Source organism: Bacillus sp. SIMBA_008 (assembly GCF_046535495.1).
Taxonomy (GTDB): Bacteria; Bacillota; Bacilli; order Bacillales; family Bacillaceae; genus Bacillus; species Bacillus subtilis.
Map to the genome: position 1 here is coordinate 518,776 of NZ_JAWRWL010000003.1, position 57,671 is coordinate 576,446.

At 43.3% G+C, this 57,671-nt stretch carries 60 protein-coding genes (2 of these 60 only partly in view); 25 read left to right on the top strand and 35 right to left on the bottom strand.

Annotation, left to right across the window (positions count from 1 at the left end; genetic code table 11):
* Together lytD and manA are read right to left on the bottom strand one after the other, a co-directional pair.
* A protein-coding gene (gene lytD / locus SB658_RS13185) for a beta-N-acetylglucosaminidase LytD (RefSeq protein WP_048654776.1) crosses the window boundary here: on the bottom strand, positions 1-520 show its 5' end (the start). The gene continues 2,123 nt to the left of window position 1, outside the view; 520 of the gene's 2,643 nt are visible here — the first part of the coding sequence; the start codon lies at positions 518-520; its stop codon lies off the left edge, out of view.
* A 128-nt stretch (positions 521-648) separates the two neighbouring features.
* Positions 649-1,599 carry a mannose-6-phosphate isomerase, class I gene (manA, locus tag SB658_RS13190; RefSeq protein ID WP_003227910.1) on the bottom strand — a complete coding sequence of 317 codons (951 nt, stop codon included), beginning with the start codon at positions 1,597-1,599 and terminating at the stop codon, positions 649-651.
* 268 nt (positions 1,600-1,867) lie between these two features.
* On the opposite strand from manA, the gene gerBA reads away from it, so the two are divergent.
* The 3 genes from gerBA to gerBC are packed head-to-tail and all read left to right on the top strand — an operon-like array spanning position 1,868 to position 5,552.
* Positions 1,868-3,319 carry a spore germination protein GerBA gene (gene gerBA, locus SB658_RS13195; protein WP_015714817.1) on the top strand — a complete coding sequence of 484 codons (1,452 nt, stop codon included), beginning with the start codon at positions 1,868-1,870 and terminating at the stop codon, positions 3,317-3,319.
* A gap of 5 nt (positions 3,320-3,324) precedes the next feature.
* Positions 3,325-4,431, top strand: coding sequence for a spore germination protein GerBB (gene gerBB / locus SB658_RS13200; RefSeq protein ID WP_003227906.1), 1,107 nt, complete (start codon positions 3,325-3,327; stop codon positions 4,429-4,431).
* Positions 4,428-5,552 carry a spore germination protein GerBC gene (gerBC, locus tag SB658_RS13205; protein WP_015714818.1) on the top strand — a complete coding sequence of 375 codons (1,125 nt, stop codon included), beginning with the start codon at positions 4,428-4,430 and terminating at the stop codon, positions 5,550-5,552. The genes gerBB and gerBC overlap by 4 nt, the downstream gene beginning before the upstream one ends.
* 39 nt (positions 5,553-5,591) lie before the next feature.
* On the opposite strand, the gene SB658_RS13210 is transcribed toward gerBC, so the two are convergent.
* Positions 5,592-6,965 carry a sugar porter family MFS transporter gene (locus SB658_RS13210; protein ID WP_144500500.1) on the bottom strand — a complete coding sequence of 458 codons (1,374 nt, stop codon included), beginning with the start codon at positions 6,963-6,965 and terminating at the stop codon, positions 5,592-5,594.
* Positions 6,966-7,297: 332 nt separating this feature from the next.
* Between SB658_RS13210 and tagT the strand changes: the two genes are divergently transcribed.
* Both tagT and ywtE read left to right on the top strand, forming a co-directional pair.
* Positions 7,298-8,266 carry a polyisoprenyl-teichoic acid--peptidoglycan teichoic acid transferase TagT gene (tagT, locus tag SB658_RS13215; RefSeq protein ID WP_015714819.1) on the top strand — a complete coding sequence of 323 codons (969 nt, stop codon included), beginning with the start codon at positions 7,298-7,300 and terminating at the stop codon, positions 8,264-8,266.
* 155 nt (positions 8,267-8,421) lie between these two features.
* Positions 8,422-9,282, top strand: coding sequence for a 5-amino-6-(5-phospho-D-ribitylamino)uracil phosphatase YwtE (ywtE, locus tag SB658_RS13220; RefSeq protein WP_003227900.1), 861 nt, complete (start codon positions 8,422-8,424; stop codon positions 9,280-9,282).
* Between the two features lie 33 nt (positions 9,283-9,315).
* Here ywtE and pgdS read toward each other — a convergent pair whose 3' ends face one another.
* The 5 genes from pgdS to pgsB all read right to left on the bottom strand — a co-directional run bounded on the left by pgdS (position 9,316) and on the right by pgsB (position 13,686).
* On the bottom strand, positions 9,316-10,557 hold the full coding sequence (pgdS, locus tag SB658_RS13225) for a gamma-DL-glutamyl hydrolase (protein ID WP_003242751.1): 1,242 nt from the start codon (positions 10,555-10,557) through the stop codon (positions 9,316-9,318).
* A 140-nt stretch (positions 10,558-10,697) separates the two neighbouring features.
* Positions 10,698-10,865, bottom strand: coding sequence for an extrachromosomal elements maintenance protein EdmS (edmS, locus tag SB658_RS13230; protein ID WP_003227896.1), 168 nt, complete (start codon positions 10,863-10,865; stop codon positions 10,698-10,700).
* A gap of 14 nt (positions 10,866-10,879) precedes the next feature.
* The gene (gene pgsA / locus SB658_RS13235; protein ID WP_003227891.1) at positions 10,880-12,022 is read right to left on the bottom strand and encodes a capsular polyglutamate synthetase PgsA; all 1,143 of its coding nucleotides are present in this window, start codon (positions 12,020-12,022) and stop codon (positions 10,880-10,882) included.
* An 18-nt stretch (positions 12,023-12,040) separates the two neighbouring features.
* A complete protein-coding gene (gene pgsC / locus SB658_RS13240) occupies positions 12,041-12,490 on the bottom strand; it encodes a poly-gamma-glutamate biosynthesis protein PgsC (RefSeq protein ID WP_003227889.1) in 450 nt (149 codons plus the stop codon).
* A gap of 14 nt (positions 12,491-12,504) precedes the next feature.
* A complete protein-coding gene (gene pgsB / locus SB658_RS13245; RefSeq protein WP_003227883.1) occupies positions 12,505-13,686 on the bottom strand; it encodes a poly-gamma-glutamate synthase PgsB in 1,182 nt (393 codons plus the stop codon).
* 782 nt (positions 13,687-14,468) lie between these two features.
* On the opposite strand from pgsB, the gene SB658_RS13250 reads away from it, so the two are divergent.
* From SB658_RS13250 to SB658_RS13285, 8 genes are all read left to right on the top strand, one after another.
* Positions 14,469-15,449, top strand: coding sequence for a LacI family DNA-binding transcriptional regulator (locus SB658_RS13250; RefSeq protein ID WP_015714821.1), 981 nt, complete (start codon positions 14,469-14,471; stop codon positions 15,447-15,449).
* Position 15,450: 1 nt separating this feature from the next.
* Positions 15,451-16,332: a ribokinase gene (gene rbsK, locus SB658_RS13255; RefSeq protein ID WP_041351181.1), complete on the top strand. Its 882-nt coding sequence runs from the start codon at positions 15,451-15,453 to the stop codon at positions 16,330-16,332.
* A complete protein-coding gene (rbsD, locus tag SB658_RS13260; RefSeq protein ID WP_003227877.1) occupies positions 16,329-16,724 on the top strand; it encodes a D-ribose pyranase in 396 nt (131 codons plus the stop codon). The genes rbsK and rbsD overlap by 4 nt, the downstream gene beginning before the upstream one ends.
* Positions 16,725-16,739: 15 nt before the next feature.
* Positions 16,740-18,221 (top strand): ribose ABC transporter ATP-binding protein RbsA, encoded by a 1,482-nt coding sequence (gene rbsA, locus SB658_RS13265; protein WP_015714823.1) that lies wholly within the window; start codon positions 16,740-16,742, stop codon positions 18,219-18,221.
* 1 nt (position 18,222) lies between these two features.
* Positions 18,223-19,191 (top strand): ribose ABC transporter permease RbsC, encoded by a 969-nt coding sequence (gene rbsC / locus SB658_RS13270; protein ID WP_003227873.1) that lies wholly within the window; start codon positions 18,223-18,225, stop codon positions 19,189-19,191.
* A gap of 12 nt (positions 19,192-19,203) precedes the next feature.
* Complete coding sequence (gene rbsB / locus SB658_RS13275) at positions 19,204-20,121, top strand: ribose ABC transporter substrate-binding protein RbsB (RefSeq protein ID WP_003227871.1); 918 nt, start codon at positions 19,204-19,206, stop codon at positions 20,119-20,121.
* A gap of 81 nt (positions 20,122-20,202) precedes the next feature.
* Positions 20,203-20,739, top strand: a complete 537-nt coding sequence (locus tag SB658_RS13280) for an SH3 domain-containing protein (RefSeq protein ID WP_046663992.1) — start codon at positions 20,203-20,205, stop codon at positions 20,737-20,739.
* A gap of 155 nt (positions 20,740-20,894) precedes the next feature.
* On the top strand, positions 20,895-21,191 hold the full coding sequence (locus SB658_RS13285; protein WP_003227867.1) for a DUF3892 domain-containing protein: 297 nt from the start codon (positions 20,895-20,897) through the stop codon (positions 21,189-21,191).
* Between the two features lie 39 nt (positions 21,192-21,230).
* On the opposite strand, the gene SB658_RS13290 is transcribed toward SB658_RS13285, so the two are convergent.
* The 3 genes from SB658_RS13290 to alsS form a co-directional block, all read right to left on the bottom strand.
* Entirely contained in the window at positions 21,231-21,758 is a 528-nt protein-coding gene (locus SB658_RS13290; protein ID WP_003242788.1) for an NAD(P)H-dependent oxidoreductase, read from the bottom strand.
* 99 nt (positions 21,759-21,857) lie between these two features.
* Positions 21,858-22,625: an acetolactate decarboxylase gene (gene budA, locus SB658_RS13295; protein WP_003244457.1), complete on the bottom strand. Its 768-nt coding sequence runs from the start codon at positions 22,623-22,625 to the stop codon at positions 21,858-21,860.
* 61 nt (positions 22,626-22,686) lie between these two features.
* Positions 22,687-24,399, bottom strand: coding sequence for an acetolactate synthase AlsS (alsS, locus tag SB658_RS13300; protein ID WP_041337869.1), 1,713 nt, complete (start codon positions 24,397-24,399; stop codon positions 22,687-22,689).
* Positions 24,400-24,556: 157 nt separating this feature from the next.
* Between alsS and alsR the strand changes: the two genes are divergently transcribed.
* Both alsR and SB658_RS13310 read left to right on the top strand, forming a co-directional pair.
* Positions 24,557-25,465, top strand: a complete 909-nt coding sequence (gene alsR, locus SB658_RS13305) for an acetoin biosynthesis transcriptional regulator AlsR (protein ID WP_024572689.1) — start codon at positions 24,557-24,559, stop codon at positions 25,463-25,465.
* A 210-nt stretch (positions 25,466-25,675) separates the two neighbouring features.
* Complete coding sequence (locus SB658_RS13310; RefSeq protein WP_080317086.1) at positions 25,676-27,004, top strand: arsenic transporter; 1,329 nt, start codon at positions 25,676-25,678, stop codon at positions 27,002-27,004.
* A 56-nt stretch (positions 27,005-27,060) separates the two neighbouring features.
* Here the strand turns inward: SB658_RS13310 and SB658_RS13315 are convergent, their stop codons facing one another.
* The 3 genes from SB658_RS13315 to cotH all read right to left on the bottom strand — a co-directional run bounded on the left by SB658_RS13315 (position 27,061) and on the right by cotH (position 30,192).
* Positions 27,061-27,738 carry a DUF2642 domain-containing protein gene (locus tag SB658_RS13315; protein ID WP_017696595.1) on the bottom strand — a complete coding sequence of 226 codons (678 nt, stop codon included), beginning with the start codon at positions 27,736-27,738 and terminating at the stop codon, positions 27,061-27,063.
* 59 nt (positions 27,739-27,797) lie between these two features.
* On the bottom strand, positions 27,798-28,976 hold the full coding sequence (locus SB658_RS13320; protein ID WP_032727004.1) for a hypothetical protein: 1,179 nt from the start codon (positions 28,974-28,976) through the stop codon (positions 27,798-27,800).
* Between the two features lie 127 nt (positions 28,977-29,103).
* Positions 29,104-30,192, bottom strand: coding sequence for a spore coat protein CotH (gene cotH / locus SB658_RS13325; RefSeq protein WP_015714831.1), 1,089 nt, complete (start codon positions 30,190-30,192; stop codon positions 29,104-29,106).
* 141 nt (positions 30,193-30,333) lie between these two features.
* On the opposite strand from cotH, the gene SB658_RS13330 reads away from it, so the two are divergent.
* The 3 genes from SB658_RS13330 to SB658_RS13340 all read left to right on the top strand — a co-directional run bounded on the left by SB658_RS13330 (position 30,334) and on the right by SB658_RS13340 (position 32,225).
* Complete coding sequence (locus tag SB658_RS13330; RefSeq protein WP_080009846.1) at positions 30,334-30,921, top strand: CotG/ExsB N-terminal domain-containing protein; 588 nt, start codon at positions 30,334-30,336, stop codon at positions 30,919-30,921.
* A gap of 173 nt (positions 30,922-31,094) precedes the next feature.
* A complete protein-coding gene (locus SB658_RS13335; protein WP_003227852.1) occupies positions 31,095-31,712 on the top strand; it encodes a flavin reductase family protein in 618 nt (205 codons plus the stop codon).
* 177 nt (positions 31,713-31,889) lie between these two features.
* Complete coding sequence (locus tag SB658_RS13340; protein WP_014481121.1) at positions 31,890-32,225, top strand: DUF4181 domain-containing protein; 336 nt, start codon at positions 31,890-31,892, stop codon at positions 32,223-32,225.
* Between the two features lie 4 nt (positions 32,226-32,229).
* On the opposite strand, the gene ggt is transcribed toward SB658_RS13340, so the two are convergent.
* Positions 32,230-33,807, bottom strand: coding sequence for a gamma-glutamyltransferase (ggt, locus tag SB658_RS13345; protein WP_024572832.1), 1,578 nt, complete (start codon positions 33,805-33,807; stop codon positions 32,230-32,232).
* Positions 33,808-34,020: 213 nt separating this feature from the next.
* Between ggt and chrS the strand changes: the two genes are divergently transcribed.
* From chrS to chrA, 3 genes are read left to right on the top strand one after another with little or no spacing between them, the layout of a single operon-like run.
* The gene (gene chrS, locus SB658_RS13350; protein WP_014478181.1) at positions 34,021-34,497 is read left to right on the top strand and encodes a chromate efflux transcriptional regulator ChrS; all 477 of its coding nucleotides are present in this window, start codon (positions 34,021-34,023) and stop codon (positions 34,495-34,497) included.
* 13 nt (positions 34,498-34,510) lie between these two features.
* Complete coding sequence (chrB, locus tag SB658_RS13355; protein WP_144500498.1) at positions 34,511-35,104, top strand: chromate efflux transporter subunit ChrB; 594 nt, start codon at positions 34,511-34,513, stop codon at positions 35,102-35,104.
* A complete protein-coding gene (chrA, locus tag SB658_RS13360; RefSeq protein ID WP_021480764.1) occupies positions 35,101-35,637 on the top strand; it encodes a chromate resistance efflux protein ChrA in 537 nt (178 codons plus the stop codon). The genes chrB and chrA overlap by 4 nt, the downstream gene beginning before the upstream one ends.
* A 27-nt stretch (positions 35,638-35,664) precedes the next feature.
* Here chrA and SB658_RS13365 read toward each other — a convergent pair whose 3' ends face one another.
* Entirely contained in the window at positions 35,665-35,886 is a 222-nt protein-coding gene (locus SB658_RS13365; protein WP_134154619.1) for a hypothetical protein, read from the bottom strand.
* A complete protein-coding gene (locus SB658_RS13370) occupies positions 35,883-36,428 on the bottom strand; it encodes a flavodoxin family protein (RefSeq protein ID WP_144500497.1) in 546 nt (181 codons plus the stop codon). Before SB658_RS13370 ends, SB658_RS13365 begins: the two co-directional genes overlap by 4 nt.
* A 122-nt stretch (positions 36,429-36,550) precedes the next feature.
* On the opposite strand from SB658_RS13370, the gene SB658_RS13375 reads away from it, so the two are divergent.
* A complete protein-coding gene (locus tag SB658_RS13375; RefSeq protein ID WP_124059280.1) occupies positions 36,551-37,432 on the top strand; it encodes a LysR family transcriptional regulator in 882 nt (293 codons plus the stop codon).
* An 86-nt stretch (positions 37,433-37,518) separates the two neighbouring features.
* Here SB658_RS13375 and SB658_RS13380 read toward each other — a convergent pair whose 3' ends face one another.
* The 12 genes from SB658_RS13380 to SB658_RS13435 form a co-directional block, all read right to left on the bottom strand.
* Positions 37,519-38,235 carry an endonuclease V gene (locus SB658_RS13380; protein ID WP_144500496.1) on the bottom strand — a complete coding sequence of 239 codons (717 nt, stop codon included), beginning with the start codon at positions 38,233-38,235 and terminating at the stop codon, positions 37,519-37,521.
* Positions 38,236-38,244: 9 nt separating this feature from the next.
* Positions 38,245-38,709, bottom strand: coding sequence for a toxin-antitoxin system YwqK family antitoxin (locus tag SB658_RS13385; RefSeq protein ID WP_003243602.1), 465 nt, complete (start codon positions 38,707-38,709; stop codon positions 38,245-38,247).
* Positions 38,699-40,507 carry an LXG family T7SS effector putative deaminase YwqJ gene (gene ywqJ / locus SB658_RS13390; protein ID WP_410601753.1) on the bottom strand — a complete coding sequence of 603 codons (1,809 nt, stop codon included), beginning with the start codon at positions 40,505-40,507 and terminating at the stop codon, positions 38,699-38,701. The genes SB658_RS13385 and ywqJ overlap by 11 nt, the downstream gene beginning before the upstream one ends.
* A gap of 18 nt (positions 40,508-40,525) precedes the next feature.
* Positions 40,526-40,786, bottom strand: a complete 261-nt coding sequence (locus SB658_RS13395) for a YwqI/YxiC family protein (protein WP_024572843.1) — start codon at positions 40,784-40,786, stop codon at positions 40,526-40,528.
* Between the two features lie 8 nt (positions 40,787-40,794).
* On the bottom strand, positions 40,795-41,217 hold the full coding sequence (locus SB658_RS13400) for a YwqH-like family protein (protein WP_017696586.1): 423 nt from the start codon (positions 41,215-41,217) through the stop codon (positions 40,795-40,797).
* A gap of 216 nt (positions 41,218-41,433) precedes the next feature.
* Positions 41,434-41,532 carry a hypothetical protein gene (locus SB658_RS13405; RefSeq protein WP_120363587.1) on the bottom strand — a complete coding sequence of 33 codons (99 nt, stop codon included), beginning with the start codon at positions 41,530-41,532 and terminating at the stop codon, positions 41,434-41,436.
* 75 nt (positions 41,533-41,607) lie between these two features.
* Complete coding sequence (locus SB658_RS13410) at positions 41,608-42,393, bottom strand: YwqG family protein (protein ID WP_038427963.1); 786 nt, start codon at positions 42,391-42,393, stop codon at positions 41,608-41,610.
* Between the two features lie 199 nt (positions 42,394-42,592).
* Positions 42,593-43,915 (bottom strand): UDP-glucose 6-dehydrogenase UglF, encoded by a 1,323-nt coding sequence (gene uglF, locus SB658_RS13415; protein ID WP_038427964.1) that lies wholly within the window; start codon positions 43,913-43,915, stop codon positions 42,593-42,595.
* A gap of 194 nt (positions 43,916-44,109) precedes the next feature.
* A complete protein-coding gene (locus SB658_RS13420) occupies positions 44,110-44,874 on the bottom strand; it encodes a tyrosine-protein phosphatase (protein ID WP_038427966.1) in 765 nt (254 codons plus the stop codon).
* 48 nt (positions 44,875-44,922) lie between these two features.
* Complete coding sequence (ptkA, locus tag SB658_RS13425) at positions 44,923-45,639, bottom strand: tyrosine-protein kinase PtkA (RefSeq protein WP_038427967.1); 717 nt, start codon at positions 45,637-45,639, stop codon at positions 44,923-44,925.
* The gene (gene tkmA, locus SB658_RS13430; RefSeq protein ID WP_003227811.1) at positions 45,629-46,375 is read right to left on the bottom strand and encodes a protein-tyrosine kinase activator TkmA; all 747 of its coding nucleotides are present in this window, start codon (positions 46,373-46,375) and stop codon (positions 45,629-45,631) included. The genes ptkA and tkmA overlap by 11 nt, the downstream gene beginning before the upstream one ends.
* Positions 46,376-46,608: 233 nt before the next feature.
* Positions 46,609-46,752, bottom strand: coding sequence for a YwzD family small protein (locus SB658_RS13435; RefSeq protein WP_003242876.1), 144 nt, complete (start codon positions 46,750-46,752; stop codon positions 46,609-46,611).
* A gap of 203 nt (positions 46,753-46,955) precedes the next feature.
* Here SB658_RS13435 and SB658_RS13440 point away from each other — a divergent pair, with 203 nt between their 5' ends.
* Together SB658_RS13440 and SB658_RS13445 are read left to right on the top strand one after the other, a co-directional pair.
* A complete protein-coding gene (locus SB658_RS13440; protein WP_038427968.1) occupies positions 46,956-48,566 on the top strand; it encodes an SWIM zinc finger family protein in 1,611 nt (536 codons plus the stop codon).
* Positions 48,553-51,321 carry a DEAD/DEAH box helicase gene (locus tag SB658_RS13445; RefSeq protein WP_038427969.1) on the top strand — a complete coding sequence of 923 codons (2,769 nt, stop codon included), beginning with the start codon at positions 48,553-48,555 and terminating at the stop codon, positions 51,319-51,321. Before SB658_RS13440 ends, SB658_RS13445 begins: the two co-directional genes overlap by 14 nt.
* Before the next feature lie 127 nt (positions 51,322-51,448).
* Here the strand turns inward: SB658_RS13445 and ywpJ are convergent, their stop codons facing one another.
* From ywpJ to ywpG, 4 genes are all read right to left on the bottom strand, one after another.
* Positions 51,449-52,306: a phosphatase YwpJ gene (ywpJ, locus tag SB658_RS13450; protein ID WP_038427970.1), complete on the bottom strand. Its 858-nt coding sequence runs from the start codon at positions 52,304-52,306 to the stop codon at positions 51,449-51,451.
* A 5-nt stretch (positions 52,307-52,311) separates the two neighbouring features.
* Positions 52,312-53,088 carry a transcriptional regulator GlcR gene (gene glcR / locus SB658_RS13455; protein WP_003244075.1) on the bottom strand — a complete coding sequence of 259 codons (777 nt, stop codon included), beginning with the start codon at positions 53,086-53,088 and terminating at the stop codon, positions 52,312-52,314.
* A 223-nt stretch (positions 53,089-53,311) separates the two neighbouring features.
* Positions 53,312-53,653 carry a single-stranded DNA-binding protein SsbB gene (ssbB, locus tag SB658_RS13460; protein ID WP_003227798.1) on the bottom strand — a complete coding sequence of 114 codons (342 nt, stop codon included), beginning with the start codon at positions 53,651-53,653 and terminating at the stop codon, positions 53,312-53,314.
* A 76-nt stretch (positions 53,654-53,729) separates the two neighbouring features.
* Positions 53,730-54,113, bottom strand: coding sequence for a DynA interaction protein YwpG (ywpG, locus tag SB658_RS13465; RefSeq protein WP_014478204.1), 384 nt, complete (start codon positions 54,111-54,113; stop codon positions 53,730-53,732).
* Between the two features lie 174 nt (positions 54,114-54,287).
* Between ywpG and SB658_RS13470 the strand changes: the two genes are divergently transcribed.
* The gene (locus SB658_RS13470) at positions 54,288-54,698 is read left to right on the top strand and encodes a YwpF-like family protein (RefSeq protein ID WP_124059305.1); all 411 of its coding nucleotides are present in this window, start codon (positions 54,288-54,290) and stop codon (positions 54,696-54,698) included.
* Between the two features lie 139 nt (positions 54,699-54,837).
* Here the strand turns inward: SB658_RS13470 and SB658_RS13475 are convergent, their stop codons facing one another.
* Together SB658_RS13475 and SB658_RS13480 are read right to left on the bottom strand one after the other, a co-directional pair.
* Entirely contained in the window at positions 54,838-55,476 is a 639-nt protein-coding gene (locus tag SB658_RS13475; RefSeq protein ID WP_069322955.1) for a class A sortase, read from the bottom strand.
* Positions 55,477-55,573: 97 nt separating this feature from the next.
* Positions 55,574-57,671: the end of a SpaA isopeptide-forming pilin-related protein gene (locus tag SB658_RS13480; RefSeq protein WP_144500495.1), read on the bottom strand. Its footprint extends 3,866 nt past the window's final position; the window shows 2,098 of its 5,964 coding nt (coding positions 3,867-5,964); its start codon lies beyond the right edge, outside the window — the gene reads right to left on this strand; the stop codon is at positions 55,574-55,576.

The window sequence follows — 57,671 nt, forward strand, 5'->3', positions numbered from 1 at the left end:
GGATAAGCGCCTTGACTTTTGTCTCATCAGCAATGTCTGATGTCATGACGTTCATATAGGGCTGAGCTGCTCCGTAAGCTTTTACAGCGCCAGCCACTCCCGTCTCCTGTTTCAGCTTTGCTAGGATAGTGTTGGCCTGTTTTTCTCCGGAGATGGCACCTGAAGAGATGGTGACATATGGCTGTTTGCTTCCAACAGGACTTGACGTTCCTGTAATCGATGTCTGTTTGGCGAGTCCGCTCAGTATTGCTTTCGCTTCTGATTCGCTATGAATGCCTGAGGCGGAAATTTGGTAGGTCGTTGTTGTGCCTGAAGCCTGATAGGATGCATCCCAGCCAGTATCTTTTTCCAGTTTGGCGACAGCTTGTGAGGCTTGGCTTTCTGTACTGAATGTATTCGACGGCTCTACTTTATATAGTGAGTAGTCGGTATACGCGGCTGCCTGGGCAGAACCAGACATGGCAAAAAAGGCAAGGGACGCGGCGGATAGAAGCATAGGTGCGATTAGTCTCTTTTTCATTCCTTCTCCTCTTTCTTATTCTATGAGTATATAAAACTAGTTTATTTATCGGCACGCGCATGCTTCATTTATAGGTGAATCACTTCCATTTTCTAATAAAAAAACTTAATCTCGAAGTGAGATTAAGTTTAAATATGAGACACGATAAGGGTACAAGTTCCTTTTATCGTAAAATCGGGCATTTGAGCCGGCATAATAAAGTGATCGCCTTTTTTGAGCGGACATGTTTCGCTCTCATACATCAGTAAACCGCTTCCTTCTATCACGCTACAAATCAGAAAGGATTCATCCTGAGCCATTTCAGCTTCGCCATTGATGTCCCATTTATACACCGAAAAATATTCCCCTTGGACAAACGTTTTAATGGTTATTCCTTTTCTTGATTCGGTCGATTCATCAATATACCCGTCCACATGGGGAACCGTGGCGGCATTGACCGCTTTGGCAAAATGAAGCTCTCTCGGACTTCCGTTGCTATCAAGACGGTCATAATCGTACACCCGGTATGTGGCATCTGAATTTTGCTGAGTCTCTAAAACAAGGGCCCCCTTGCACAATGCATGCAGCGTTCCGCTCGGCACATAATAGAAATCACCCGGTTTAATTTTGATTCTTCGCAGCAGGCCCTCCCAGTCACCGCTGTTGATCATTGTGACAAGTTCGGTTTTTGAGCGGGCCGTATGCCCGTAAATGATTTCTGCGTTTTCCTTACAGTCGATAATGTACCAGCATTCTGTCTTGCCGAGTTCTCCCTCTTCGTTTTCTCCGGCATAGTAATCATCAGGGTGAACTTTAATTGACGTATCTTCCCTCACATCCAGCAGCTTTGTCAGAAGCGGAAACCGATCCCCCTCTACGCCGCCGAATACTTCACGGTGCTCTTCCCAAAGCTCGATTAATGTCTTTCCTTTATACGGGCCATTTGCAACAGTGCTCGGTCCTTTTGGATGAGCGGAAATGGCCCAGCATTCCCCCGTTGATTCTGAAGGAATACTGTATCCAAATCTATCTCGTAAAGCGGTTCCGCCCCAGATTTTTTCTTTAAACACAGGCGTTAGAAAAATCGGTGATTGCGTCATGATCCGTACCCCTCCCCTGTAAATAACTGACCATCATTTTCCCGGTGCGCCCCTCTTACAAACGCCCGTATAAGCTGTCTTTTTTCCGATGACAACATATGTACAAAGCATCATCTTTTCACTACCCCTTCAAAGAAAACGCTTCCTATCTATTATATCACGTCGAAAAGAAGCTTTGTTTCAGCCTTTTCCTCGATAAGAATAATTCTCCTTTTTTGATACAAATTAATAAAAACCGTCAATATGTTTTATAAAGGGGAGAGAAACTATGCAAATCGACTCTGATCTCCAACGCAATATAGAGACATTGAAAAAAAAGTTGGGACAAAACGACGATATCATGTTTTATACGTTTTCATTTGGAGGCAGCAGACAGAAAGCGTGCCTACTGTATATTGACGGTTTGACAGAAAATAAACTTCTGGCGCAATACGTCATTTCTCCATTACAAAAAGAAGCGTTAGACAAAAAAGAGGGCTTGATTGAAGATTTATCCGTTTTCTTTTTCGGCTATCATCACAATGTAATCTCTACTATAAAGGAAATACAGCAGCTTATTTTTTCCGGACATGCCATCTTGCTGGCCGATGGATACAGCGGAGGGCTGGCTTTTGATACGAAAACATTCATGACGCGCGCCTTTGAAGAACCTTCCTCTGAAATCGTAGAACGCGGTCCGAAGATTGGCTTTATTGAAAATCTCCGGACAAACACGGCGCTTTTACGAGAGCGGACGAGTGACCCTAATCTCATCATAAAAGAAATGACGATAGGCAAAAGGACAAAAAAAAAGATAGCTGTCGCATATATTCAGGATATTGCCCCTGATTATGTCGTAAAAGAAGTGTTTAAACGCCTAAAATCCATCATAACAGATGATTTGCCGGAATCAGGCACACTTGAGCAGCTCATTGAAGATGAACCTTTTTCGATCTTTCCGACGATCTTAAGTACAGAGCGTCCAGATCGTGTAGAAAGCTCATTGTTGGAAGGCCGTGTTTCCATTTTGGTGGATGGCACGCCGTTTGCACTCGTTGTCCCCGCAACGCTTGATGAATTTATTCATTCACCGGATGATTACAGCCAGCGCTGGATTACAATGTCACTTATTCGTTTGCTTCGTTATTCCAGCATCCTGATTACCATTTATTTGCCGGGCTTATATATTTCTCTCGTTTCCTTCCATACGGGGCTTTTGCCGACGAGAATGGCTATTTCAATTGCAGGCAGCAGGCTGAATGTGCCCTTTCCGCCTTTTGTTGAAGCCTTTATTATGATATTTACGATAGAACTGATCCGGGAAGCCGGTTTACGGCTGCCAAAGCCGATCGGACAGACGATTGGGCTTATTGGAGGCGTTGTCATCGGACAGGCAGCTGTGCAGGCGCAAATTGTCAGCGCACTGATGGTCATTGTCGTTTCCGTTACGGCATTGGCGTCCTTTACCGTTCCTTCATACGCCTTTAACTTTCCGCTGCGGATTATTCGTATCGCAGCAATGATAAGTGCAGCTGTATTGGGCATGTATGGCGTCATCATGGTCTTTCTGTTAGTAATTGGCCATTTAATGCGTTTGAAAAGCTTTGGCCAGGATTACATTATTCCGATAATGGCACAGCCCGGACAAGATTTGAAAGACACGATTATTCGCGTTCCCACCCTATTTTTAAAAAGAAGACCTACCCGCAAAGGCACAAAAGATAAAATCAGACAAAGGTGATGGCTATGAGGCAATCAGAGGACAAGCTTACATTTATGCTGACGCTTATTATGGTAAGCAGTACAATGATCGGCGCTGGCGTCTTAACCCTTCCCCGCTCAGCCGCTGAAACCGACAGTCCGATTGGATGGATCATGATCCTGCTGCAGGGCGTTATTTTTATTATTTTTTCTCTGCTTTTTTTGCCTTTTCTTCAACGAAACAGCGGGAAAACGATTTTTGAGCTCAACAGCATTGCAGCGGGAAAAGTGGTTGGTTTCTTTTTGAATGTATTTATTTCCCTGTATTTTATCGGTATCGTATGTTTTCAGACACGGATTTTAGGCGAGGTTGTCGGATTCTTTCTTTTAAAAAACACACCGATGGCGGTTGTTGTGATCATTTTTCTGGCAGTTGCCATTTATCATGTGGCTGGGGGCGTATACCCCATTGCGAAGGTATATGCATATATCTTCCCTATTACAATTATTATTTTTCTCATGCTTTTGATGTTTAGCTTTCGTTTGTTTCAGTTAGATTTTATACGGCCCGTTTTTGAAGGCGGCTTTCAAAGTTTTTTTTCTTTATTTCCTAAAACCCTTTTATATTTTTCTGGATTTGAAATTATTTTTTATCTCGTTCCCTTTATGAAAGATCCAAAGCAGGTAAAAAAAGCTGTCGCCTTTGGTATTGTAACCTCAACTGTTTTCTACAGCATTACTTTGTTTATTGTCATTGGCTGTATGAGTGTGGCTGAGGCAAAAACAGTGACGTGGCCGACGATTTCACTCATTCATGCATTAGAAATCCCGGGCATTTTTATTGAACGGTTTGACCTGTTTTTACAGTTAACTTGGACAGCACAGCAATTTGCATGTATGCTCGGCTCCTTTAAAGGGGCGCATATCGGATTAACAGATATCTTCCACCTGAAAAATAAAAACAATCCTTGGCTGCTTACTGCATTGCTGGCTGTTACATTTTTTCTATCAATGTTTCCTGAAGATCTTAATGCCGTGTTTTATTACGGTACACTTCTCGGATATATATTTCTAGGCATCATTGTAATACCATTTTTCATCTGGTTTTTAAGCTGGATACAGAAAAAACTGGGGAGAGGGCAGCTGCAATGAAGACAATGCTGAAACTTTTTGTAATGGTTCTGATGCTGCAGATGCTCTGCGGATGCTGGGATGTAAAAAATATTGAAAAATTGTCTTTCGCGAGAGGACTTGCGCTCGATGAAACGGATGACCACCAGTATAAATTAACATACCAAAACCTTCTTCCCCAAAGTGAAGACAGCCAAGCATCCGGAAAACCCGAATTTGTCAATGTGACATCCCATGGGAAAACCATTCTAGAAGCAGTCAGTGATGTATCCATCAAGGACCCTCCTATTTATAGCGATCATTTAAAAGTCATTCTTCTTGGAGAAAAGCTAATGAGGAATCAAAACATAGATCAGGTCTTCAATCATTTTATCCGGGATGATGAGCTGCGGCGCAGCAGCTATTTGATGGCAGCAAGAGGGAAAGCCGGAGATATTTTCACAAAAGGAAGTCCGAAGCAGCAGCTGCCGATGCCTTCCGAAAAGCTAATTGATCTGACCAATAACAGCGGGTATAACGGGAAGATTATGATGCCGCTTCGTATCGGCAGAGCTTCTATCTATTGCCAAAATGGCTACAGTTTTCTTATTCAAGCCGTAAAAAACCAAAAGGGAAAAGCAAAGTATGACGGGGCAGGCATTATCAAAAGCGGCAGCAATAAACTCGTCGGATTTCTTTCTGCTGATGAAACCCAGACACTGACCTGGGTCATGGGGACGATCCAAGGCGGCGTTATGCCGACAACAGTTAAAGGTCATCCGATTACGTTTGAGGTTAAAAAGTCGAAATCTAAAATCAAGCCGTCCATTGAAAATGGGAAGCCTGTCTTTCAGGTCTCTGTCAAAACAAAGGGTTTCCTGACAGAAGACCAAAACCCGAAAGAAAATTCCTTTCATAAAAACTATTTGCACAGGCTGGAGAACGTTTTTGAGAAAAAGCTTGAACAAGATGTTAAGCAGGTTATGGATAAACTGCAGCATAAGTATAAAACCGATCCAGTCTTTTTATCCGACTACATTCGGATTCATTACCCTGAATACTGGAATAACGTAAAAGGACATTGGGATGACATATTTTCTGAGGCAGATTTTAAATATGATATTTCTTTCAAAATCATTAACTTTGGCACCGTCGGGAAATAAACCGCTGAAAAGGGTGCGCCTAATTACGCACCCTTTTTTTTATGTTCCGACAGTCTGCTGTTTTCCGGCCGCTCCTCCCTGTCCGTTTTTGTCCCGTAAATCCTGCTCAATTTCTTCAAGGCTTCTTCCCTTTGTCTCTGTCACTTTAAATCGGACAAATAAGAACGCCATGATACCGATCGCGGCATAAATCAGGAATAAATAACTGATTCCGATCGCTTCCATTAATATTGGATAGGTTAATGAAACAATCAGTGTCCCAACGTGCAACATTAAGGTCGAAACACCGGTCCCGATTCCTCTGACGTGAAGCGGGAACAATTCAGGAAGCATCACCCACACAACCGGTCCCCAGCTGACCGCAAAGACAACGATAAACACGCCTAAACAAATGACGGTCGTCCATGAGGCAGCCGGAGTGTTATCGAAAAAGAGATTTACTAAAGCGAGAACGATCAAGCTGATCACCATGCCCGCATTCCCGAATAGCAGTAACGGCTTTCTTCCAATCTTGTCGATGATTTTAATCGCTACTAATGTCATGACAACATTGACTGTGCCGATTCCGACCGTGCCTAAAATCGAAGCTGAGTTTCCGAATCCGACGTTTGTAAAGGTCTTTGGCGCATAGTAGATGATCGTATTCGTTCCGATAAATTGCTGCAAAAAAGCGAGTCCCAAACCTGCAATAAGTGCTGGGCGCACCCATAGATCGAACAGCTCCTTCAGGCCGCCTTCATCCTGCTTTTCCGCTTCTTTTATATCATGTATTTCCTGATCAATATCTTTTGTGCCACGCAATTTTTCAAGAATTTTCTTCGCTTTGCTTTCTTCGCCATTCGTGAACAGCCAGCGCGGGCTCTCCGGCATAAACAAAATGCCAATAAGCAAGAGCAATGACGGCACAGCAGCCAATCCAAGCATCCAGCGCCACGCTTCGGCATCGGCAAATATGTAATTGACAATGTAAGAAAGAAGGATGCCGACCGTGATCATCAGCTGATTCAGTGATGACAGCGCCCCGCGTTTATGTTTTGGCGCCAGTTCAGATAAATAAAGGGGCACGATTGTCGTCGATGTTCCGACTGCAAGTCCCAAAATGATGCGAAACAGCACCATGACTCCCGTATTTGGGGCCAGTGCCACACCAAGACCGCCTATACAAAACAGCAGCGCGGCTGCCATAATTGCTTTTTTTCTTCCGAAACGGTCAGTCAGCTTGCCGGCTGCTCCTGAGCCTAATATCGCCCCAACCAGCAAGGAGCTGACAACAAGACCTTCTGTAAACGCGTTTAAGCCTAACTCCTTTTTCATAAATAAAATAGCTCCGGAAATCACTCCGGTATCATAGCCATATAACGCGCCTCCAAGAGCTCCGAAAAAATAAAGCCATATATTTGACTGCTTTTTCATAAAAATGACTCCCTTTCTCCATCAGCTGCAATGACATTGTCTGTGGGATTTTTTTAGAAATCTTTTAGCCTCTTTTTCCGGCTATTAAACCTTTTTATTTTGCTGATCATAGGTTTTCCAATCATTTACTTGTATTTTTTTCAATGTCACTGAAACATTTTACCTGCTGCGGCGTCCAATATAAGGTGATTCAGCACATCATCATTATCAATTTTCAAAAACAAGAACTTATAAATATAGGAATATTTATCGAAAAATGTCTTTCGAGGAGTTGCCCCATGGCAAATAGAATGGTACGCTTCAAATATTAAAGAAACGTGAGGTATTGATATATGGAAGAACGAACACAACGCAGAAAGAAAAAGAGAAAACTGAGAAAATGGGTGAAAGTCGTTGCCGGTTTAATGGCTTTTCTAGTCATTGCGGCAGGCTCTGTCGGCGCCTACGCTTTTGTAAAGCTGAACAATGCTTCTAAGGAAGCTCACGTCAGCCTTGCACGCGGAGAACAATCCGTAAAACGGATCAAAGAATTTGATCCTGGAAAAGATTCATTTTCTGTATTGCTCTTAGGAATTGATGCCAGGGAGAAAAACGGCGAGACCGTCGATCAGGCAAGAAGTGACGCGAATGTGCTGGTTACATTTAATCGGAAAGAAAAAACAGCTAAAATGCTGAGCATTCCGCGTGATGCCTATGTAAATATCCCAGGCCACGGGTATGATAAATTCACACATGCTCACGCCTACGGCGGCGTTGACCTGACTGTGAAAACAGTTGAACAAATGCTGGATATTCCCGTCGATTATGTCGTAGAAAGCAATTTCACGGCTTTTGAAGACGTCGTAAACGAGTTAAATGGCGTCAAAGTAACGGTAAAAAGCGATAAAGTCATTCAGCAAATCAAAAAAGATACAAAAGGTAAAGTCGTTCTTCAAAAAGGAACACATACGCTTGATGGTGAAGAAGCGCTCGCTTACGTAAGAACACGTAAAGCGGACAGTGACCTTTTACGCGGGCAAAGACAAATGGAAGTGCTGAGCGCCATTATAGATAAATCAAAATCATTGAGCTCAATTCCGGCTTATGATGATATTGTGGATACGATGGGGCAAAATTTAAAAATGAACTTATCTCTTAAAGATGCCATCGGCCTGTTCCCGTTCATCACTTCATTGAAATCAGTTGAGTCTATTCAGCTGACGGGTTATGATTATGAACCTGCCGGAGTCTATTATTTCAAATTGAATCAGCAAAAGCTGCAGGAAGTTAAAGAAGAGCTGCAAAACGATTTAGGTGTATAATGAACGGGATGGCGATTACGCCATCCCGTTTTACATATTTCCTTATTGAAAATTATCAAAGTAACGATTAGCCTTAATTTATATGGATTATGTTTCACAGGCAAGCTGAACATACTACACGAAGCAGCTTCATTTTTAAGGAGGTTCCCCTACATATGAAATGTATTGCGATTGATCTAGACGGAACATTACTGAATAAAGAAAGCGTCATTTCTGCGGAAAACAGAGAGGCGATCAAGCGGGCCGTTGATGCCGGCATCCTCGTCACCATTTGCACGGGAAGAGCGACATTTGATGTAAAAGCGCTGCTGAATGACTTGGACATCCCTATCATTGCAGCTAATGGCGGCACGATCCATGACACGGGTTACCGTTTGATCAGCCGGACATTAATGGATCAGGAAGCCGGTAAAGCGATTGCTGATTACTTACTTTCAAAAAACATTTATTTTGAGGTATATACAGATGACCATCTGCTTTCTCCTTTTGACGGCGAAGCTAAGCTGCACGCGGAGCTTGACATTCTAAAGAGCGCAAACCCAAACGAGCAGACGGATGAATTGTGGCAAGGAGCCATGACTCAATTCAAACAGTTTGGCATTAAACCAATCCCTCATATCGAATCGGTTTTTGACGGGAGTGAAAACATTTATAAGCTTCTTTGCTTCTCCTTTGATATGGACAAACTGAAACAAGCGAAGGAAGAACTGAAGCATCATAAAAAACTGGCTCAAACCTCTTCAGGAAAACATATTATCGAAATCCTGCCGGCCTCGTCAGGAAAAGGACGCGCGTTAACAAAGCTCGCTGACCTATACGGAATTGAACCACAGGATATCTATGCGATCGGCGATAGTCCAAACGATTTATCCATGTTTGAAGTCGCCGGACACCGTATCGCCATGGAAAATGCGATTGATGAATTAAAAGAAAAAAGCACCTTTGTCACAAAAAGCAATGACGAAAATGGTGTGGCCTACTTTATAGACCAGCTTCTTTCAGGACAATATGCATAAAGAAAAGACTCCAGAGATTGGAGTCTTTTTCTTTTATTGCACCCGTATACTTCCTGCGTATTTATCCTTCCAATATGTGCTCGTGTTCATATTGGTGATGGTCACGCCGTTTGATAATGTGACATGAACAACTTGTCCGTTTCCGATATAGATGGAGGGATTTAAGCTTGTTGATTGAAAGAACACAATGTCTCCCGGCTTCAGGTCCGCCTTCTCAATCTTAGTTCCGGCATTGTACTGGCTTGTTGCGTATCGAGGCAGGGAAATACCAGCTGCTTTCTGGTATACATATTGGACAAATCCAGCTGTATCAAATCCTGTCTCAGGTGTTACTCCGCCCTGTTTGTAAGGCACTTCTCCGACATAAAGCGTCGCTTCGGAAACAATCGGATTTTCTTTCGGGATTGTCAGGTTGTCAAATCGGCGAATACCCGTCATCTTCGATTTCCAGTAATCCTCTGACAAATACGAAATGGTTACTTTTTCTGACCGGCTTGCCTGAATGAACCTGCCTGCGCCCGCATAAATGCCTGCATGTGAAATTCCCGTTTTATACGTATTGCTGAAATAGACGACATCACCAGGCTTTATGTTCTGAGGGGCTACCTTCTCGCCCACTGCCCACTGCTGTTCGGCTGATCGCGGCAGATAAATGCCGAGTGCCTGTTGAAACACATATTGCACAAGCCCCGAGCAATCAAAGCCCTCTGACGGCGTGCTTCCGCCAAACACATATGGGACACCTATATATTTTTCAGCCTCCTGTACGACAGGAACATCAGCCGTTGCCGGATCGGCAGCGATTCGTCTCGCCCCGATATAAGTTCCGCTCCAATAGCTGCTTTTTTTGTAATTGGTGATGATAACCCCTTTTGACTGTGTACTGTGAACCATTTGGCCGTCTCCGATATAAAGGGCGTCATGTGTCGGAACAGTGCCGGTGCTTCCCTCTTTCTTGAAAAACAAAATATCACCCGGCTTCAGGTTTTCCGGCTTTACAGCTGTTCCGATTTTATACTGGTCGTTTACAGATCTCGGCAGATGAATATCAGCCTTACTGAACACATATTGTATCAATCCTGATGGATCGAAACCCTCTTTCGGCGTTTCCCCGCCATATTTATACTGATATCCAAGCAGGTTTTTTGCTTCGCTGACAATCAATTCTGATGATGTATCAGCTTCCGCAATCTCCGCTTTTGTCATAATTGGAACCAAAAAACAAATGATAACCGCCACAAGCAAAAACTTCTTCCAGTTTGCCAGTGTGTTCACTTTTATTATCTCCTCCTCTTTTTGCAGTTTTAACATCGGTATTTTTTTGAATATGTTAAGAGACTTTTTGATATTTTTACAGAATGAATATGCTGGGCAAATAAAAAGAGAGTGTCTCATCAGACACTCTCTTTTTTGAATTATTTATTGGCGTTTACCGGTTCTTCCTGCTGTTGGATTTTATTCATTTCCATATCAATCTTCTGTTTTTCCTGATCTGTCAGCTGATCATTGAATTTAAAAGCTGACATAAACATGAACACGATGGCTACGGCAACAAATGGCCAGATGGCTTTGACAAATTTCATCTTTATCACTCCGTTTATTTAGATTTTAGTTTGTCACTATGATCAATATCAAACGTCAGTTTTCCGTCTTCTACTTTCCAAGCGAAATTAGAGTCTTTCGTCAGTTCGCGAATAATGGTTTTCTGTTTAAGGCTGTCTTTTTTCACAGGTGCAGGTGTCGCTTCATGGATATCGATCGGTGTCACTTCAAAGCGGCCTGTTCCATTTTTCTTCAGGTGATACTGAACCAGTGCACTGTCTCTTGTTCTCGTCCAGCCTTGATCAAAGACAAAGTTGCCGAGGCTGTAGAAAATGACGGTTCCGTTATATACTTCAATCGGTTCTAAAACGTGCGGGTGATGGCCGACGATGATGTCAGCTCCCGCATCAGACATGGCTCTTGCAAGCTGGCGCTGGCGGTCATTTGGATCATTGTCATACTCTTGTCCCCAGTGTGACTGCACAACAACAATGTCCGCATGTTTTTTCGCTTCTGAAATCATAGGGATGAAGATTTCAGGATCTGCGGGCAGCACGCCCGGCGTATTCTTTTTAGCCGCAAAACCTTTCCCGGACACATCGGTAAAGCCAAGCGTCGCAATCGTTACCCCGTTGACTTTCTGGTACGAAATTTTCTTTTTCGCATCACTTAAGCTGTATCCCGCTCCAACGATATCAAGGTTTTGCTTCGCAAATTCTCCAAGTGTATCTTTCATGCCCTGAACGCCGTAATCCATTGCGTGGTTGTTGGCGCTGTTGAGAACTGTGAAATTCATGTCCTTCAAGACTTTTACTGATTCCTTATTCGTCTGCAGATGAATCTTTTTATCTGCTTGTTTATAATTCTTTTGATAGGTTACCGGGTTTTCAAAGTTTCCTGCTACATAATCCGAAGCTCTAAAGATCGGTTCAACATATTGAAAAATACTGTCTGCCCCTTTTTGCTCCGTTACTTTTTCAACATAGCGTCCCATCATAATATCGCCTACAAATGAGGCTGAGAGTACGTCGTCAGAATACGTTTTGACCTTCGGCGTTTCCGCTTTTCCCGCCCACATGAAAGCGAACATAAGGACAAAAACGATCGGAATGGCAATAAATACGTGCTTATTGGTTTTCTTTTTTTGCTGTTTTGTCAGCTTTAGCAGCTTTTCATGAAAGCTCAGTTCTTTTTTCATCGTTTGACACACCTTACATTAAATTAAGTAGTAAACAAACATGATTGCAAAGGTCGCTCCGCTCAATAGCAGCGTGCTTCCGAACGTAATGGTTAAACCTTGTTTCTGAATGGTATTGGCAATTAAACCTGGCACGATGATGCCGATTCCTCTAAATTCTGCGATTTCAAATGGTACAATCGGGTATAGAAAATCAAACGCGATTTTCAGGACGATCCCTGTTATCAGCATAGCAGCGAATTTTCGGCGTCCGTACAAAATCATAAATTTGGATAAACCGTATTTCACAATGACATAAGTGAGCAAGCTCACTAGCAAAACAAGTAAAATAAAGACCGGCTGATTAAACACAAGTCCTAAATATCCCGGTACAACAAGTCCTGCCGGCACGATCCCTGTTTTTTCCGCAAAAATTAAACTGAGTAGTACACCTAAAATTAGTGCGATGTATAAATCTGATCCGAACATGTCTGCATTTCCCCCTAGCTTACGAGCTGCTTTACCTTGTATTCGTGGATTTTTTCAATTAAAGGCTCTGCGGCACCATGAATATTGCCGACGCCATATATGACACGGTTGTGCATTCTTTTCTTTAACAATTCCATAATTTCATCTGTTGACTTATACTCTAGATCATGCAGTTTGTCTGCAGGAATTTTGCCTTCTTCGTAGGCTTTTACGATCGGTTCTGTTGTTTCACCGATTAAGATCAGTTCACTTGCTTCAATATAAGGCAATACGTCATTTGCGAATTGCTGTGTCCGATCGACACGGTCTGCGCGGCAGTTCATGATGATGATCGGATCATCGGTCGGGTAACCGATTTCTTTTACACGTTTCCATATATTCAAAGTAGAAGAAGCGTCGTTAGCGGCAAACCCATTAACAAAGTGCCCAGGCTCGCTCGGACTGATCAGCGGAAGAATTCTCATTGCTCCCGGATCTGGCGGCGCATTCAGCATTCCCTTAAATGCTGTTTCTTCGTCAATGCCGAGTGCTTGAGCCACACCCAGCGCCAGAGAAGCGTTATCAGGGAATACCATGTATTCAAATTTACGTAAATATTCATCTGTAATTTTTGAGTTATCAGCAATGATGACTTTTGTGTTTCGTTCTTTTGCTTTTTGTTTAAAGAACTCGGTATATTCACTATCTGTAATGACAAGATGGCCATTATAAGGAATTGTAGCGGTAAACGCTTCTGCAATTTCATCAAGCGTCGGCCCCATGACATCCATATGGTCTTCTAAAACATTCACAATGACGCCGATATTGGCCTGCAGAAGTTCTTCCTGAAAGATGATTTGATAATCTGGGTTAACAGCCATGCATTCACTGACAATCGCGTTAGCCCCTCTTTCTACTGTTTCTCTCATGACTTCTTTTTGCTCTCCGATATTCGGCCCCTGAGGTTTCCGTTTAATCGGCTTTTCCTCCGGTGTGTCCCAGTAAATCATTCTTGCATCTGTTCCTGTTGTTTTTCCAACAGTCTTGTAACCGGCTTCTATTAATATTCCGGTTGTCAGCCTTGTCACAGTCGATTTTCCGCGGATGCCGTTAATATTCACCCGAACAGGGAGGGCATCAATGTTTTTCTGATGTCGTCGTTTTTCTAATATTCCGATGACCAGTATGACAGCACAGGCTATAATGAGTAACCACATTGCTTTTCGACATCTCCTTCTATATTGTTGTAAATTCATTCATCAGTATATAGAATCACTATGAATTCTCAATCGGCATTATGTAACATAATCTTCCCTAATCGACTAAGCCAAACTTCTCTTTTGAAAGAGATTTTATACCTACAAACTGTTTTCTATTTTTGGAAAACAGCAGGACTTACACCTTATCACTTTTTTTAAAAATCGAAGAGAATGCGCTTTCATTTTTCTCCTGATATCCTTCTGGACGTATAGTCACACCCTGCTGTTTGTATTTAATATGCATTTCAAATCAATCTTTTTTCAGCCTGTGTTATCAAGCATCTCCTGCTATCATGCGTGTTTCCGGTTCTTATGAACACAAAATAGTTTTATCCTGTTTCTTAAGGACAAGGTCATAATGTCATCCTTTCTGCATGGAAGCGGCAATATGAGGCCCATTCCAAAATGACTAAGGAGGTTCGAGATGAAAACGCTAAACATACGAGTCCGAATTCTCTAACATAATTAAACATTTTCTGGGATGATAGTCTTTTCTGTTTCTCACCATTTACAGGTCTAAACGCATGACTTTGAAACAATTTTAATAAAACTTAATATTTGTTCAAGAAATCTTCATCCATATTTGTGAAGACTTTGTCAAAAAAAGAGTGAAAACCTTAAATTTTTCAATTATATATACAATTTACAATTAGATTTCTTTTGATATTTTTATTGCTAACTTCGGATTGTTCATGATAATCTATCTATGTAAACGGTTACATAAACAAGGAGGAGCTGTTTTGGCTACAATTAAAGATGTCGCCGGAGCGGCGGGCGTTTCAGTTGCGACGGTTTCCCGCGTCCTGAATGATAATGGCTATGTACACGAAGAAACGCGAACGCGTGTCATAGCGGCGATGGCGAAGCTGAACTATTACCCGAATGAAGTCGCCAGATCTCTATATAAAAGAGAATCCCGACTGATCGGACTTTTGCTCCCGGATATCACAAACCCTTTCTTCCCCCAGCTTGCCCGCGGTGCGGAGGATGAATTGAACCGGGAAGGCTATCGCCTTATTTTCGGCAACAGTGACGAGGAATTGAAAAAAGAACTTGAATACCTTCAAACCTTTAAGCAAAATCATGTCGCAGGCATTATTGCCGCAACGAATTACCCGGATCTCGAGGAATACAGCGGCATGAATTATCCAGTTGTTTTTCTGGACAGAACACTTGAAGGGGCTCCTTCTGTGTCCAGTGACGGCTATACAGGAGGAAAGTTAGCCGCCCAGGCTATCATTCACGGAAAAAGCCAGCGCATTACGCTCTTGAGAGGACCCGCTCACCTGCCGACCGCTCAAGACCGCTTTAACGGCGCTTTGGAAATCTTAAAGCAGGCTGAAGTTGATTTTCAGGTCATTGAGACGGCTTCATTTTCAATTAAAGATGCACAATCAATGGCGAAGGAGCTGTTTGCCGCTTATCCAGCGACAGATGGTGTGATCGCGAGTAATGATATTCAAGCCGCTGCCGTTTTACATGAAGCATTGCGGCGCGGAAAAAACGTACCGGAGGACATTCAAATTATCGGCTATGATGACATTCCGCAAAGCGGACTTCTGTTCCCGCCACTTTCTACAATTAAACAGCCCGCATATGATATGGGGAGAGAAGCTGCCAAACTGCTTTTGGGTATCATCAAAAAACAGCCTCTGGCAGAAACGGCAATTCAAATGCCTGTCACCTATATAGGAAGAAAGACGACAAGAAAGGAAGATTAAGATGCGTAATATTTGTGTGATTGGTAGCTGTTCTATGGATTTAGTGGTCACCTCGGACAAACGCCCAAAAGCCGGTGAAACGGTTCTTGGCACGTCATTTCAGACTGTGCCGGGCGGCAAAGGAGCAAATCAGGCCGTTGCCGCAGCCAGACTTGGGGCTCAAGTGTTTATGGTCGGCAAGGTTGGAGACGATCATTATGGAACAGCTATTTTGAATAATCTCAAAGCTAACGGCGTTCGCACTGACTATATGGAACCGGTTACACATACGGAAAGCGGAACCGCTCATATTGTGCTTGCTGAAGGCGACAACAGCATTGTCGTTGTCAAAGGCGCGAACGATGACATCACCCCAGCGTATGCGTTAAACGCGCTCGAACAGATTGAAAAGGTCGATATGGTGCTGATTCAGCAGGAAATCCCAGAAGAAACGGTTGATGAGGTGTGCAAATACTGCCATTCTCACGATATCCCGATCATACTAAACCCAGCACCGGCCCGCCCGCTCAAGCAGGAAACAATTGATCACGCTACCTATCTGACGCCGAATGAACACGAGGCTTCGATTTTATTCCCTGAGCTTACCATTTCTGAAGCTCTGGCGCTTTATCCGGCAAAGCTCTTTATTACGGAAGGAAAACAAGGCGTCCGCTATTCGGCTGGCAGCAAAGAGGTGCTCATCCCGTCCTTCCCTGTAGAGCCCGTTGATACAACCGGAGCCGGTGATACGTTTAACGCAGCATTTGCCGTGGCCCTGGCTGAGGGAAAAGACATTGAAGCCGCATTGCGGTTTGCCAATCGTGCCGCTTCCCTTTCTGTCTGCTCCTTCGGTGCCCAAGGCGGAATGCCGACAAGAAATAAAGTAGAGGAGCTGCTGTCATGAAAAAACACGGTATACTGAACAGCCATCTTGCCAAGATTTTAGCCGACCTTGGCCACACTGATAAAATTGTCATCGCGGATGCCGGACTGCCGGTTCCTGACGGCGTTTTGAAAATTGATCTTTCACTGAAGCCGGGCCTTCCGGCTTTCCAAGATACAGCGGCAGTGCTCGCTGACGAGATGGTCATCGAAAAAGTCATTGCTGCAGCTGAAATAAAAGCATCCAATCAGGAGAATGCGAAATTTCTAGAAAATCTTTTCTCTGAACAAGAGATTGAATACCTTTCTCACGAGGAGTTTAAGCTGCTGACAAAAGAAGCAAAGGCAGTCATAAGAACAGGAGAATTCACACCATATGCCAACTGCATCCTGCAGGCAGGTGTGCTTTTCTAGAAAGGAGGATGAAACATGCAGATTGAAATGAAAGACATTCATAAAGCATTCGGAAAAAATCAGGTGCTGTCAGGCGTTTCCTTTCAGCTCATGCCTGGCGAGGTTCACGCATTAATGGGAGAAAACGGCGCCGGCAAGTCCACGCTTATGAACATTTTGACAGGCCTGCACAAAGCAGATAAAGGTCAAATCAGCATAAACGGAAACGAAACGTATTTTTCCAATCCAAAAGAAGCGGAACAGCATGGAATAGCCTTTATCCATCAGGAACTGAATATCTGGCCGGAAATGACCGTTCTTGAGAATCTATTTATCGGTAAGGAGATATCCTCCAAGCTGGGCGTTTTACAAACAAGAAAAATGAAAGCGCTAGCAAAAGAGCAATTTGACAAACTCTCCGTCTCTCTTTCTCTTGATCAAGAAGCCGGCGAATGTTCCGTCGGACAGCAGCAAATGATCGAAATCGCAAAAGCGCTTATGACAAATGCCGAGGTCATCATTATGGATGAACCGACCGCAGCGTTGACTGAACGTGAAATCAGCAAGCTCTTTGAGGTCATTACAGCGTTAAAAAAGAACGGCGTCTCCATTGTCTATATTTCGCATCGCATGGAAGAAATTTTTGCGATTTGCGACAGAATTACCATCATGCGTGACGGAAAAACGGTAGATACAACAAACATCTCAGAAACTGATTTTGATGAAGTTGTCAAAAAAATGGTCGGACGGGAGCTGACTGAACGATATCCAAAACGCACTCCTTCTCTCGGTGACAAAGTATTCGAGGTGAAAAATGCCTCCGTAAAAGGGAGTTTTGAGGATGTCAGCTTTTATGTTCGTTCCGGTGAGATCGTCGGTGTTTCAGGATTAATGGGAGCCGGCCGGACAGAAATGATGAGAGCGCTGTTCGGCGTTGACAGGCTGGACACGGGTGAGATATGGATCGCTGGGAAAAAAACGGCTATTAAGAACCCGCAGGAAGCCGTGAAAAAAGGTCTCGGCTTTATTACAGAGAATCGCAAGGATGAAGGGCTTCTGCTCGACACCTCGATCCGCGAAAATATTGCCCTGCCCAATCTGTCCAGCTTCTCACCAAAGGGTCTCATTGATCATAAGCGGGAGGCTGAATTTGTCAATCTGTTAATCAAACGACTCACTATCAAAACAGCATCACCGGAAACGCACGCACGCCATTTATCAGGAGGAAACCAGCAAAAAGTGGTGATAGCCAAGTGGATCGGCATCGGACCGAAAGTGCTTATCTTGGATGAGCCGACCAGAGGTGTGGATGTTGGCGCCAAACGAGAGATTTATACGCTGATGAATGAGCTGACCGAACGCGGCGTCGCTATCATCATGGTGTCATCAGAGCTTCCTGAAATTCTGGGAATGAGCGATCGGATTATCGTTGTCCATGAAGGCAGAATCAGCGGAGAAATCCATGCGCGAGAAGCAACGCAAGAACGAATTATGACACTTGCCACGGGAGGGCGGTAATATGAAAACGGAACAACTGCAAACAGAACAAAAACGGATTCACTTCGACGGAGTCATGCAAAAACTCGGCCCGTTTCTTGGTTTATTTATTCTCGTTATCATTGTATCTATTTTAAATCCCAGCTTTCTTGAACCGCTGAATATTTTAAACCTGCTTCGCCAGGTCGCAATTAACGGATTAATCGCGTTCGGGATGACCTTTGTCATTTTGACAGGCGGCATTGATCTTTCTGTCGGCGCTATTCTTGCCCTGTCCAGTGCTTTAGTTGCGGGGATGATTGTGTCCGGTGTCGATCCGGTTCTCGCGATCATCCTTGGCTGTATCATTGGTGCCGTACTAGGCATGATCAACGGATTATTGATTACTAAAGGAAAAATGGCGCCCTTTATCGCCACGCTTGCGACCATGACTGTGTTTCGCGGACTGACGCTAGTGTATACAGATGGAAATCCGATTACCGGACTTGGCACAAACTACGCTTTTCAGATGTTCGGACGCGGTTACTTTTTAGGCATTCCTGTACCGGCGATTACGATGGTTCTTGCCTTTGTCATCCTTTGGGTGCTTCTTCATAAAACACCATTCGGACGCCGGACGTACGCAATCGGCGGCAACGAGAAAGCCGCGCTCATTTCAGGCATCAAAGTGACGCGCGTGAAAGTGATGATCTATTCTTTAGCCGGGCTTTTATCCGCTCTTGCAGGTGCCATATTGACTTCCCGCCTGCATTCGGCCCAGCCGACTGCGGGAGAATCGTACGAACTTGATGCTATCGCGGCAGTCGTCTTAGGCGGAACAAGTCTTTCTGGCGGCCGAGGACGCATTGTCGGCACGTTAATCGGGGTACTGATCATCGGCACACTTAATAACGGACTTAATCTGCTTGGCGTCTCATCATTTTATCAGCTGGTTGTCAAAGGGATTGTTATCTTGATTGCGGTATTATTAGACCGCAAGAAGTCAGCTTAGGAGGGTTTTCACATGAAAAAGGCTGTATCCGTCATTTTAACGTTATCATTATTTTTGTTAACCGCCTGTTCGCTTGAGCCTCCCCAATGGGCAAAGCCGTCAAACTCGGGGAACAAAAAGGAATTCACCATTGGCTTGTCCGTCTCAACACTTAATAATCCTTTTTTTGTCTCATTAAAAAAGGGTATCGAAAAAGAAGCTGAAAAACGGGAAATGAAAGTCATCATTGTTGATGCACAAAATGATTCATCGAAACAGACGAGTGACGTGGAAGATTTAATTCAGCAAGGTGTTGATGCATTATTAATCAACCCGACTGATTCTTCGGCGATCTCAACGGCAGTAGAATCTGCAAACGCAGTCGGTGTGCCCGTCGTAACAATCGATCGATCTGCTGAACAAGGAAAAGTTGAAACCCTCGTTGCTTCCGATAATGTAAAAGGCGGTGAAATGGCCGCGGCGTTTATTGCCGACAAACTTGGAAAAGGAGCAAAGGTGGCAGAGCTTGAAGGCGTCCCCGGCGCATCTGCCACACGGGAACGCGGCTCAGGATTCCATAACATCGCAGACCAAAAGCTCCAAGTTGTCACAAAACAATCAGCTGACTTTGACCGCACGAAAGGCCTGACTGTCATGGAAAACCTGCTGCAGGGACATCCTGATATCCAAGCTGTTTTTGCTCACAACGATGAAATGGCGCTCGGTGCTCTCGAGGCAATTAACAGCTCGGGGAAAGACATATTGGTGATCGGTTTTGACGGCAATAAAGATGCGCTCGCTTCCATTAAAGACGGAAAGCTGTCAGCAACCGTCGCTCAGCAGCCTGAGTTAATCGGTAAACTGGCTACAGAAGCAGCAGATGATATTTTGCACGGAAAAAAAGTGCAAAAAACAATATCCGCGCCTCTCAAACTAGAAACACAAAAATAATTGTCTGATGTTTAGGAACCTGCGATAACGTGAATAGAGTTATAGAATGAATTATTTCTCTTACGTGAGGAGAGGAACGGCATGAACAAACCAACAAAACTATTTTCAACTTTAGCACTTGCGGCTGGAATGACTGCGGCTACTGCAGGGGGCGCTGGAACGATCCATGCTCAACAGCCAGAAACAACGGTAAGCATTGATGATTTATACAGTTATCCGATTGATTCTTATTTGGTATCAGCAGAGGCTCTAAATGTCAGAACGAAGCCTTCCGCATCAAGCCAGAAAGCCGATACGCTGCACTTAGGAGATAGCCTAAAGCTGATTTCCTTCTCAAATGCTGACTGGGCAAAGGTTCAGTATAAAAATGGAAAAACAGGCTTTGTCTCCACTCATTATATTGTAAAAGCAGCAACAACAGTAAAAACCAAGACAAAAACGAAAGTATACACATCCACTGACGGAAAGAGCATTAAGACTCTTCCAGCAGACACAAGCGTTTCTTTTTTAGGCTGGAGTAAAACGAATAAAGGCGGTTTTGATTTTGATTGGGTATTCGTTGATTACGGCGGTGCGACAGGTTATATGAAATCAAAGGATTTACACATGACAAAATAACTGAGAGGGATTCCGCATTTATGCGGAATCCCTTTTATTATGAATTGATTTGTCACATTCCCAAGATATTTCTCAGGAAATATTGTCGTATGCTGTGTCGAAACCTTACATGATCATCGACATTTTTGTTCACGCTAAAAAGCGGAGGTGTAAATATGGATCAATTTGAAGCAGCATATGAATCGTATAAAGCCCGGCAAACAACTGTCGATCAAGAAAATGTTCCATCTGGAAAAGAAGAAATTATTGCGGTTAGAAGAAATGAGGAAGACAATATTATCGCAGTGAAAACCAATACAGGAAGAGAGCTCGACTATCCTACTGCGCTGTCAGAAGCAAAATCAGGAAAACTCGCTCATGTTGATGTCTTCCATAAATACGGGCGTGACATTTTGCGAAGTGAACCGGACGGCATCAAGGAAAATAACCTGTCTGAGCTGCCGGATTTTTAAACAAATACAGCCCTGTCGTATGTTCGACAGGGCTTTCTTTTAAACAAAAGGCTGCTGAATGTATTCGGCTAACCGTTTTGCACTGTGTGAAATATCCTCTGCAGCTGCATAATTCACGCCATAGAACACATATGGAGGCAGATACTTCATACCGATCAGATTACTCGTGGCCTGAAATGGTTTCAATAGCTCACTGATCGAGTAATGATTTGCTCCGCCCGCTTGATATTTTTCCGCTTCGCTCCCTGTTGATACAGCCAGCATCAGCTCCTTGCCATGCAAGGCATTTCCTTCTGAACCAAAAGCCCAGCCATAAGTCAGCACAAGATCCTGCCATTTTTTCAAGAGCGGCGGAGAGCTGTACCAATATAGCGGGAATTGAAAGACAATCCGATCGTATTCTTCGCACAGCTGCTGTTCCTTCGCAACATCTATAGCTTCATCCGGGTATTCCTTATAAAGATCCCGTACTGTGATATTGTCATGTTTACTCAATTCCTCAGCCCACGCCTTATTAACAACTGAGGTCTCCATATGAGGATGCACTGCCAAAACCAATATTTTCATCAGACCACACCTTTACTGTTTTGATGTTATTTTATCTAAAATCAGGAAAAGAGCCAAATAAAAAGAAAGCCCTGCTAAAAGGGGCTTTCTTTTTTTCTTTTATTCAGGGCTTCCTTCAGTTGTTTCGATATCTTTCGCAAAATCAGGGTTATCCAGATTCGCATTAAAGAAATCCGCTGTGTTCGGAAGTCTGAGATTCATGTTCATTTTTTGAGAAATCGTAACCGTGCAATCCTCAAGCACATAGTCAAAAACGTGTCCGCCTGAATTGCGTCCTTCGTCAATGAAGTGCAGGTGATAGCCAGAAACAGCGATTCCGTTTGCATAAGCTGGTGTCAAGAAACCTACGATCGTTCCTCTCACGTTGTCGAAGTTGAAAATCGGCTGTGTTTTGACCGCTTCAACCATTGGCACGTAAGGTTTTTCTTGAAGTTCTACCGTTCTTGTCTGCACCTTTTTAAACAATCCGTCAATACGAATTGCATAAAATAAGTTTCTGCTTGGCAGCATGCTGTTGATCTCTTTTTCAAAGTCTTCGCGTGTCATTTTCGCATCAATTTTGTGCGTCATGTCCGGTGTAAAGAACGTAAATGAACAGAACGGAGAACGATCCCCATTTTGGACCGGTGTCGCAGTTCCGTCTGAACGGAGACGGTAAAACTCGCCGTCAAACCCAATCAGCTCTCCGTCAAGCTTGTTAAAGGTTCCGATACCGAAGTCTCCATATTTCGGAATCTCTGACAGTTCAAAATCTCCGTCATATACTCCGTCTAATAGAGAAGTCATTGTTGATACTTGATAAATCTGGCTCACAGGCTGATCTTTTTGACCGCGGCTGAGCACTTGAATGTTGCTTTCTCGTTTCATATTTCCCTTCACTCCTTTTATTTAGTGCTGTTCATAAAACAGTGTCGTGATGCGCAGAGTGCTAGAGAGCTTTCGTTTTCATGAGTTCCCCGAATTCTTTCGGAAGCTTGTCACTTGCTAAATTAATGTTATCACTGTAGTCAACCGGGACATCGATGATGACAGGACCTTCAGCGTTCATGCCTTGACGCAGAACATCTGCCAGCTGGTCTGGTGATTCCACGCGCAAGCCAGTTGCTCCGAAGCTTTCCGCATATTTTACGATATCGATATTTCCGAAATCGACCGCAGATGTACGGTTATATTTTTTCAATTGCTGGAATGCAACCATGTCATATGTGCTGTCGTTCCATACAATGTGTACAATTGGTGCTTTTAGTCGAACCGCTGTCTCTAATTCCATTGCTGAGAATAAGAAACCGCCGTCACCAGAGACAGAAACCACTTTTTCTCCCGGTTTCACCAATGAAGCGCCGATTGCCCAAGGAAGCGCAACGCCGAGTGTTTGCATACCGTTACTGATCATTAATGTTAACGGCTCGTAGCTGCGGAAATAACGTGACATCCAAATGGCGTGTGAACCGATATCGCAAGTTACTGTAACATGATCATCGACTGCATTACGCAACTCTTTAACGATTTCAAGAGGGTGCACTCTGTCTGATTTCCAATCTGCAGGCACCTGCTCACCTTCATGCATATATTGTTTTAAATCAGAAAGGATTTTCTGCTCACGCTCTGCAAAGTCCACTTTCACAGCATCGTGTTCGATATGATTGATCGTGGACGGAATGTCACCGATCAATTCAAGATCAGGCTGGTAAGCATGATCAATGTCAGCGATAATCTCGTCTAAATGGATAATTGTCCGGTCTCCATTGACATTCCAGAATTTCGGATCATATTCAATTGGGTCATAGCCGATAGTCAGAACAACATCTGCCTGCTCTATCAGTAAATCGCCAGGCTGGTTGCGGAACAAACCGATACGGCCAAAATACTGATCCTCTAAATCTCTCGAAAGGGTACCGGCAGCTTGATATGTTTCAACAAATGGAAGCTGAACCTTTTTCAAAAGCTTGCGAACCGCTTTAATCGCTTCCGGTCTTCCGCCTTTCATGCCGACTAATACGACAGGAAGTTTTGCTGTTTGGATTTTTGCAATGGCCGCACTGATTGCATCATCTGCTGCAGGACCGAGTTTTGGCGCTGCAACAGCACGCACGTTTTTCGTATTTGTGACTTCATTCACAACATCTTGCGGAAAGCTCACAAAAGCGGCCCCAGCCTGCCCTGCTGACGCTATCCTAAATGCATTTGTAACAGCTTCCGGTATATTTTTTACATCTTGAACTTCTACACTGTATTTTGTAATCGGCTGGAATAGCGCCGCGTTATCCAAAGATTGATGTGTCCGTTTTAAACGATCTGCACGGATCACGTTTCCAGCAAGCGCAACGACAGGGTCTCCTTCAGTGTTTGCTGTCAGCAGGCCTGTTGCCAAGTTAGAGGCACCCGGTCCTGATGTGACTAACACGACTCCCGGTTTTCCAGTTAAACGGCCGACTGCTTGCGCCATGAATGCTGCGTTTTGTTCGTGCCGGGCAACGATAATTTCAGGTCCTTTATCTTGTAAAGCGTCAAATACCGCATCAATTTTTGCACCTGGAATGCCAAATACATGTGTGACACCTTGCTCCACCAAGCAATCAACAACAAGCTCCGCCCCTCTGTTTTTCACAAGGGATTTTTGTTCTTTTGTTGCTTTTGTCAACACCCTCACTCCTTATTATGCATTTTAAACGTAAAATTTTAAATATCTTGTGATAAGTTTCACTATACACTCTTTGGAAATTGACCTCCAATATCGATTCGCCTTATGATTAATATGTAATACGAATTATTAACCTATGGAAAGGAATGCATATTGAATGGAGCTTCGCCATCTTCAATACTTTATCGCAGTAGCCGAAGAGCTTCATTTCGGAAGGGCTGCCCGGCGGCTGAACATGACGCAGCCTCCTCTCAGCCAGCAGATCAAACAGCTGGAGGAAGAAGTCGGAGTTACGCTTCTGAAAAGGACAAAACGATTTGTCGAGCTTACCGCAGCAGGAGAAATCTTTTTAAATCATTGCCGCATGGCATTGATGCAAATCGGACAAGGAATTGAACTGGCACAGCGGACGGCCCGCGGCGAGCAAGGCCTTCTCGTAATCGGTTTTGTCGGATCAGCTACATATGAATTTCTGCCGCCCATTGTCCGGGAATATCGTAAAAAATTCCCATCTGTGAAAATAGAACTGCGTGAAATATCCTCGTCTAGGCAGCAGGAGGAGCTACTAAAGGGCAACATTGATATTGGTATACTTCATCCTCCCTTACAGCATACAGCTTTACATATCGAAACCGCCCAAAGCAGCCCTTGTGTTTTAGCTTTGCCTAAGCAACACCCATTGACTTCTAAGGAATCAATTACGATTGAGGATTTAAGAGATGAACCAATTATTACTGTTGCTAAAGAAGCATGGCCTACTCTATACATGGATTTTATTCAGTTCTGTGAACAAGCGGGCTTCAGACCCAACATTGTCCAGGAAGCCACAGAATATCAAATGGTGATTGGTTTAGTCAGTGCCGGAATTGGTATGACATTTGTTCCTTCCTCAGCCAAAAAATTATTTAATTTGGATGTTACTTATCGAAAAATGGACCAAATACAGCTTAATGCCGAATGGGTTATCGCTTACCGCAAAGACAATCATAATCCGCTTATAAAGCATTTTATTCATATTTCAAATTGTCAGCAGACAAGAACTAAAGAGAGTGATGCAGGTACATGAACGATACTTGCAATCTCTTTTTTCTTTTGGGATTCTTATGGAATTTTTATTAATTTAATATAATCGCTTAGTACAACTTCATATTAGTATACGTATACATACAGTACAAATAGTTGGCAAGGACATTAGTAAGCGCAGGACATTAGTTTGATTTCAAAAATGAAAGATAGAGAGGTGAAGTAAATTATTGAGTTCACCGGCATATTCACATTGCTCGCTTTTTTCGTAACAATGATTTTTATTTTCTGGAGACCAAAAGGACTAAATGAAGCTATCCCCGCCACATTTGGCGCTTTAATGGTTTTATTGTGCGGAAGTGTGTCATTGGCAGACTTAGGGGAAATCGGAACAAAAGTCACGGGTGCATCGGTTACAATCCTTGCCACTATGATTATGGCCATTGCACTGGAAAGCTTTGGTTTCTTTTATTGGGTGGCTGCAAAACTGCTCCAACAAGCCAAGGGTTCAGGCATCAAGCTTTTTTGGCTAACCAATTTGCTCTGCTTTCTCATGACCATTTTCCTGAATAATGATGGGAGCATTTTGATCACAACTCCAATCCTTTTGCTTGTACTAAAATATTTAGGTTTAAAAAAACATCAAAAAACCCCATATTTATTAAGCGGTGTTTTAATAGCCACAGCCTCTAGCGCACCGATTGGCGTAAGTAATATTGTTAATTTAATTTCTCTCAAAATCATTGGAATGGATCTATATCTTCACACTGCCATGATGTTTGTCCCTAGTATGATGGGACTCATTTTTATGACTTGTCTACTGTTTATGTTCTTTTATAAACGTCTTCCCAAGAACCTGCCAGATATACCGAGCCATTTTCAGTCTCTGCGGCATAGAAGGTACCATCCTCTTCATTCGCCATCAGCTCCTTTACCAGAACGAAATCAAACAAAAATCATGTTGTTTGTGCTTGCATTTGTTTTTCTCGTCAGAATGAGTCTATTTGCAGCATCATATACCGGTATTTCTGTTCCTCTAGTCGCTGTCATCGGATCTTTTATCCTGTTGAGCTGGAGATGGATTTATTTCAAAACCTCCCCAAAAGACTTGTTATATAAATCGCCTTGGCACATTTTTATATTCGCTTTTACTATGTATGTCTTAATTTATGGTCTGCATAATATTGGATTCACAGAGTTACTTGTGAATTATTTTGAACCTGTGGTTTCTGGAAGCCTCGCCCATGCAACTTTCGCATCAGGTATCTCTACTTCTGTTTTTTCTAATCTCTTTAACAATCATCCAGCGTTAATGATCAGTACTTTTACCTTAACTGAAATGACCCTGAATCCTTCAACAACAAAAATCATCTACTTGGCAAATATTATCGGCAGTGATATCGGTTCATTATTATTACCTATGGGAACCTTAGCAACGCTTATTTGGATGCATATATTAAAACAGCATGATGAAAGTATTTCATGGGGCGAATATATAAAAACGACCATTATCATCATTCCGCTGACTGTTCTTTTTACGTTAACATGTTTATATTTTTGGATCAGTTGGTTATTTCTTTAGCACAGTATGAAACGAAAAACTGCCTTCTGCTATTCAAGAGGGCAGTTTTGTATACACTAGGGAAGATGCATTGTCTTTAGATGATTTAACTTCCAAATGACTGGCTCTCCACTTGCGTTAATAAGCTCAATGATATTATTAGAGACATCCTTTAATAGACCAACTTTTTCTGGCACCTCTCCCATATCAAATATGACCAATTCACCAATATTTTTTTTGATCTGCTCCTCAAAATTACGCACAAGAGGAACTTTGGAAGGCACGACAGGCAATTGTGAGTTGTCAAGAGTATACGGTGTTTGTTCAGTTGAATAAGGAGTAAACCATTTTAAATGATGCATAGATATAAAAAGTATTTTAAATACAGGTGAGAAAAATACAATATAATCGTTTAAAACATTTGTAACATACCCATGGATCGATCGACCCCCAGTTACATAAACTTCAATAAACTGGCCTTTGACCTTGTTTAATGTATTTCTATATGAAAAAGCTTGAGTTTCTGCCTCTATCATTGGATCTTCCGGATTGATCAAAAATGGCTTCTCAGTACTGGTCATTATTTTCGCCTTGTTTATTTGATGAAGATGCAACAAGGGAATATAAAGATAATTGCAGCCATCAAAAATAACAAAAATATCCTGTCCGATATCTATGAGGGTGCCGACAAACCTTGTATCTCCTGAAATGACAACCTCAACATCTGTGTTAAGGAATTGATTCAAACCTTTCACGATTCTCCTCCTTTAACTGAAAAAGGGCATCACTTAATCTGATGCTCCTCCATTATCTATTAAAATTTACGTTTCCAGTGATAGTCTATCGTTCTAACAATCGTTTCATAGCTATAATCTTCCTTTTGTTTTCCTGAACTTTTTATTGAACTTGAATAACCTGGTGATCTTGATGATTGATAATCTGAAGATCTTGGTGATCGTTTAGATGATTTTGATGAACTCTTTGAACCTGATGAGCTGTATGATTTTGATGATTGATAATCTGATGATCTTGGCGATCGTTTAGATGATTTTGATGAACTTTTTGAACGTGACGAACAGCCAGATTTGGATGATTGATAATCCGAAGATTTTAGTGATCGTTTAGATGATTTTGATGAACTTTTTGAACGTGACGAACGACCAGATTTGGATGATTGATAATCTGAAGATTTTAGTGATCGTTTAGATGATTTTGATGAGCTATATGATTTTGAAGAAATGAACGAATTGCTGTCCTTATCATTATTGTCTTCCTGGCTTTGTTCATTCTTTTGATCCTCTTTTTTGTACGACCCTTTTGGGCCTAAGCTGATGCTTTTTATGTGATAAGAATAGATGCGAAGCACCTCTTGATTTTTCACTATAGTATAATGGCCGTCGGCATTATCTACAAGGATACCCTCAATGGCTTCCGGACCTCCACGATTAATTGAAACCCATTTATGAGTCAGACTCTTAAAAACCTCGCTTAAATCATCAGCTTCCAAGACACCTGATGGCGTCTGTCCTTCTATTTTCAAATCGGGCTCATGTTTACTTATACTCTTTATGTGATGGATATTAAAATACACTACCCCATCCTCATTTGTGTTTAACGCAGCGTAATCATCTCCCAGCCAGACCAATCTTCCTTTTTTAGATTCCGGACCCCCTTGATTAAATTGAACTGATTGGTTCATGAATTGTCCGATTAAGCTATGAAAATCGTCAGCGTCGGGCATTTCCTCAGTCTCAATTGCTGTGGTGCTATTATTGGTATCCTCAGTAATACTTTTCACATGATCCAACTGATAATAAATTATTTTTTTTTCAGCTTGTAAAGCAATATAATCTGATTTTACAGCAGTTAATTTTCCTTTTTTAGATTCCGGACCTCCACGATATACAGTAACAATTTTATCTTTCATTGAATGCAAAAAGTTATAATAAGATATTTCATCATTTGAATGATACTTCATTCTCCTCTTGCTCATTCAAGTTCCTCCTAGTCACTTATACATAGATGATAAACATACTGCATATATACGTGTCACATTTATTTGTTGAACTAATTCAATAGCCTAATTGTCGCTTTTTCCGCGAATACCCATTTTCACGCATTCATAAAATACTTAAATGATCTTTGAGGTATTGTGAACGGTTTTTAATATACTCGCAGATCACATCCGGCTCACGGTCAAAACGCTCAACATCATTCTTTTTATATGGGTCCATCAAGATAAAAGGCCTAATCCGCTCATACATCGCCATGATTTTCGGTTCCATATATTCTATTGTAAAAAGAGATTGGAGCGTTTTTTCTAACAGGCGCCTGTAGGACTTGCGAAACTCGGATTCATCCAATATCCGGGCGGTTAGTGTATTAAATCCTTGAATTCTTACATAATCGGCAGCCATCCGCTCTCCATGGATATCCCTGCCCCAAGTCGCATCATAATCCCAAGGAATCACCTCAAATAATCCGGTTTCCCCGCTTCTGTATAATGCGTAGTTGTGGACAAACCCGTCATAGTTTGAGGTGAATACAATACCGGCAAGCCAGCGCAAATACTTGTCGACATCCACATGCTTTGTCACTTCTGACTTAAACTGAGCTTTAGGGACCGTATTAATTTTAAAAATCATATCCTGTAAATAAAAATCATCCTCCTCAGTCCCTGTTTTCTTTTCATATCCAAGCTCCAGCGATGTTTTCGTTTCCCTTTCTAAATCGCTCATCAGAGAAAAGTTGGCATCATCATCCACCGCATAAAAAATCGCGCCATCAGCCAGCTTCCTTTTCGCCAAATAATATTCATCTACGGATTCAAGTTCAAGATAAACCCCTTCATTCTTCCCATTCATCTTTACAAACACAAACTCTGCCTTTGGAGACAGTGTCCCTAGCTCCGAGAAAAAATCCAGAGACAATTTGTTTCTCATCAAGGAAGGATCTTTATACTCCGCATTTAAGTGAATCTCTCGCGCGCCGCGGAATGTTTTCGGCTGATAAAAGGAAATATGGTATGACTTCTTTTTGAAGTCTCTGATATGTGATCCCCGATAAGCGATATCAATATCCAGCCTTTTTTGATTTACCTTCATCACAGCTGGCACCGGATCATCGTCCCATATATCCTTTTTTAATTCACGCAAGTCTTTTGGATGAACAAACAGCTGATAAAGCGGTAAATTGGATTGATTCTTCATCCATAATCCTCCTTACAAATATTAGGCTTTTATTTTTATAAGATCTCAGCGGAACACTTATACACTTTTTAAAACCGCGCGTACTATGAGGGTAGTAAGGATCTTCATCCTTAACATCATTTTTAAAAGGAGGATTTCAAATTGGGCCACTATTCCCATTCTGACATCAAAGAAGCGGTGAAATCCGCAAAAAAAGAAGGTTTAAAGGATTATTTATACCAAGAGCCTCATGGAAAAAAACGCAGTCATAAAAAGTCGCACCGCACTCACAAAAAATCTCGCAGCCATAAAAAATCATACTGCTCTCACAAAAAATCTCGCAGTCACAAAAAATCATTCTGTTCTCACAAAAAATCTCGCAGCCACAAAAAATCATACTGCTCTCACAAGAAATCACGCAGCCACAAAAAATCGTACCGTTCTCACAAAAAATCTCGCAGCTATAAAAAATCTTGCCGTTCTTACAAAAAATCTCGCAGCTATAAAAAATCTTGCCGTTCTTACAAAAAATCTCGCAGCTACAAAAAGTCTTACTGTTCTCACAAGAAAAAATCTCGCAGCTATAAGAAGTCATGCCGCACACACAAAAAATCTTATCGTTCCCATAAGAAATACTACAAAAAACCGCACCACCACTGCGACGACTACAAAAGACACGATGATTATGACAGCAAAAAAGAATACTGGAAAGACGGCAATTGCTGGGTAGTCAAAAAGAAATACAAATAATCTAAGTTTTCATTGTTTCAATAGGCTGCCGGCGGAGGTACGGAAGCCTATTTTTTTATTTGCCCTGTATTAGATATATGTCATGACATAACATATGCAACCCGCATCATTTGGTTTCCTTTAAACCATTTCGTTATAATCAAGGTATCCTAACGATAAAGGCGGTTGTTGCTATGTACATATTTCAAGCTGATCAGCTTAGTGCCAAAGACACATACAAGCTATTGTCAGGTACCGTTATTCCCCGCCCCATTGCATTTGTGACAACACTTTCTTCAGGAGGAGCGGTAAATGCCGCGCCTTTCAGTTTTTATAACGTCGTCAGCTCAGATCCTCCGCTTCTCAGTATTTCTGTTAACAGGACGGAAGGACGCCAAAAAGATACAGCACGAAACGCAGTGGAGAACGGAGAATTTGTCGTTCATGTCAGTGATGAAGCCATCATTGAAGATATCAATGAAACAGCTGCAAGCTTAAGGCCGGATGAAAGCGAGCTTACACGCACCTCGCTTCATCCTGTTGAAAGCAAAGCTGTTTCAGTTCCCGGCATTAAGGAAGCCCGCGTTCGCTTTGAGTGCAAATTAGAGCGGCATATTACCTTTGACAATGATCAAGGCATCACTACAGCAGATCTGCTCATCGGAAGAGTTGTCTGCTTCCACCTAGATGAAAAGGTGTATGATGCAGAAAAGGGATATATTTTAACGGATGAATTAAAGCCTGCCTCACGATTGGCGGGAAATCACTATGCCAAGCTGGGGGAAGAATTCACACTGATTCGTCCCAGCTGAAGATAAGGACTATTTAAATAGAAGAAACTAGTCAAAAAGACCTTATGATTACAAAATATCGCCTGTAAATAACTGGAAAAATATCAAAAAAAAGAACACCCAGAGTAAGCTCGGGGTGTTCTTTTATGAAACGTTTTTCCTTTTTCTTCGTATAAAGGTAGATTAGGAGGAATTGGAATGACAAACTTTTGGATTTTAATGCTGATCGCTATTACCATCAGTCTCGCCTCTCAATTTTTTATAAAGAAAAAATACGGTATTGATAAATCCGGCTGGCGATATAAGCATGTCAGCAATACACACAAATGGATCGAAATCACTTTACTTATTTTGTTTGTGTTTTCACTCTCCTTTTTTCCAGTTGAATATTTGCTTCTTTTATTTTTTATTGTGATTGACTCAATACGAATTTTTATGGAGTGGCATTATAGACCTGAAGATAAACAGTATATGTACCACATTGTAGAGGTCTCCCTTATGTTTATGCTTTTGATTTATATTTGTACCCTATAGTTATTTAAATCCCCACAGCCGCTCCGTCTCCCCGAGGATCGGCTCCGCCTTGGAGAAAGCCTTCTTCATCAACTTTGATTGCAGCCGCTTGTCCCATCAGCGGATCATAGTCACCGACAACCTCCACGAGATGCCCGCTGTCTTTCAGTTTTTGGATTGTTTTGTCTGTGAATCTGCCCTCGACTCTGAGACCTTCGTATTCCTCTCCCCACGTTCTGCCCCATACCCAGCGCGGTTCGCTGATTGCCTGCTGTGGATGCATTCCGTAGTCCAGCATTCGGGTAATGATGGCCGTCTGGGTCTGCGGCTGGCCTTCGCCGCCTTGTGTGCCGTACAGAATTTTTGGCTTTCCGCCTTTACAGACCATAGCCGGCATCAACGTATGGAAGGTGCGTTTTCTCGGTTCAAGCGTGTTGACATGATTTTCATCCAGTGAGAAAAATGATCCGCGGTTTTGCAGTAATATGCCTGTATCACCGGCAGTGACTGCCGAGCCAAATTCAAAGTACAGGCTTTGAATGAATGACACTGCGTTGCCATCCGCATCGATTACGGCCGCATATGCCGTATCACTTCCCACCGGCCTGCTTTCTGCCGGTATTGCGAGATAGCCGATTTCTTCTGCCAATTGTTTTGCATAACGTTTGTCCAAAAGCCTTTCAAGCGGAATGTCTGCAAACGCCGGATCAGTCAGGACGGCATCCCGATCTAGAAAACTCTTTTTCAATGCCTCCACAAGCACGTGATAATATTCAAATGAACCGTGTTCGATTTGGGTGAAATCATAGTTTTCCAAAATGTTCAGTGTTAATAAACCGGTAAATCCCTGAGAATTCGGCGGCGCCTGATACACACTGTACCCTCGATAATCACTTGATACAGGCACTGCCCACTCACCCCGATGCGCTTTAAAATCATCGATTGTCATGTAACTGCCGTTATTCTGTAAATGTGAGACAATCCGCTGAGCGAGATCTCCTTCATAAAATGCGCTTCTTCCTTTTTCAGCAATCAAGTTCAGACTGTCTGCAAGCTCTTTTTGCACAAACCGCTCTCCCGGGACAGGTGCTTTGCCCCTTCTTGTGAAGATGTCAGCCGTGTAAGGCGTGGAAGCCAGCAATTCAATATTCTTTTCTGTGTGACGACACTGATCTGCTGATACAGGAAACCCATTTTGGGCATAATCGCGTGCGGGCTCCAATACATCTGCAAGAGACAGACGCCCGTACTCCTTCAGGACCGCATCCCAGCTATCAACCATTCCCGGCACGGTAATGGCACTGTCAATTCCCCGCAGCGGAATCGCGCTTTTTCCCTTATATACATCTCTCGTTACGTTTTTTCCTGAACGGCCGCTGCCATTGTAGACTTTTACTGCCTTTGTTTCCTGGTGAAAGGTCAGCCAAAAGGAATCCCCGCCAAGTCCGGTCATATGCGGGTACACAACCGCAAGACAAGCACTCACCGCAACAGCGGCGTCAAACGCGTTGCCTCCCTTATCCAGTATGCGGTTTCCGGCTTGAGAAGCGAGGTAATGCGGACTGACGACCATTTGCTTTGTACCGATGACAGATTTGTTCATCACAAGTCCCCTTTTTTAAGAAATTTTCTTCAGTATAGGGAGCCTGATTTTTCACATCTACTGATCCGGCAGAAAAACTGACGAACTTTCTTCTTTTCGCAAATAATAAGATATTTTTTCGTTCATTTCGAAAACAAATGAAAAATTATCATTTCGATACGTAACTTTTATGATAAAATGATTGCTAAAAGGCAACGAAAGCAGGTGGAGCAATTGAGTCATGAATATCAAATCCCCAACCTTGTACTTGATGAGACTGATAAACAAATTCTCACGATTTTGCATGAAGAAGGCAGAATTTCTTATACGGATCTTGGCAAAAGAGTCGATTTGTCACGGGTCGCCGTGCAGGCCCGTATCAACCAATTAATTGAAGCCGGTGTTATTGAAAAATTCACCGCTGTCATCAATCCCGCTAAAATCGGCATTCATGTTTCCGTGTTTTTCAATGTCGAGGTAGAACCGCAATTTTTAGAAGAGGTCGCTCTTAAGCTTGAGGAAGAGCCTGCGGTCACCAGCCTTTATCACATGACAGGCCCGAGCAAGCTGCATATGCATGGGATCTTTGCCAACGATCAAGAAATGGAAGAATTTTTAACAAAACGGCTGTATCCATTGCGAGGCGTCGTCAGTGTTGATTGCCAGATGCTGATCAAACGATACAAAAGCCGTATGGGAATGAAGCTGTAAAGGAGAGAAACGAATGAAAAACCATCCTTATCGGGATATGACGGCCGCAATGGTTCGCACCGGCATATTAGGGTTCGGCGGCGGGCCTTCCGTGATTCCGCTGATCCGCCATGAAGCGGTCAATAAATATAAATGGATTGACGATGATGAATTCGGAGAAATATTAGCAATCGCTAATGCGCTTCCCGGACCGATTGCCACCAAAATGGCTGCTTATCTGGGCTTTAAGCTAAAAGGCACATTAGGTGCAATTGTGGCGACCCTCGCCCACATTCTGCCTACATGTCTTGCGATGGTGGGCTTGTTTGCGGCTGTAAATGTGTTAAGCCATTCAGCAATTGTTGCAGGTATGATCGGTGCCGTCACGCCGGTAATTGCGGTCATGCTCGGAATCATGGCGTACGAGTTTGGCCAAAAAGCGCTTAAAGGTTTCGGCTGGGTCACCGGCATCCTGTTTTTTATCATCGCTTTTATCGGCCTGCAAACTTTACAGATTAATCCCGGCCTTGTCATTATCATTTTCTTAGCGTACGGGGCGTTTCATTTTAAACTGAAAAACAAAATCACAAATAAACATTCAAAAGATAAAGGAATGTCAGCCTCATGATATCGATCTATTTATTTATGGCGTTTTTTATCGCAAACCTACTGGGATATGGCGGCGGACCTGCGTCTATCCCGCTAATGTTTGAAGAAGTCGTAAACAGATACAGCTGGCTCTCAAACGATCAATTCTCAAATATGCTCGCACTTGCGAACGCATTGCCGGGCCCGATCGCCACGAAAATCGCTGCGTATGTCGGCTACAGCGCAGGCGGGTGGCCCGGCTTCCTAATTGCCCTGATCGCAACCGTCGTACCGTCGGCGCTCGCATTGATCGTCCTGCTGCGCATCATCCAGCGCTTCCGCCAATCACCTGTCATCAAAGGCATGACGCTGTCCGTCCAGCCTGTCATCGCGGTCATGATGCTCATTCTTACCTGGCAAATCGGCGCAGACGGCATCAAAGCGATCGGCTGGGTCCAATCGATCGTGATTGCGGGAATTTCGCTCCTTGCCATGACAAAATTCAAAATGCATCCGGCATTTTTGATTATCGCGGCGTTTTTATATGGGGGCCTTGTGATCCCTCATTTATAGAAAAAAGCACCTTGACAGGTGCTTTTTTTATTTTGGCCCAGAAATGCCGTTTGATATGACAGCTGTTTCTTCTCCTGCGTCACTCTTGATGATGTGCTTGACTTGCAGCGTGGTTCCTGCCATTCTCACATATTTCTTCAACTGGGATGAATTGGTTTCAACTTGTATCCAAACAGGAGGCTGGACCTTCCAAAATAAAAAGAATGCAAGAATCAGCATGCCAGCAACGACCGACAGCAAAAACTTCATATCGCATCGCTTCTTTTCAGTAAGCGGCTCGCAGCGGACAGCGCCTGATGATCACGAAGAATATCGCCTGGACGATTGCCTTCTCCCAGCACATAACCTTTAAAGGGCATTCCCATAAAATGAAAAATATGTTCGAATTGCTGAATCAGCGGCAGCCCTTTTATTTTTGGATTGTCTCCGCCCACTGCTGTTACATATGCCTGTTTCGCTGACATTTGCTGTTTAAAATCAGGAAATCTCGGATCTCTCAACGTCTGTGACCAGCGATCAATAAACAGCTTTAATGTCCCTGACATGCCAAACCAATAAATTGGGGTGACGAATACAAGAATATCGCACGGCAATATCCGCTCAATGATAGAATCGTAGTCATCTAGAACAGGACGAAAGCCGCCTTGGGCGTGACGCAGATCTTCAATTGGCTGAATTCGATATTTCTGCAAATAAATGTGCTCCGCATCGAATCCTTGAACAGCCTTCTCCGCAAGAACATCCGTATTTCCGCCAGACCGAGTTCCGCCGTTAATAACCGCAATTTTCATGATGCATCTGCTCCTTTGTTTACGAATGATTTTCTTCATCTTATAATGGATTCATCAATCAATACAGATGATTATTTCGATTAATCCAATCGCTAAAACCGATTTAGAAAGGAAGAGAACAAGTGGAATTGAAGCAGCTGATCACCTTTATTACGGCGGCAGAACATGTAAACTTCACCCTAACCGCCAAAATGCTTAATTATGCACAATCAAGCGTTACCTCTCAGATCAAATCACTTGAAGAAGAAATTGGGACGCCTTTATTTGAACGGCTCGGCAAGCGGCTTATCTTGACAGAAGCAGGAAAAACGTTCAAATCTTATGCACAGAAGATCATTGCGTTAACAGAAGAAGCGAAAATGGCCGCAAATCAAGTAAGAGAAACAACCGGAACCTTAAAAATCGGGGCGACGGAAAGCCAGTGCACATACCGCCTGCCCCCTATCATAAAAGAATTTAAACAGGCTTTTCCCCAAGTAAAGCTCATATTCAAACCATATATCTCCAATGAACAAGCGAAAGAACAGCTCTTACAGGGCCAGCTTGATATCACCTTCATCTTGGATGTAAACCGGATGGAAGACGCACTGCACGTTGAATCTTTGATTCAGGATGAGATCAAAATGGTGGCTGATAATGACCATCCTTTTCCTGCGGATTTACCAGTAACATTGAAGGATCTTCAAAACGAAACTCTTCTGCTGACAGAGGACGGCTGCTCGTACCGCACGCTCTTTGAGAACAATTTGCATGACTCCGGTGTCTATCCTAACAAATTGGAATTCGTCAGCATAGAAGCCATCAAACAATGCGTAATGGCCGGACTTGGGATTGGAATCTTGCCTGAAATGACAGTAAAAGATGATATTGCAGCAGGCCGGATGAAAGAACTCAATTGGCAGAGCGATTGCCCCGTTTTCACTCAATTAGCATGGCATAAAGACAAGTGGATGTCTGCGCCATTAAAGGCTTTTATCGATTTGACACGGAAAACATTCAAATAAAACCTCTCCACAAGGACGACAAGGTTTTTGAGACCAGGAAAGCACACACATACAAAAAAACACTTGATGACTTAGAGCACCAAGTGTTACACGTGATTTTTCTGATAAAACGTTCGCAAAACATGCGTCTCAAGGTCAGCCAGGCGGACAGGGATCGGCAGCCTGCTTTCTTGATTGATCAAGCTCATCGTGATCTGATAGCTGCTGTCTAAATCAATATAATTACCGCAAGACAAGAAAATAGGCTTCACGTCTCGCCGCGTTCGCAGCGCCCGTCCATATACCTCGCCGTCAATGATAATATCGGTATATGCGCCTACTTCATTTTCAGGCGTCACGAAATCGCAGCCTTTGATTTTGAGATAGGTTTTCGCAATCCCAATCGTCGGCTTCCCCAGAAAAAAAGCCGCATGGGTGGCAACGCCCATATGGTTGTAATGCAAATATCCGTTGCCATCAAACAAGAAGACATCCGGCTCCGTCTCCAGCTTTTTCGCCGCCTCGATGATCAAAGGCAGCTCACGAAACGCAAGAAAACCGGAAACATACGGCACGCTGATTCTCCCCATGCTATGCACTTTTTCAATGACTTCTTTTGTATCAGCGTCAATCACGATAATACTGCACACTCCGTATGGTTCTCCGTTCTGCTCCCAATAGGCGAGATCGACGCCTGCGCAGGTGTTGATGGAGTCTGGATGGATCGTGGGGGATAGGTTGATACGATTTTTAAGGTTAAATTGCACTTGTAAAAAGTCTTGTTCCTTTTTCATATCAAATTTATGCACATCAAATACCTTCATAACGATTGCTCACTCTCGACCTAAATTAATGTGAGTCTCTCTTCTCGATTCTAGTATTTCAAAATGAGGACTATCTGTATCTATCTCGTACTTATTTAATAGATTGCCTTCTTCATCCCAATTCTTTTCAGAAATTAGTATGGAATGCTCATACTGTTGCTCACTTTTTTTCCTGCCATTTTCAAACCAAATTATGCTTATACCGTGCAATTGCCCATATCGGTATTCTTTTTCACTTTTTTTATTCCCGTTTTCATAAAATTCACATGTTAAACCATGGGCCAGACCATTCTTATATTTAGTAAAATAGATGATTTGACCATTTGGATATAATTCGTAAGCCAGCCCTGTAAACGGCTGGCCATTTTCGTCTTCAGGATTATCTAAAATCTCATCACTTACCGAAGAGAACCATAAATCCTCAAAGTCCACTCCCTTTTCTTTTATACTCTTCATATCATATTCATTTTCCATACTTTAAAGCCTCCGGTATATAATTTGTATTTTGAGTTATATATTCACAATGTGGACATCTAGGCATTGGGACACCTTCTGGCATCTTTTTATTTATTTTCCTAGCACTTACTACATATACCATTAAATCTTTTAAATCCGCATCAGGTCTTTGAAGTAACGCTTCATTTAGAGCATTAACTTCGGCATGAGAACCCGCCCCTGACGTCTTTATATAACCTTCTTTAAGTTCTGTAGGCATATTTACAATTCTATCATGAATAAGTGGATGTAGTACCTTAGGTGGCTTCCCATCTATATTGTTTATTCCAAAATAATAATTGCCTGTTTTTTTGTCCAATACACCAGCTACCGCAGGGCCTCTTTGTTTTTTAGTTAGACCAGAAGATTTAATTCTACTAAGTTCGTTTAGTACTTCTGCCCTTAGATTTATTCGATGGTGAAGATCTTCTTTAGACAATACACCATGCTTATTTCTTAAATATTGAAGCCTAGTTTGTTTTTCTTCAGTAGTCTTAGCAATATTGCTAATAAGGCTTTCATTACTCACTTTATTGACATATGGAGCATTTTTTTGGTACAACCGATCAAAGTAGTGTGCCAATCCTGCTCCACCAATAATAGTAATAGCTTCCAGCGCCCCTTGCTTCCGCTTCTCCTCAGACACTTTGTTTCCGAACATATCCCGGCCTGTGACAGCTTCTGAGAATCCGTTTGACGCAACAAGGCCGTATGCGCCCATTTCTGTCATTTTGAGAATGTCTAAGGATTTGCCTGTTTTGTAGGCGTCTAATGCGTGTTCAGCAGCGATAGCTGCTTTTCCGGTTTTGTAGATGGCTTTTCCGCCTTTGAAGGCCCGGCCTGCCCAGCCGACGACTGGTATGAATCCGGCAGCGGCCATAGCTCCTGCTGTCACACGCTCCGCGGTGGAGAGTTTTTCTCCGGTAACCGGATCAACGCCTTCGGTTGCTCTTTTATAATCATAATAGCCAGTGACTTCTCCAGTAAAGTTGCAAACTCCATCCCATGTTTTTTCGTACCACGGTTTGTTTGCTTCTTCCTCGGCTTTTTCCTGGAGCCGTCTTGCTTCTGCTTGCTGGGTTTTTGCATCGATATAGGTTGTTCCTTGATTTTCTACTTCAATGACGCTTTTGTAGACTTCATTGCTGTGGAAGGCTTTTTTGTCATAGTACATAGGGGATGCGCTCTTCCCATTGCTGGTGGCCTGCATGAGAACAGAATATTTGGTGAGCACTGCGTTGTCCAGAGATTCTAAATTTTGATATTCAGTGGTCAGGGATTCATCAAGCTTATCGACAGCTGTGATTGTATCACGTCTGATTTTTTGGGCATCGCCCATCTTATCTGCATAGTCGTCAAGCGTGTACATGTCGAGATCAATAATATCGCTGATGCCTGACAAAATAGAATCGATTTCTTCTTTATGAGCGGAGACCATCTCTGAGGCTTTCAGGTCTCCATTGGGCAGCTCATGATCCAAAAAAGAAGTTTCCACATATGAATCATTCAGTTCTTGATCTTTAATATCTCCTGAAATGCCATTTAAAAACGCAATTTGAGCAGAGACAAGCGTCAGCCAGCTGTCTACGATTTCCGCCTGCCCCTGAAAAAAATCTTTAATATTATCCGCGCCTTTGCCTTTAAAATTATCGCCTAAATCTGCAACTCCCTGAAACGCTTTTTTCAGCGTATTCAGCTGCTCCTCAAGCGTCTCATATTGCTTTTTTCTGCTCTTCGCTTCTTCGATTAAAGATTTAGATTCAAATACTTTGCTCATCGCACTGCCCTTTCTGTTCTATTTTACCGCTATCGCCTCGTCCTGCTCTTTGAGTGAATCTACATTATCCTTTGTATCCTCGATATTTTTCTGTACCGCTTTTTTGTAATCTCCGAGCATGGTTTTGATGTTCTCCTCACGCTCATGATATTTTTTCGTATAATCGAGTTTGTTTTTTCCATTGGACCCCGCGGCGCCGATTGATACGTCAGCAAGCGCATCTTTGACAGACTCTAATGTTTTGATTACAGCATCGTATTTCAATTTAATTTCTGACATAAAAAAGATCACCACAATTTAATAGATTTAATTTGATTAACAGCATCCTCCAAGAATTCTTCACCCTTAGCAAGAGTATGCCCAGCAAAATTCGCTAGCTTTAATTCTTTGTCATAGAGAAATTTCATAGATTCCAACTGAATAATCTCCATCTGAATCGATGCCATATACTCGTTATATTTATCATTCACAATCTTAGATGCTTCCGATTTCGCCTCTTCTCTTCCCTTGTCGAAATCATCGGCTTTTGTTCCCGTCCAATGCTTGCCCAATTCCGGTTTCACAATTTCTTTGATTTCAGTGATTGCCTCTTCTTGCAGTGTGTCTATGTCCTTTTTTGCTTTTTTCAGCTTTTCGATCTTGTCTTCCACGTCGGAAATTTTTCCGTTGAGCGAACTTTTGATATCCGCCAGCATACTTTCATAACCCATCTGAATCACCTCTTAATACTCAAAAAGTCGTATGGAGGGGCTGATGAAGATAGACTTTTCCATACTTTATTTCCATATATTATATTTTAAAATAGCCAGAAGGCGGCTTAAATAGGGTAAATGGCTTAATTTAGGCATATAACGCTCTTGGAATGTAGGTATTTAATCTTGTTTTTGTTCGTTATACAGTTAATGAAAACGTTTTATCAAATAAAATCACCTAAAGTCATAGTTAAAAAGGCACTTGAAAGAGACAGATGCTGTTGATCTGCCTCTTTCGGCGCTGAGCTTATTGTTCATGTTTATGTTCTTCATCAGGTCGATCACGTCTGATTTTGTCTTTGGCTTCTATTATTCCCCGCTTCTGACCCTTTAGATCAAAAGCTTGTATTAGCTGCAGTCCCAGTTGTACAGAACGTTTGAAAAGTCTTTTTTCCTTAGATCGTCAGGTGTGATGAAAAAATTGGCGATGCCGACGTCTCCCCACATTGAATCGATATCATCGTCTGAATCAATTTGTAAAAGCATGATGGTGTGTTCTTTATATGCGTATTCCCGTGGATCATGCTGGGTAAAAGAAGCGTATCCGCCGATTTTATGGCCAAATCCGTTTTCAGCCAGTTCATTATAAATGTCTTCTTCATCCTCGCCGAACTGACCAAAGAACTCCATTGTTTCCATGCCCGTATACTGCTCAAATTGAAAATCTGTAGGCAGCACCCATTCCGAAGATTTCACAGGCTCGACTGCCGCTTCTGATAAAATCGGAAAATCACATTCGCCTGTGCCGATAAATGAAAAATCAGAAACAAGCTCGTCTTCGTTTTCTATGATATTTTCAAAATAGATCACTCTGAAATTCTTTTGTTCACATCGATCGTCAAAATTTAGTCCATAGACGTCATCATGAAGAGAAATGTAGAACTGCAGGATACCTGAAGAAGGGTAGCCGTCAAGCTGGGGAATGTGTGAGAAATTAATCTGTGCCATAAGCTTCATCGGCTGTCCATTTTCATCAGTCGGGTATGTTTCATGCTTGGGGAAATAGGGATCACCGGCAATTTTGCTGTCATATCGTCCTGTTTTCCCTTTTCTCACATTCAGTTTCACGTATTCTTTCGCTGATTTCTCCATCAAGTCGCGGTACGGTCTCATTTTTTCGGGCAGATGATTCATCAGATTCTCTCCTTTTCCGGCATCTCCAAGGTTTTATTTTCTGGTTTTCTTCGTTTCTTCTAATGTTTTTCAAACGATTGTTTAAAGAAGCCCTACTTCTGTATAATTTTCCAAACAATAGTTAAATAGTAGCAAATGTATTCAGCACCCCGCAATAGATGAAAAAAAGACTGGTGCGCAACCAGCCTTTCTTTTTCATCTATTGAATTGCACCTGATGGAACAACCGCCTTCCGACCGACAGAATAATACTCCACTCCTGCAGCCGCAGCCTCATCCAATGTGTAGCAGTTTCTGCCGTCAAAAATGAGCGGCGTTTCCATCAAATCCTGATAAGCCGCTAACGGAAATTGTTTAATGTCAGCCCAGTCGGTCAAAATCATGACGGCGTCAGACCCTTTGACAGCTTCCTCGATCGTCTCTTTATATTCAACAGCTTGCGGGAGAACATGCTTTGCATGGCTAACTGCAATGGGATCGTAGGCTCTGATACGGGCGTCGAGCACAGCGAGACGGTCTGCAATAACAATTGACGGCGCTTCTCTCATATCGTCGGTATTCGGTTTAAATGACAGGCCTAAAAGGGCAATCGTTTTTCCCGTCACCCCGCCGAGCCTGTTCAGCGCTTTATCAACCAGCATCGCCTGCTGATTGTTGTTGACTTTGATAACCGATTTCAGCAGTTCAAAATCATGCTCGACATTGCCGGCAATTTGCACGAGGGCGTTTGTGTCCTTTGGAAAACAAGAGCCGCCGTAGCCTATGCCCGCTTTCAAAAACTGGCTCCCGATCCGCTTATCCTGTCCCATCCCGTACGCGACTGCTTCAATATCGGCGCCGACCTTTTCACATATATTCGAAATTTCGTTTATAAAACTGATCTTAGTGGCCAGAAAAGCATTTGAGGCATATTTGATCATCTCGGCGCTTCTGATATCCGTTTGGTAAATCGGGATTTGAAACGGACGGAAGAGCTCCTCCAGCGTATTTGCTGTTTTCTCATCGGCCGTCCCGATCACGATCCTGTCACCATGAAAGGTGTCATAGATCGCCGACCCCTCACGCAAAAATTCCGGATTGGATGCGACCGAAATACTGACAGGCTCCGCTAGATGTTCAGTGATCAGTCCATTAATCAAATCGTTTGTCCCAACGGGTACTGTGCTTTTCGTTACCACGACTGTATCTCGTTTGACATGCTTTGCGATGCGTTTGGCCGCATCTGTAATTTGCTCCAGATTGGCGTGCCCATCGCTTTTCTGCGGTGTGCCGACCGCTATAAAAATGATGTCTGCCTGTGCCAAGCCTTTCTCATAGCTCGTTTCAAAGTTCAGCCGTCCATCAGCTGTATTTTTTCTCATCAGCTCTTCAAGACCTGGTTCAAATATGGGGGAAATGCCCTTTCTCATTTCATCAATCTTGTGAGCGTCAATATCAATGCAGGTTACATGATGTCCAATCTCAGAAAGAGAAACACCTGTCACAAGACCGACATAGCCTGTTCCGATGACTGTTATATTCATTGTTTCCCTCCAACAGTTAAATTGCTGCTTTGCAGCTTCCGTAATATCGTATGAGAACATCCTATCATGAATGCGAATGATCTCCCGCATAGCCTGTCGGGTACAGCCTGTACAGATTTCTGAAATGTGATTCAACCATACAATACACTATTATATCGCTCTCAAAAAGAAAGTGGTGAAATGAGAATCGGCTGTTAAAAAAGACCAAACAATTTTCTTCTTTTGACCGGTTGCGGAGGCTGTCTGAAGATGGTCTGATTCCGCAAGAGAAGCTCTGCATTTTCCGTCAGCATATAAGGAAGTTCCGAGCCGAATTCTTTCTCTAGAACATAAAGGGCCTCTTGAGTGTGAAAATTTCTCGTTTTCACATTATGGGCATCTGAGGCTACGAAATGGATCAAATTGGCTTCAACCAGCCGGAGAGAAAATGCTTTCAGCTGCTTGCCGAAGGTCCCCGCAAGACTTCCTGAAGTAATCTGAGATGCTGCTCCTTTTTCCACAAGATGATACAGCAAGAACGGGTTTTCGCGAATTTCCCTGTTGCGTTCAGGATGGGCGATAACCGGAATATATCCTTTCAGCTGCAAATCATAAAAAAGCTGCTCCGCATATCGGGGAACGTGATCAAACGGAAACTCAATCAAGATGTGTTTTGTATCATTCAGCGAAAGCAGCTGCTGTTTGGCAAGGTCTTGTTCCACCTCGCCGTAGATTCTGATTTCCTGTCCCGGAAGCACATGTAAAGGAATGTCTTCTTTGATTAAACGTTTGTTTAACTGATTTGCTGCTTCTCTGACTGCGGCTGGCTCGTTTTTATACACACCGTTGTTATGATGAGGTGTCGCAATGATCGTCCGGATTCCCTGACGAACAGCGGCTCTTGCCATTTCTATGCTGTCGGCCGAATCACCTGCCCCGTCATCCAATGCGGGAAGAATGTGACAGTGAATATCGATCATGTCCTAGCCCCCTTTTTTCGCAAAAATAAATAACGGGCACGATGCACGTTATTTATTTTGCATGAAATTGTCCTTGTTTCCGTAATATCCGTATTCAGAGTGCTTCGAAAGCTTTTTGCCGTTCATAATCGCCCCAAGAAGCTTGCTTTTGCACGTTTCAAGCGCCTCTTTCGCTTTTGCGGCTTGTTCTTTTTCTGTTTTCCCGCTTGAAATAACCAGTACAGAACCGTCTGCCACGTTGCCTAAAATCTGTGCATCTGCTACGGCAAGAATAGGCGGCGTATCAAAAATGACCATATCATATGCCGCACACGCTTCGTATGCAAGCTCCTTCATCCACTTCGAGGAGAGAAGCTCGGCCGGGTTTGGCGGGATCGGGCCGCTCGTCAGCACGTCAAGATGTTTTTCATTCGATGCTTGTACAGCCTGCTCCATAGAGCTTTTTTTTAATAAAACAGATGTTAAGCCAACCGTATTTTCAAGAAAAAAGGCCGTATGTACTGTTGGTTTTCGCAAATCAGCATCAATCAGGAGCACTTTTTTTCCCTGTTGGGCGAATACGACAGCCAGATTGGCGGCCGTTGTTGATTTTCCTTCCCCCGGACAAGCCGATGTAATCATGACTGATTTCATTTGCCGGTCCACTGAAGCAAATTCTATATTCGTGCGAATCGTCCGATATTGTTCAGAGTTCAAGGATTTCGGCTCTGTCATTGCAATGACATTTCTCCGCATCCGCGAGCCTCTGTTTTTTCTAAGCGCCAAAATGTCCACTCCCCGTTTTTTCAGATTGGAAACCCTGTAAGGTCTTTGCTGTTTTCTGCTCATTCGCAATGGTGGAAACTGTCCCTAAAACAGGTATGTCCAGCAAGGATTCGAGCTGCTCTTCCGATTTGATCGTATTATCCAAATGCTCAAGCAGGAAGGCCAGTCCGATGCTTCCCGCCAATCCGGCCGCAAACGCGATGGCAATGTTTAGTAGCGGCTTTGGCGATACAGGGGACGGATGTTCTGAAACCTCGGCTTTTGACAGAATGCTGACATTGTCAACATTCATAATGGATGTGATTTTGTCTTGAAAAACAGATGCTATAGTATTGGCAATATGAGCCGCTGTTTCCGCGTTTTCATCCCTGACTGATATGTTGACCACTTGGGAGTCCTGTTCGCTGGATACGGTAATTTTGTCATTCAGTTCTTGGGATGTCATCGACAGGCCCATTTCTTTAATGACTTCATCTAAGATGGCAGGGCTTTTAATGATGACATTGTACGTATTGATTAACTGAAGATTGGTTTGGACATCGTTAAATTGAACTTCTTTTCGTTCATTTTTCGATTGGTTGACCAGAATCTGAGTTGAATTTTCATAGATGGGTGTAAGTGCGAAGAAACTAATGAGTCCGCCGGCAGCAGTGGCAGCTGCGGTTACAATCATAATCAAAAGTATGCGTTTTGTTAACGTTGATAATATCTCTTTTAAGCTAGTAGATTCTCCCATGATACCTCCAAATCTCTTATAACATCCTTTTCCATTTACGATTATACAACGTTGAAACCGCATTTCTCCAGCTTTTCACGTGACATAATTCGACATTTTTTTACAAAACGATATGCTAATCTTTTTTATGTAAGCGTTATATTTACTGTGTTGACAGTGCTGTCTCATTTTCTCTTATTCGTGCAGTCACGTCATCTCGCATAAAAAAATCCCGCTAAAGGCGTGCGGGATTTTTATGTTGCATATCCATTTTTAATATGAGAAATCAAATTTTCAAGCATTTCCTTCGTCGTCATCTCAGATGACTGCTCACCAATTTCATGTGCATGCATCAAAATTTTCAGAAATTCTTCTTGATTCAATTTCTTTTCACTCATCTTTTTTTTCCTTTCAGCTTCCATTAAGTTGAAAACACGATTATTATATGATGCTGGTTATCAATTTGCAATCTCTAATACATCATTCGACACATCCCATTTTTTATGTCCTTTTTTAGGAAAAACTTTTTAAGGCCGATGTGTTGCGATATAATAGAGAAATTGGATCTTTTTATTACGTGACTCGGTTAGGAGCGATAATCATGCTTCAGAATATGATTTCCAAAGACGATGTGCTGGCATCTGCTGAACAGTTAAAAGAACTTCTTCCTTACAATGAGGAAAATGTTCAGCTGATCAAAAAAGCCCTTATTTTATATCGGCAGGATTCAGTCTATCGTTTACAAGCAGTGAGTCCGACGGAAGTTACGGCTTACGTGCAGGATGTTGTGCCTGTGCGGGTCACATTGAACTTGTTTGTCATAGTCAAAAGCGGCTGTTCATGTCCGTCCGGAAGAATCTGCCGCCATATGCTGGCTGTGTTTTTATATGTATATGCAATGTTCGAGCGAGTGGGTACTTTTACAGAGTATTGGCTGGAGAGGGAAAAGCTAGAGGAAAGCAAAGAGCTCGTCCGCCGCCAGTTTCAGGAAAAGGTGCTGCCTAATGAAGAATCACTTTCAAGCTGGCTTGCTTTTTTTGATTCAGAGTTTTCTCTCTGGCAGGCACGTACGCCAGAAGGCAGCCAAAACATGCAGGGCCTCTATTACGGCTACCTGTCCGCATTAAAAAAACATGCGCCGAACAAGCCGGAGCTGAAAAGCCTGTACCAAATTCATTCCGCGATTGCGGTTTGGCTTCGCATGTTCACATTGATTGAAGCAGGCAAGCTGAACCCCGAACAAGATTTTTATTCCCTCAATCCGTACGTTGAACAACTGATGGATACAATCTACAGCTCTATTGATAAATTAAAAACATACGCGCTGTCTTTTGCGCTTGATCCGTTTTTGGATAAAACACCGGATGTTATCCGACATTTGCTGTTGAAAGAAGAAATTTTCCAATATGAACGCATCCGCGTCTTCGGTGAAATTTGGAGTGCGCTGCTTTCGCGTCCAAAATGGGTGGCACGCGAACAGGAGATGTTGAAAAAAGAAGCAGGACGGCGTTTTTCTCCCGAATTGCAATTCGGGCGCCTGCATTTGGAATTCCTGCAAAAGAATGATGACGTTATTTTTGCGGAAGCGGATCAATTCCCGCCGGAAGCGCTCCCTTATACGTTCCAATGGCTGAGTGAAATGACTGCCAAGAAGGACTGGAAACGGCTTAAAACATGGTACCAGCAAATTGAGCCAATTGCGATGGGTTATACGAAGCTGGATAAGCCGTTTAAAGAGATGCGCGATGTGATCGGCGAGTTGTTCCTTCTGTTGAATGCCTATGTGCAGCAAACCAATGATCAAGCGCTGTTTGAGCGCTTTGCCGCGGGCTGTCTGCCGTATACGTTCACAGAATACAGCCATCATTTATATGAAAAAAAACGCTATGCCGAGTGGATTGAAATTCATAGCCTTGTCGGCTTTTCCATCAATGAAATGGATAAAATGATGCTCAAGGAAATTGCAGCGAGCGACCCTGAGGCGCTTATACCGGCTTACCATAGAGAAGTGGCTTTTTTCATTGATCAGAAGAACCGCAGCTCGTACAAGGAAGCCGCCCGGTATTTGAAAAAATTGCGCACCCTGTACAAAAAAGCGAAAAAGCAGAAGGTGTGGGAGCGGTATATTCAGCTGCTGAGCTCGCATTACAAGCGCCTGCGTGCGCTTCAAGAAGAACTGCAGAAAGGAAAGTTGATTGATGGCGAGTCTTAAAGAAATTCTCATCCACGTCGAACAAATGGAAGATGGGTCATTTACGCTCTCAGCCTTTGATGAGAATGAGCAGCCTCTTCCCTACAGCCATATGAAAAAGCATTTGTTCCAATGGCATGAATCCTCATTTTACGGAACCTTTCTAGAGGATGTCAGCTTCATCGGGACGACTGCTGTCCTGCTATCTCCATGGATGACTGTAGAGCTTCTCGGCAAAAACTCGTTCAACTCATTCAGCTCCGTGCAGCTTACAGAAGAAACGGAGCCGCTGATCGAGGCGGCATCGACCATCTACGAATTTATCGCGGACGGCGATTTTATGCCTGACTATGACGCATGGACAAACGGTGTTTTTCGCTGGAAGGACCGCGATAATATACTGGAGGGCTTTACTGCGGAATGGTTTTCCGCTGCCGTACAGGATTACATCCAGTACGACGATGACCTGCGGGAGAAATGGGAACATATCAAGGAGAAATCGCCTGCGGTTACGACATTCCGCGGCCATTTTCTTGATGAAGAGGATTTTCTGGAAGGCATTGGCTGGATTGACGACCAATCTCCATTTACTGTCGGCTTGCGCTTAAATGAACCGGACTTTGACGGAGACGAATGGAAGATCGAGATGTTTTTACGCGATAAAAAGAGCGGCGCTGTAGAATTCTTTGACGGACTGAAAAGCCTCAAAAAATCGTGGCAGGCGTACAGCGATAAAATCGCGCGTGAGCAGGACCGCTTTCACAGAACGGTTCCGTGGCTGTCGTTTGATTCCGGGACAACGCTGATCTCGGAGGAAGAAGCCTGGATCTTCCTGTCAGAAGCAAGTGAGACGCTTGTCGATATGGGGGTAGAAATCCTCCTGCCGTCCTGGTGGCAGATTGTCAGAGACAGCAACATGATGCTGAAAGCAAAGGTGTCGTCCTCCCCGCGCGGCGAGTCATTTGTCGGCATGAATGCACTGCTTGATTTCAACTGGCGGTTTGCGACAAATGGAATTGAACTGACTGAGGCTGAATTTAATGAGCTTGTCGCCAGCAACAGGCGCCTTGTTAATATCCGCGGGCAATGGGTTAAAATCGATCCGCAGTTTATCAAACAGATGAAACGCCTGATGGAAAAAGCAGAATCAGAGGGACTCCACATGTCTGATATTCTGGCGCGTGAGCTAATGGATCAGCAGGATGGCGGACTTGAGGATTCGGATCTGATTGATACATCCGCTTTCGCAGGCATTCAGTTTGATCTGTCTAAACAGCTCAGGTCACTGATTCGAAAGCTCACTGCCGCGGAAAACCTGCCGGAGCACGAAGTCAGTCCTTCTTTCAAAGGAACGCTCCGCCCTTATCAGAAATACGGCATGAACTGGCTGCTGTTTCTGCGGGAAAGCGGTTTTGGCGCCTGTCTGGCTGACGATATGGGGCTTGGGAAAACGATTCAAATGATCGCCTATTTCCTTCACGTGAAGGAAAGCGGCCGGCAAAAAACGCCTCATTTGATTATTGCGCCGACATCCGTACTTGGCAACTGGCAGCGGGAGCTTCAAACCTTTGCCCCTGATCTGTCTGTCGCGCTCCATTATGGGCCGCGCCGGCCAAAGGGTGATGATTTCGCCGCGCATTATGAAAACGCAGACGTGGTGCTCACTTCATACGGTCTGTCACATGCCGATACTGAAGAGCTTACTTCTGTGACATGGAACACGATCTGCCTTGATGAAGCGCAAAATATTAAAAACGCGCATACGAAGCAATCACGCGCAATCAGGAAGCTGAAGGGGCTTCACCATATCGCGCTGAGCGGCACGCCGATGGAAAACCGACTGACTGAGCTGTGGTCTATTTTTGACTTCATGAATAAAGGCTACCTCGGCAGTTTGACCGGCTTCCATAAACGCTATGTGCTGCCGATCGAAAAAGACCGGGACGAAAAGAGAATCGGACAGCTTCAGCAATTAATCCGGCCATTCCTTCTCCGCCGGACGAAACGGGATGAAGAGGTCGCGCTTAATCTTCCTGAGAAGCTGGAAGAAAAAGAATTTATCCCTCTGTCAGCCGAGCAGGCATCCCTTTATGAGCAGCTCGTCAAAGACACTTTTGACCATATGACATCCCTGACCGGCATGCAGCGAAAAGCGCTGATCCTCAGCATGCTTGGACGGCTCAAGCAAATATGCGATCATCCCGCGCTTTATTTAAAGGAAGAGCAAACCGAGCTGCTGGCCGGCAGATCAGTCAAGCTCGAAAAATTGCTGGAACTGATGACAGCGATCCGCTCCCAAAACGAAAGCTGCCTGATTTTCACGCAATACATTCAGATGGGGAACATGATGAAGCGGCTGCTTGAAAAAACGTTCGGGGAACCTGTGCAATTTTTAAATGGGAGTCTCTCCAAGCAAGAGCGGGATACACTCGTTGAGAAATTTCAAAGGAAAGAATATCCGACACTGATTCTTTCACTCAAAGCTGGAGGCACCGGACTTAATTTGACCGCCGCCAATCACGTCATCCATTATGACAGATGGTGGAACCCGGCGGTTGAAAATCAAGCGACTGACCGTGCATACCGCATAGGCCAGGAGCGCTTTGTCCACGTTCATAAAATGATTACGACGGGAACAATCGAAGAAAAAATTGATGTCATGCTTGAATCCAAGCAAACCCTGAACGATCAAATTATCCAAAGTGAAAACTGGATTACCGAGCTTTCCACACAGGAGCTTGAAGAACTGTTTACATTAAGCGCTACAGCGCAATGATCATGACTAAAAAAGCTGGCTCTGATAGAGCCAGCTTTTTTCCGTTCATAGCCGTCACGCCGAATCTCCAAAAAATCCGTTACGCCGGTTATATCAACAGGATGCGCTTTTGGAGCAGCACATATACCTACAGCAAATGTTTCATCATATGTGCGACACCATGTTCGTCATTGGTTAAGGTGACAGCATCGGCTATCGATTTGATGTCTTCCCGGGCATTGCCCATCGCTACACCTTTTCCCGCAGCCTCCAGCATCGATTTGTCATTTAAACTGTCACCTACAGCAGCGGTTTCCTCGAGCGGAATATTCAGCTGTTTTGCAAGCCTCTTCAGCGCCTGCCCCTTGGAAGCTTTGCGGGAAGAAAGCTCAAAGTTGTGCTCAGCCGAACTGACAAGCGTCAAATCTTCGGCATGCTCATATCTTTTCCAGCCTGCCTCAAGCTTTTCTTTGAAGAAAGAAAAGCCGAGAATATTGTAAAAATCGATTGGCTGATCGGCTTCAAACAGCTCTTGAAAAGAGTTAATGTAAGCAAAGCCCGATTGGCTGTATTGCACCTCGGCCGCCTGCTTAAGGACAGAAAGATCTGTTTCCGGGTTTGCGCTTCTAAATCTGTCCAGCTCAACATCAAGAAGTTCTCTGCCGTTTTGAGGCGTATAAATCGCTGAACCTGTGAATACCTCATAATAATAGTTTTCCGACTCAAGCCATGAGAGAATGTCATACGCCCGTTTCGTATCAATCGTTTCGTGATGATAAAGCCTGCCGTCGGGATCGTGAATGACGGCGCCGTTTGCACTGATCACCCATGTTTTGATCCCCAGCGGTTCAAAGATTGACATGACGTCAAAATGAGCGCGCCCAGTTGACACCACCACTTCAATGCCGTCCAGCTGCGCCTGCCGCAGTGCGTTTTCATTTTCCAAGCTTACCTGATGCTTGCTGTTGAGTAAGGTTCCATCTAAATCAATCGCAATTAATTTCACGTTTGTCAGTCCTTTCCTTCATCCTGCTCTGTCACGAGAAGCTCAACGCCGTTTCGGTCAAGCAAGTCACAAAATGCCTGATTCGGCAGCCTGTCTGTAATCAAAAGGTCGATTTCATTCAGCTCCGCATACTGATAAAAACTGGTGCTGCCCAGCTTCGAATGATCTGCAAGCGCGATGACCTGCTTTGCCTGCTGTATCATTTTCCGCTTCACCATGCCATCCTCTTCATGCGCAATTGTAATGCCATGTTCGGAAATACCGACCACACCAATCAGCGCTTTATCAACATGGTAGCTTGAGAGCTTTTCAATCACAGAGGACCCGTACAGAAAGCGGTGCTCCTTTTCCAGCTTGCCTCCCAGCAGATAAATTTCAATTCCCTCTTTATCGGACAGCACATCCGCAAGATTAATCGAATTGGTGATTACCGTACAATCAACCGCATTCAAATGCTTTGCACATGCCTGAACAGTTGTAGAGGCGTCTAAAATCACCCGGTCTCCATCATGAATAAGCGATGCTGCAAGCCTGCCGATCTTATTTTTTTCCTCAGACACTGTTTTCAGGCGGCCGGAATAGCTTTGAATTTTCTGATGCACAGTCGGTAAAATGGCGCCGCCTCTTGTGCGGATGATGGCATTCTGTTCCTCAAGTTTCACAAGATCTCGTCGCGCTGTATCCCTTGACACTTGCAGGAGCGTACAGATCTGCTCCGTTGTAATTCGGTTATGCTGTTTTAAAAAATCCAAAATCGCTACTAATCTTTCTTCTTGGTACACGCCCTCATTCCTTTTCTCAGCAATCATTTATAAGTAATTATAAGTTTTTATTTGATTTTATTCAACATTAATAAGTGATTTTAAGTAAAAATGCGTCGAGAGAACCAATTTTTCCTAAGTAGGCAAAAAGAAAGAACCAGTCTGGTCGACTGGTCAATTTTGAGGGGATGATGCGAAGATCCGGATAATAGTGAATGGATAGATAACGGGAGGAGCAGGGGTGTCAATCAGCAGCTTTTTCCCGGGGTTTAGGGTCCATAAAACGAACAGTGTCAGCCAACACTTCTGTTACATACACGTTAACGCCTTCCTCGTTTTCATAGCTTCTTGTCTGAATCCGTCCGCTTACGCCGACGAGAGAACCTTTTTGGCAATACAACGCCGTGTTTTCAGCTGTTTTTCTCCAAAGTGTGCAATTGACGTAATCAGCTTCGATTTCACCTGAAGCATTCTTGAAGCTGCGGTTCACCGCGAGCGTAACATGTGCAACTGCCGCACCGGCGGAAGTGTAGCGAAGATCAGGATCTTTTGTAAGACGTCCGACAAGCATGACCTGATTGAACATGCGATTCCTCCTCTCCTTGCGGTTGTATGTATTGTAAATGATGCAACAAGAAAAGAAAAACGCTTAAAAATGGCTTTCAGCCTCTGTTTTTATCTTTCGTTTTCATTTTTCCTTCAGCTAAAAACATCTTTTGCTTTTTTCCTTTGAAGAAATATGTACTTTTTAAAAAACGGAAAAAGATTTGCTTTGTCAGCCAGTTTTGCGTATTCATGCGCACATAGGAAGAGCCATCCCACGCAAACCACTGAAAGCTCAATTTTTTTTCCGGCATTGACAGCTTGATTTTATACTGCTCCATGCCATCTTGTGTTTCGTATAAAAAACTTATTCTTCCTTTTTTGTTCAGATGAACCTCAAACACTTCTTTACGGCTTAACATATATGTTACTTCCTTTTGAATCAAATGGCTTTCAGAAGGAGCGCCGTCAATATAAATTTCTTTTAAACGAAATTGATTCATACCACATCTCTCCGTAATCCATAGTCAGTTACAGTATAATGAAAAAATAGAAATTATTAAATGTTTCGCTCATACAAAATTCTTTAGCCCCAGCATTGCAGGATTTTTTCCTCGAAAACGTTTATGTTATAATGGAAGGCAAGAAAACTTTGGAAGTAATCGGGGTGAGAAGAAATGAAAACCTTTAAACTGGTTGACCTGAATGTGGAACGAGTGGACAAGGAAGAACAATCAATCGAACAGTTTCCCCTTATTGACGGACTGATTATAAATAAAGAAGACGGTGAAAATCACTGGCTGATTGAGGCGCTTGTACAGAAAGAACATCTGTCTTTTTTTGAACAGCTTCAAAACAGACAATCTGAAGCCAAAGTATTTGTAACAATCACGAAAAAAAGCAATCGCCCCGCCCAGCTGACAGCAGCAGTGAAAAATATCGTCAAGCTGGAAGAAAGCATCCAGGTTTTACTCTATGGACAAATGGTCACAAGAAAACAGCAGGGCACTGAAACCATTCTCGAGTCCCTTGTAAAAGAGGGCTATACAGGAACAAAACTCATTGAGGCATTTAAGCAAAAATTATAAATATGAGGGGGCATGTTCCCCAAAACAGACACTGAACCGAAGAACATCACAATAGACATTTTGAATAGATATGTTCTGCATGAAAAAAGCTGCCGTTTTGAACGGCAGCTTTTCTCTTCGTGCTTTCACTCTTGCATATTTAATTTGTATGGCCAAAAGAATCAACCAATTCCCCTTTCACAACAAGGCGCCCTTCAGTTTTGACAGCCTTGTCACATGTGATTAGCGTAATCTCTTTTTTGTTTGTCTCCTCAATTACATCTGCATCCATTTCCGATATGATGTCTTTAGATGTTACAGAATAGATATAATCCTTTTTAAAATCCGTGATGACAATTTGGGCACCTGTTTTTATGTTTTCCAGAGGTCCGAACAGAAGATTCTTTTGCTTCAAATGATGGCCCGCCAACGGATAATTTCCCTCACCCATTTTTTGATCCGGGCGCATTGTTGCCGCCCCTATCAAAAGATTTTCATTGGTTGTGCCTTTTACGATCGGAAGCTCCAGATCGACACTTTTAATTGTTATCCGCCCGATAACCGCTTTTTGATCGTGATCAAAGCCGGCCTTTACAGCATCCATTAACTCAGGCGGCTCGATTGAATCAAATTCAAATTCCGCTTCTCTCTCATTATTTTTTTTCAGCTGCTCCACAGTTAAGGCCGATTCACTCTGGCTTTTGCTAAGATAAGCTATAATTCCGCCTTTGATATAAGGAGAAGAGATCAGCAGCAGTCCGAAAAGGATGAACACCGTAATGATCATTTTCTTGTACATGCAAAAAACCCTTTCTTATGCATCCTTCTAAAAACGCTTCGTGTCACTTTTCAAAAAAGCACCTGATCGATTCTTCGATGATCAGGTGCCTTCAACTTTATCCTTTTCTTTGTTTCTTTCTTGAGGCAACAGCTAAGCCTCCGCCTGCCATAAGCAGCAGGATACCGATCATTGCTGTCAGCATGCTGTCTGTATCTCCGGTTTTTGGGAGGGTTTTGTCTGTGTTCGACTGACCATCCGAGCTGCCATCTGTACCATTGGTATTCGGATGATCTCCATCATCTTTTCCATTTCCGCCCGGTGCAGGTTTATCAGGATGATCATGCTTATCAGGCGTTGGTGTTTTCACTTTTTGATTAGAAACAACGATCTCAACAGCTTTTGACTGTCCTTTTTCAATTGTGAATTCAATCGGTGTTTCGTCAAGTTTGTAACCTTCGGGAGCCTTCGTTTCAATCAACTGGTAGCTTCCCGGCGCAAGGCCTTTTACAGTGAACTGCCCATTTTGATCTGTTTTCCAGAGTTTAGAAAGCTCTTTTCCATACCCGTCAGTTTTTACAGGCTTGCCGCTTTCGTCCAATAACTTGAATTCAGCGCCCTCCAAAACGGTATTTTTATCGTCTTGATCCACTTTTTTCACATTTACGTCACCTGGTGCCAAAATGTTTTCCGCGGTGATTTCGACTGTTTTCGTGTCTGTGTTTGTGATCTTGAACGATATAGGAGTTTGGTTCACCTCATAATCCTTAGGCGCTTTTGTTTCTACAAACTGATAATCGCCAGCTTTGAGGCCATGCACCGTGATTTGTCCTTTGTCATCGGTAACCAAACCGGACTTCAGCACTTTGCCGTTGGCGTCTGTCAAATTGAATTCTGCGCCTTGCAGAACTTTACGTTGATCATGCTGATCCACTTTTGTGAGGACAACCCGGTTCTTCGTATTAACCGCTGTTACTTCAACTTGTTTAGGTTTGCCGCCGTTTTCTGCCTTAATGGTGAATGGCACAGGGATGGCGGATAATAGATACCCGGCTGGCGCCTGTTTTTCGATAAATTGATAGCTTCCTGGCGCTAACCCGTCAACTTCAATTTTGCCGCCTTCTTTTGAGACTAGATCGTCTCTCACTGTTTTCCCATTGCTGTCAGTGATTTTGAATACCGCGCCTGCTAAGCCTTTTCCATCCTGATCTTCCTTCGTCAGCTGAACCGATCCTTGATAGTTCACGACGATCCCGGCATCTGTAGCTTCAGGCTTTCCTGCTGCTGATTCAGAAATGGTAAACTCTTTTTTCTCCGTGTTTAGCACATAACCGGCTGGCGCTTTCGTTTCAACAAAGGCGTAACGTCCCGGCGCAAGGCCCGAAGCCTTTACTTTTCCCTCTTTATCGGAAGTCAGCTCTTCTTGAACCGTATTTCCTTTTTCGTCGACAATGATGAAAACTGCACCTTCAAGCTTCTTGCCTTCCGCATTTTCCTTCGTCAACTCAACGGAGCCTTTATGATTAATGGCGATCCCGGCATCTGTAGCTTCAGGCTTTCCTTCAGAGGAATCAGAGATCTCAAACTCTATTTTCTCTGTGTTCAGCACATAACCGACTGGCGCTTTCGTTTCAACAAAAGCGTATTGTCCCGGTGCAAGGCCTGAAGCTGCGACTTTCCCGTTTTTATCTGAGGTCAGTCCTTCTTGAACCGTATTACCTTCCTTGTCGATAATCTTAAAGACGGCTCCTTCAAGCTTCTGGCCATCTGCATCTTCCTTCGTCAGCTCAACAGAGCCTTTATCGTTAACGGCGATTCCGGCATCTGCGGCTTCAGGCTTTCCTGCTGCAGATTCTGAGATGGTAAATTCTTTTTTCTTTGTATTCAGCACATAGCCGGCTGGCGCTTTTGTTTCCACAAAAGCGTAATGGCCCGGTGCAAGGCCCGAAGCCTCAATTTTTCCGTCTTTATCTGAAGTCAGCTTCTCTTGAACGATCTTTCCATCTTGATCGACAATGTTGAATACTGCGCCTTCAAGTTTCTGGCCTTCAGCATTTTCCTTCGTCAGAGAGACTTTTCCTTGATAATTGGTCATTGCTCCTAAATTGACGTCAGACACTTGATTCTTTTCATTCTTTGCGATTGAGAAGTGAATCGCTTTTGTATTTACGATAAAGCCTTCAGGAGCTTGTGTTTCTGTCAAGCGATAGTAGCCC

Bases quoted from the DNA above. Each gene is read 5' to 3' on its own strand.
- SB658_RS13400 (WP_017696586.1), bottom strand. From the start codon at position 41,217: ATGGGTTATGAAAGTATGCTGGCGGATATCAAAAGTTCGCTCAACGGA.
- SB658_RS13290 (WP_003242788.1), bottom strand. From the start codon at position 21,758: ATGAAAATATTGGTTTTGGCAGTGCATCCTCATATGGAGACCTCAGTT.
- SB658_RS13370 (WP_144500497.1), bottom strand. From the start codon at position 36,428: ATGAAAATTGCGGTTATTAACGGCGGAACTCGGTCTGGCGGAAATACG.
- gerBA (WP_015714817.1), top strand. From the start codon at position 1,868: ATGCAAATCGACTCTGATCTCCAACGCAATATAGAGACATTGAAAAAA.
- SB658_RS13385 (WP_003243602.1), bottom strand. From the start codon at position 38,709: ATGGAAAATGAATATGATATGAAGAGTATAAAAGAAAAGGGAGTGGAC.
- SB658_RS13285 (WP_003227867.1), top strand. From the start codon at position 20,895: ATGGATCAATTTGAAGCAGCATATGAATCGTATAAAGCCCGGCAAACA.
- SB658_RS13335 (WP_003227852.1), top strand. From the start codon at position 31,095: ATGTACATATTTCAAGCTGATCAGCTTAGTGCCAAAGACACATACAAG.
- ssbB (WP_003227798.1), bottom strand. From the start codon at position 53,653: ATGTTCAATCAGGTCATGCTTGTCGGACGTCTTACAAAAGATCCTGAT.
- SB658_RS13475 (WP_069322955.1), bottom strand. From the start codon at position 55,476: ATGTACAAGAAAATGATCATTACGGTGTTCATCCTTTTCGGACTGCTG.
- SB658_RS13280 (WP_046663992.1), top strand. From the start codon at position 20,203: ATGAACAAACCAACAAAACTATTTTCAACTTTAGCACTTGCGGCTGGA.
- pgsB (WP_003227883.1), bottom strand. From the start codon at position 13,686: ATGTGGTTACTCATTATAGCCTGTGCTGTCATACTGGTCATCGGAATA.
- gerBC (WP_015714818.1), top strand. From the start codon at position 4,428: ATGAAGACAATGCTGAAACTTTTTGTAATGGTTCTGATGCTGCAGATG.
- rbsD (WP_003227877.1), top strand. From the start codon at position 16,329: ATGAAAAAACACGGTATACTGAACAGCCATCTTGCCAAGATTTTAGCC.
- SB658_RS13445 (WP_038427969.1), top strand. From the start codon at position 48,553: ATGGCGAGTCTTAAAGAAATTCTCATCCACGTCGAACAAATGGAAGAT.
- SB658_RS13440 (WP_038427968.1), top strand. From the start codon at position 46,956: ATGCTTCAGAATATGATTTCCAAAGACGATGTGCTGGCATCTGCTGAA.
- SB658_RS13470 (WP_124059305.1), top strand. From the start codon at position 54,288: ATGAAAACCTTTAAACTGGTTGACCTGAATGTGGAACGAGTGGACAAG.
- SB658_RS13320 (WP_032727004.1), bottom strand. From the start codon at position 28,976: ATGAGCAAGAGGAGAATGAAGTATCATTCAAATGATGAAATATCTTAT.
- manA (WP_003227910.1), bottom strand. From the start codon at position 1,599: ATGACGCAATCACCGATTTTTCTAACGCCTGTGTTTAAAGAAAAAATC.
- SB658_RS13410 (WP_038427963.1), bottom strand. From the start codon at position 42,393: ATGAATCATCTGCCCGAAAAAATGAGACCGTACCGCGACTTGATGGAG.
- ywtE (WP_003227900.1), top strand. From the start codon at position 8,422: ATGAAATGTATTGCGATTGATCTAGACGGAACATTACTGAATAAAGAA.
- SB658_RS13395 (WP_024572843.1), bottom strand. From the start codon at position 40,786: ATGTCAGAAATTAAATTGAAATACGATGCTGTAATCAAAACATTAGAG.
- rbsK (WP_041351181.1), top strand. From the start codon at position 15,451: ATGCGTAATATTTGTGTGATTGGTAGCTGTTCTATGGATTTAGTGGTC.
- ggt (WP_024572832.1), bottom strand. From the start codon at position 33,807: ATGAACAAATCTGTCATCGGTACAAAGCAAATGGTCGTCAGTCCGCAT.
- gerBB (WP_003227906.1), top strand. From the start codon at position 3,325: ATGAGGCAATCAGAGGACAAGCTTACATTTATGCTGACGCTTATTATG.
- chrA (WP_021480764.1), top strand. From the start codon at position 35,101: ATGATATCGATCTATTTATTTATGGCGTTTTTTATCGCAAACCTACTG.
- edmS (WP_003227896.1), bottom strand. From the start codon at position 10,865: ATGAAATTTGTCAAAGCCATCTGGCCATTTGTTGCCGTAGCCATCGTG.
- alsR (WP_024572689.1), top strand. From the start codon at position 24,557: ATGGAGCTTCGCCATCTTCAATACTTTATCGCAGTAGCCGAAGAGCTT.
- rbsB (WP_003227871.1), top strand. From the start codon at position 19,204: ATGAAAAAGGCTGTATCCGTCATTTTAACGTTATCATTATTTTTGTTA.
- cotH (WP_015714831.1), bottom strand. From the start codon at position 30,192: ATGAAGAATCAATCCAATTTACCGCTTTATCAGCTGTTTGTTCATCCA.
- SB658_RS13365 (WP_134154619.1), bottom strand. From the start codon at position 35,886: ATGAAGTTTTTGCTGTCGGTCGTTGCTGGCATGCTGATTCTTGCATTC.
- SB658_RS13380 (WP_144500496.1), bottom strand. From the start codon at position 38,235: ATGAAGGTATTTGATGTGCATAAATTTGATATGAAAAAGGAACAAGAC.
- ywqJ (WP_410601753.1), bottom strand. From the start codon at position 40,507: ATGAGCAAAGTATTTGAATCTAAATCTTTAATCGAAGAAGCGAAGAGC.
- SB658_RS13420 (WP_038427966.1), bottom strand. From the start codon at position 44,874: ATGATCGATATTCACTGTCACATTCTTCCCGCATTGGATGACGGGGCA.
- tkmA (WP_003227811.1), bottom strand. From the start codon at position 46,375: ATGGGAGAATCTACTAGCTTAAAAGAGATATTATCAACGTTAACAAAA.
- chrB (WP_144500498.1), top strand. From the start codon at position 34,511: ATGAAAAACCATCCTTATCGGGATATGACGGCCGCAATGGTTCGCACC.
- uglF (WP_038427964.1), bottom strand. From the start codon at position 43,915: ATGAATATAACAGTCATCGGAACAGGCTATGTCGGTCTTGTGACAGGT.
- rbsC (WP_003227873.1), top strand. From the start codon at position 18,223: ATGAAAACGGAACAACTGCAAACAGAACAAAAACGGATTCACTTCGAC.
- pgsA (WP_003227891.1), bottom strand. From the start codon at position 12,022: ATGAAAAAAGAACTGAGCTTTCATGAAAAGCTGCTAAAGCTGACAAAA.
- SB658_RS13210 (WP_144500500.1), bottom strand. From the start codon at position 6,965: ATGAAAAAGCAGTCAAATATATGGCTTTATTTTTTCGGAGCTCTTGGA.
- budA (WP_003244457.1), bottom strand. From the start codon at position 22,625: ATGAAACGAGAAAGCAACATTCAAGTGCTCAGCCGCGGTCAAAAAGAT.
- tagT (WP_015714819.1), top strand. From the start codon at position 7,298: ATGGAAGAACGAACACAACGCAGAAAGAAAAAGAGAAAACTGAGAAAA.
- ywpG (WP_014478204.1), bottom strand. From the start codon at position 54,113: ATGAATCAATTTCGTTTAAAAGAAATTTATATTGACGGCGCTCCTTCT.
- SB658_RS13435 (WP_003242876.1), bottom strand. From the start codon at position 46,752: ATGAGTGAAAAGAAATTGAATCAAGAAGAATTTCTGAAAATTTTGATG.
- SB658_RS13340 (WP_014481121.1), top strand. From the start codon at position 31,890: ATGACAAACTTTTGGATTTTAATGCTGATCGCTATTACCATCAGTCTC.
- SB658_RS13405 (WP_120363587.1), bottom strand. From the start codon at position 41,532: ATGAAGAACATAAACATGAACAATAAGCTCAGCGCCGAAAGAGGCAGA.
- pgsC (WP_003227889.1), bottom strand. From the start codon at position 12,490: ATGTTCGGATCAGATTTATACATCGCACTAATTTTAGGTGTACTACTC.
- rbsA (WP_015714823.1), top strand. From the start codon at position 16,740: ATGCAGATTGAAATGAAAGACATTCATAAAGCATTCGGAAAAAATCAG.